This window comes from Paramagnetospirillum sp., assembly GCF_058402745.1.
The window spans coordinates 55757-110388 of sequence record NZ_JBZVFI010000002.1 but is presented as its reverse complement, the minus strand read 5'-3'; the positions used below and the strand labels follow the sequence as shown (position 1 = coordinate 110388).

The following is a 54632-nucleotide window of genomic DNA, read 5'->3' as shown; positions in this document are numbered from 1 at the left end:
TGCTGGCCTGGATCGCCTTCGGCCTGTCCCACAGCGGGCTGGCCGGACGTCGCCTCGCCGGGCGATGGTCGCGGATTGTATACAATGGCATCGCCGTCGCCGCCTTCCTGGCGGTGGGAGGCGTTGGGGCCTTGGCGCTGGGATCCGAGCCCGCCTTCGATCTACCCGTCTGGGCAAGGCTGGGACTGGGGGCGGTGCATCTGGCCGGCTGGGCGGTGATGCTGTTTTCCGCCCGCTATTACGACCTGGGAAGACTGGGGGGATTGAGCCAATTGCGCCATCCCGACCAGCCCGAGGACGAGGCCCTGCGCCGGGATGGCCCCCACGCCTGGGTCCGCCATCCCCTTTATGCCGGAGCCTTCCTGATCCTGTGGGGCGCGGCGCTGTCGCCCCTGGGCCTCGCCACGGCGGTCTGGGGAAGCCTCTATCTGCTGATCGGCACCTATTGCGAGGAACACCGCCTGCTGGCCCGCTACGGCGAGGCCTATGCCGCTTATCGGGCCAGGGTGCCGGCATTCTTTCCGTGGCGGCGGCCTACCGCTTGATGCCGCAGGCCTTGTCGGCGGCGGACAGCGCGTCGGAGAAGCCCGACAGCGGGAAGGCGGCGGCGACTTCGGCGCCCTTGGCCGGGCTGGCGTGCAGGATGGCTTCCTTGCCCTTGCGCAGCGAGGCGACGATGGCCGCGTCGGCCTTGGCGTCGGTGGCCCAGGCGCGGTCGCCCTTGGTGAACAGCGAGTGCTTCATGGCGCCCACCTGCAGTTCGACGTTGGAATCCTTCTTGAAGCCGTAGACGCCGTTAATGCTGACCTCGTCGCTGCTCTTGGCGGCGGGGCGATGGGTGACGATCAGGTAGGTGGTGGTGGGCTTGCCCTTCTCGCCGCCGGTGACCTTGCCGGCGGTGGCGGCCAGATAGCAGGTGGCGGCCTTGCCCTCGGTGTAGGAGAAGGCCTCCCACTCGCCGAACTTGCCCAGGCGCTTGGTGTTGTCGGCGGCGAGGGCCGCGCCGGTGGACGTGAGCAGGGCGGCGGCGATGACGAGCGAACGGGCGATCATGGGCAGGAATCCTCGACTGGCATCTGGAATCTTAATAGCCGCCAAAGGCGGGGATGGGAATCGAAAAGGGCCCGACCTTGCGGCCGAGCCCTTCCCGGATTGTCTCGACGCCGCCGATTAGGGCAGGACGATCTCCACGCGGCGGTTCTGCGGCTCGCGCACGCCATCGGGGGTGGGGACCATGGGCGAGGACTTGCCCTTGGCGACCACGATGATCTGGCTGGCCGGGATGCCCAGCTGCTCCAGCTGAGCCTTGACGGCGGCACCGCGCTTCTCGGACAGGGCCTGGTTGTACTTGGCGCTGCCCGACAGGTCGGTGTGAGCGGACAGGTCGATGCGGGCGGCACCGGCGGTCTTGGCGGCGCTGGCGGCCTGCTGCAGGACGCGGGCGGCCTCGGGGGTGATGGCGGCCTTGTCGAAGTCGAAGAACACGATGTAGTTCTTCTGCACCTGGGCCATGGGCTTGGGCGCCGGGGCCGGAGCCGGGGCGGCGACCGGGGCCGGAGCCGGGGCGGGAGCGGCCTTGGGCGCGTTGAACTTGTAGACGAAGCCCAGCAGCACGCCGTGGTCGCGGTACTCGGAGTCCAGCTTGGTGCCGGCGGTGGCCTTGGTCTCGTAGTCCAGGGTGGCGAAGTAGCGGTACTGGGCCTTCAAGCCGATATTGTCGGTGAGGTCGTAGCCGACGCCGGCGAAGCCCTGATAGGCGAACTGCCAGTCGCTGCCGTTATAGGCATCGGCACCGTTCTTCTTGACCTTGCCGTTGTCCAGGTAGGCGGCGCCGATACCCAGGCCGACGAAGGGATGCCACTTGGACTGGGGCAGGAATTCGTAGACGCCGTTGATCATGGGAGCCAGCGCGGTGGTGCTGCCGCTGCCCGACGCGCCGCCGACCTTGTCGATACCGCTGTCGCGGTAGGACAGCTCGCCTTCCACGCGCCACTGGCCGAAGCCGTAGCCCACCAGGCCCTGGGTCAGCCAGCCCACCTCGGACTCGGACTTGAGGCCGGCGACGCCGCTGTTCTTGGAATCCTGCAGGAACTGGGCGCCGGCATCGAGGCCGACATACCACTGGGCCTGGGCGGCCACCGGGGCCAAGGTGCCGGCGACGATCGCGGCGGCGAGGAGGGACTTGAGGCTGCGCATGGTTTTTACCTTCCCGTAGGGGTGCGAGGCGTTGTGAATCTGCCCCCATATGTACAGCCCGGGGCTGTGAGCGGCAAGGAGGGGTCGCCGCGCCGCAGCACGATCCTCGCTCCCTGTTGCGCAAAAGCCACAGTGTTACGCCGGAGGGGGCGCCGGTTCGTCGGGTGGCGCGGTCTCCGCCTGGGCCTTGAGGCGGGCGAACGAGCGCAGGCTGAGCGGAATCATGCCGAGATAAAGCGTGCCCAGCACGGACAGGGTCAGCCACGGCTCGGTGACCAGGAAGGCGGCGGCCAGGCCGATGACCAGCAGGATGGGCAGCACCCATTTGTGGGGCACCCGCACCTTCTTGAACGAGAAGGTCGGGATCTTGCTGACCATCAGGAACGACACGCCCATCAGGAACACCGCCACCACGGCCGGCTGGTCGAAGAAGCCGCCGCCGAACTGGATGGTGAACACCAGCGGCATCAGCACCAGCCCGGCCGCCGCCGGGGCGGGGACGCCGGTGAAGAAGTTGTAGGCGTAGGGCGGCAGGTCGGGCTCGCCGATCATGGTGTTGAAGCGGGCCAGACGCAGGGCGCAGCACACCGAGAACAGCAGCACCAGGGCCCAGCCATAGGCCCCGGCCCCCTGCATGGTCCAGAAATACAGCACCATGGCCGGCGCCACGCCGAAGCTGACGAAGTCGGACAGCGAATCCAGCTCGGCGCCGAACTTGGAGGTGCCCTGCAGCAGGCGGGCCACGCGGCCGTCGAGGCCGTCCAGGATGGCGGCCAGCACGGTGGACATCACCGCCTCCTTCCACATGCCGTGGACGGCGAAGCGAATGGCGGTCAGCCCGGCGCACAGCGCCAGCAGCGTCAGGATGTTGGGGATCAGCTTGTTGATCGACAACCCTCGGATGCGGGGCGGGCGCTTGGGGCGGAACATCAGCGGACTTCCCCCTGACGGGCACCTTCCGTCGAGTCCAGGTCGGCCAGCACGGTCTCGCCGGCGATGATGGATTGCCCCAGGCTGACCAGCGGCGCCACGCCGTCGGGCAGATAGACATCGACGCGCGAGCCGAAGCGGATCAGGCCGAAGCGCTGTCCGGCGCGGACCTGCTGGCCTTCCTTCAGGTCGCACTTGATGCGGCGCGCCACCAGGCCGGCGATCTGCACGAAGGCGATCTCGCGGCCGTCGGCGCGGCTCATGCGGACGCTCATGCGCTCGTTGTCGGCGCTGGCCTTGTCCAGCGAGGCGTCCAGGAACTTGCCGGGACGGTACGAGCACTTGACGATGGTGCCGTCCACCGGGCAGCGGTTGATGTGGACCGAGAACACGCTCATGAACACCGAGATGCGCATGCGCGGCTCGGTCCCCATCTCCAGTTCGGGCGGCGGGGCGACCATGCCCACCATCTGCACCACGCCGTCGGCCGGGCTGATCACCAGGCCGTCGCGGGTGGGGGTGACGCGGTCGGGGTCGCGGAAGAACCAGGCGCACCAGCAGGTCAGCAGCGCGCCCACCCAGCCCAGCGGTCCCCAGATCTGGCCCAGCAGCAGGGCTCCCAGCGCGAACAGGCCGACGAAGGGCCATCCCTCGCGGTTGATGGGGAACCAGAGATACTTGGTCAAGGAAATCTGCTGAGCCTGCACGCGTCACCTCCGAATGACCGCCCCCTCCATAGGTCGGGGCGGTGTCCCTGCCGTGGCCGGCCTTTTGGATTTTCATCCCGGTCGGCGGCATGATACTAGTGTGGAGGAACCCAAGTTCCTACCATGAATTTCGTCGGGGATCGGGCGGCGTCTGCATGTCCAAGTCGAATGCGTTTTCTTTGGGCGGCATGACCTTGCCGCTGGATATCGACGCGGTGCTCGAGGGGGCGGAGGCTCCTCCCCTTTCCCTGGGTGACGGTCCGGTGGCCTTCGATTTCGGCTTCCGCTTCGTCCGCTTCGCCGCCCGCCTGGAGGAGGGCGCTGCCTCGGTCCAGCTCAAGCTGGTGGGGGATCTGGGCCCCATGCCGTTCTCGGCGGAATCGCCCGCCGCCCGCTCCGGCCTGGCGCGCATCGTCGATGCCGGCAACGCCGTGCTGGGCCAGGGAAGCTTCCGCATCAACCAGGGACGCATCCTGCTGGGGGGCGAGGTGGCCATCGACGCGCCGGTCTCGGCGGTCCGGCTGGTTTCGGCGGTGATCCGGTTCCTGGCCCCGGCCATTCCCTACATGGAACTGATGGCCATGTACGTGCGGCCGCCGCTGGCCCCCGCCCGTCCCGGCGAAAGCGCCGTGCGGCCGGAATGGCGCAAGGCGAAGCCCCGGGGGCGTTGAAGCGTTATTCCTCTCAGCCGTCATCACCGGGCTTGTCCCGGTGATCCACGCGCTGCCGAGGGGACATCGTCCGAAGCAATGGGTGGTGGCGGCACGACGTGGATGCCCGGATCAAGTCCGGGCATGGCGGAACGCTTGGGGCTGAGGCCTACTTTACGGGAACGCTGAACACCTGGCCGGGATAGATGAGGTCGGGGTTCCGGATGCTGTCGCGGTTGGCCTCGAAGATCACCGTGTAGGCGGTGCCCTGGCCATAGAGCCGCCGGGCGATGCGCCACAGCGAATTGCCCTGCAGCACCGTCACGGTCGAGCCGCCCGCGGGCGCGACCTCGTCGCCCCTGGTCCACGGGAACTCGACGCGGGCCAGCACCTTGCCCTTGTCGTCCACCTGATCGGCGCGCAGCACGTGGCTGCCCTTGCCCGGCGGCAGGGTCGAGGATACCCGCCAGTTGCCGTCGGCGTCGGCGGTGGCGCGGCCCAGCAGGCGGTTGTCCATGTAGACGTTGACCTTGGCTCCGGCCGGTGCGCGGCCGCTGACCGTCATGCGGCCCTTGTCGTCGTGGTCGACGATGTCGAGCGTAAGGGCGCCCGGAGCGCCGTTGGCCGGCCCCTGCAAAATGCGGCTGCTGCCGTCGCGGCCCGACTTGATGGCCAGGGCGGTGCCCTGGCCGCGCGGAGGCACCACCAGGACCACGGTCTCGCCGGATTCGGTCTGGCTGCCGTCGGGGTTGACCGCCCGCAGCCGGAGTTCCCGCGAGCCGGGGGCCAGCGGACCCGAGGGCAGGAAGACCCACTCGCCGCGCTGGTCGGCGGTGACCTGACCCAGTTCCTTGCCGCCGTCGATGATGGTGATGCGGGCGCCGGGCTTGGCGCGGCCGGCGATGACCGCGTCGCCGCCGGCATCGATACGCACCACGTCGAAGGACGGCTCGCCCGACTCGACGGGGATGGCGGACGACGCGGAGGCGGGCGGGGGCGGAATCTGCGCCTCCATCTCCCTCGTGTCGTCACGCTGGCCGCGCAAGGCCAGCACGATGGCGATGACGGCGACGGCAAGCCCGATCAGGGCGATGATCGTAGGCCGGTTCAACGGCGCCTCGCGATGTGGTGGCGGTGGAAGCGGTCGCTACCCTAGCCCGTATTTTCCCTACTGTCACGGGGCGGAATCCCGCCGGTACGGGTTTTCCGCCGGTCCTACCCGCCCGTTTCCCCTCCCAACGAGTAGGATTGAGTCTTGCGTTTGCCCTCCCGAATGCTATCGTCCCGCGTTTGCCGCGTGGCGGGAAATCACGGGCGGACGACGGCAAGGGCTTCCAGCGAAGGGATGAGAAACGATGAGCACCGCGAAAATCATCTGGACCAAGGTTGACGAGGCGCCGGCTCTGGCGACCTATTCCCTGCTTCCCATCGTCCAGGCCTTCACCGGGGCGGCCGGAATCGCCGTCGAAACCCGCGACATCTCGCTGGCCGGTCGCATCATCGCCACTTTCCCCGAGAACCTGACCCCCGCCCAGAAGATCAAGGACGAACTGGCCGAACTGGGCGAGCTGACGCTGAAGCCCGAGGCCAACATCATCAAGCTGCCCAACATCAGCGCCTCGGTGCCGCAGCTCAAGGCGGCCATCAAGGAGCTGCAGTCCCAGGGCTACAAGATTCCCGACTACCCCGAGGACCCCAAGACCGATTCCGAGAAGGAGATCAAGACCCGCTACGGCCGTGTGCTGGGCTCGGCGGTGAACCCGGTGCTGCGCGAGGGCAATTCCGACCGCCGCGCGGCGCTCTCGGTCAAGAACTACGCCCGCAAGAACCCGCACAAGATGGGGGCCTGGGCCTCGTCCTCCCTGGCCCACGTCGCCCACATGACCCACGGCGACTTCTACGGCTCGGAAAAGTCGGTGACCCTGGACGCCGCCACCACCGCCCGCATCGAGTTCGTGGGCAAGGACGGCGCCGTCACCGTGCTGAAGGACAAGCTGGCCCTCAAGGCGGGCGAAGTGGTGGATTCCTCGGTGATGAGCGCCAGGGCGCTGCGCGCCTTCTACGCCGAGCAGATCGAGGACGCCAAGTCCCAGCCCGGCCTGCTGCTCTCCCTGCACCTCAAGGCCACCATGATGAAGGTCTCGGACCCCATCATGTTCGGCCATGCCGTCACCGTGTTCTTCAAGGACGTGTTCGAGAAGCACGCCGCGACCATTCGCGACCTGGGCGTCAACGTCAACAACGGCCTGGGCGACCTGCTGGCCAAGATCGAGAAGCTTCCCGCCGACAAGAAGGCCGAGATCGAGGCCGACATCGCCAAGGCCTACGAGAACGGCCCGCCGCTGGCCATGGTGAATTCCGACAAGGGCATCACCAACCTGCACGTCCCCTCCGACGTCATCGTCGATGCCTCCATGCCCGCAATGATCCGCGATTCCGGCAAGATGTGGGGCAAGGACGGCAAGCTGCACGACGCCAAGGCGATCATTCCCGACCGCTGCTACGCCGGCGTCTATCAGGTGGTGATCGAGGACTGCAAGAAGAACGGCGCCTTCGACCCCAAGACCATGGGCAGCGTCCCCAATGTCGGCCTGATGGCCCAGAAGGCCGAGGAATACGGCTCCCACGACAAGACCTTCGAGGCCGCCGCCGACGGCGTCATCCGCGTGGTCGATGCCTCGGGCGCCGTGCTGCTGGAGCAGAAGGTGGAGGCGGGCGACATCTACCGCTCGTGCCAGACCAAGGACGCCCCCATCCAGGATTGGGTCAAGCTGGCCGTCACCCGCGCGCGCCTGTCCAACACGCCCGTCATCTTCTGGCTGGACCGGAACCGCGGCCATGACGCCCAGATCATCGCCAAGGTGGAAAAGTACCTGAAGGATCACGACACCACGGGCCTGGACATCTCCATCCTGCCCCCGGCCGAGGCCTGCAAGGCGTCGCTGGACCGCATCCGCAAGGGCCAGGACACCATCTCGGCCACCGGCAACGTGCTGCGCGACTACCTGACCGACCTGTTCCCCATCCTGGAACTGGGCACTTCGGCCAAGATGCTGTCCATCGTTCCGCTGATGGCGGGCGGCGGCCTGTTCGAGACCGGCGCCGGCGGTTCGGCGCCCAAGCACGTGCAGCAGTTCCAGGAGGAAGGCTATCTCCGCTGGGACAGCCTGGGCGAGTTCCTGGCGCTGGCCGTGTCGCTGGAGCATCTGGCCCAGACCTTCAAGAACGACAAGGCCCAGGTGCTGGCCGACACCCTGGATCAGGCCAACGGCAAGATCCTCGACAACGACCGCTCGCCGGCCCGCAAGGTGGGGCAGCTGGACAATCGCGGCAGCCACTTCTACCTGGCCCTGTACTGGGCCCAGGCCCTGGCCGAGCAGACCAAGGACGCGGCGCTGGCCGCCCGCTTCGCTCCGCTGGCCAAGGCGCTGACCGAGAACGAGGCCAAGATCAACGCCGAGCTGATCGCGGCCCAGGGCAAGCCCGTCGACATGGGCGGCTATTACAGCCCCGACGACGCCAAGACCTCGGCCGCCATGCGGCCCAGCGCCACCTTGAACGCGGCGCTGGCCGCCATCTAATACGGTTCGGCGGCGGCGGGAGAAGCGAACTCCCGCCGCCTTCGTTCCGGTCCGCCATCTAAAGACAAGCAGTAATTGGGCCTTTCGCACCCCGAGGAACACCGTCAATGAAGAAGATCAAAGTCGCAAACCCGATCGTCGAGCTGGACGGCGACGAGATGACCCGGATCATCTGGAAGTTCATCAAGGACAAGCTGATCCTGCCCTATCTGGACATCGACCTGAAATATTACGATCTGGGCATCGAATACCGCGACAAGACCGACGACAAGGTGACGGTCGAGGCCTCGGAGGCCATCAAGAAGTATGGCGTCGGCGTCAAGTGCGCCACCATCACCCCCGACGAGGCGCGGGTGAAGGAGTTCAACCTCAAGAAGATGTGGAAGTCGCCCAACGGCACCATCCGCAACATCCTCGACGGCACCGTGTTCCGCGAGCCGATCATCTGCAAGAACGTGCCGCGCCTGGTGCCCGGCTGGACCAAGCCCATCGTCATCGGCCGCCATGCCTTCGGCGACCAGTACAAGGCCACCGACTTCACCGTCCCCGGCCCGGGCAAGCTGACCATCAAGTTCGTCGGCACCAACGGCGAGACCATCGAGCACGAGGTGTTCGACTTCCCCGGCGCCGGCGTCGCCATGGGCATGTACAACCTGGACGAATCCATCTACGGCTTCGCCCGGGCCTGCATGAATTACGGCCTGCAGAAGAAGTGGCCGGTCTACCTGTCGACCAAGAACACCATTCTCAAGGCCTATGACGGCCGCTTCAAGGACATCTTCCAGGAAGTGTACGAGAAGGAATTCAAGGCCGAGTTCGACAAGCTGGGCATCACCTACGAACACCGCCTGATCGACGACATGGTCGCTTCGGCGCTGAAGTGGTCGGGTGAGTTCGTCTGGGCCTGCAAGAACTACGACGGCGACGTGCAGTCCGACACCGTGGCCCAGGGCTTCGGCTCGCTGGGCCTGATGACCTCGGTGCTGATGAGCCCCGACGGCAAGACCGTCGAGGCCGAGGCCGCCCACGGCACGGTGACGCGGCACTACCGCGAGCACCAGAAGGGCAAGGAGACCTCGACCAACCCCATCGCGTCCATCTTCGCCTGGACCCGGGGCCTGTTCTACCGCGCCCAGTTCGACAACACCCCCGAGGTGGCCAAGTTCGCCCAGTCCCTCGAGGAAGTGTGCGTCGAAACCGTGGAATCCGGCTTCATGACCAAGGACCTGGCCATCCTGATCGGCCCCGGCCAGTCGTGGCTGACCACCCAGCAGTTCCTGGACAAGCTGGACGAGAACCTGAAGAAGAAGATGGGTCTGGCCTGATCCTCCGAGGGGAGCGGCCGGAACGGCCGCGCTCCATCACGGGCCGACCTCCGGAGCGCGGGCGTTTCGCCCGCAAGCCGGCCAAAAAAAGCCCCGCCGATGCGAAAGCGCCGGCGGGGCTGTTTCTTCCGGACGGGATCAGCGGGTGCCGAATGCCTCGATGCGGCGGCGCATCTCCTCTTGGGCGCGGCTTAATTCCAGCAGATGGTCCCGGATCTTGTCCATGGTGGCGCCGAAGCCGGCGCGGAAGGCGTCAAGATTGAAAGGCATTCTTCGGCATTTCCTTGGGCTGGAGGTGATCCAGACAATGGTTGTGCGCGAAGTATGACAAAGGTAGGTCAACACAATTCGCGCCCTTGGTTAACTGAATTTAAACCAATGCGAAATGTGCCGTCACTTCTCGATTCGGTAGTAGGTCCTTACCCGTAACTCTGCACCAGGGACCCTACGACCAGATACCAGCCGTCCACCATGACGAAGAATATTAGCTTAAACGGAAGTGAGATCATGGCCGGTGGAATCATCATCATGCCCATGCTCATCAGCACCGAGGCGATGACCATGTCGATGATCAGGAAGGGCAGGAAGACCAGGAAGCCGATCTCGAAGGCCCGGCGCAGCTCGCTGATCATGAAGGCGGGAATCAGGGCCTTGAGCGGCACGTCCTCGGCCTTCTCCACCTCCTTGGAGCGCGACAGGTCCATAAACAGCTTCAGGTCCTGGGCGCGGACATGCCTGCTCATGAAGGCGTGGAACGGCTTGATGGCCTTCTCGAAGCCCTCGATCTCGTCCAGGTGGCCGTCCATCACCGGCTGGATGCCGTCGGTCCAGGCCTTCTCGAAGGTGGGCGCCATGACGAAGGCGGTGAGGAACAGGGCCAGGCTGACCAGCACGGTGTTGGGGGGGCTCTGCATGGTGCCCAGCGCCTGACGCAGGAAGCCCAGCACCACCACGAAGCGGGTGAACGAGGTGACCATCACCAGGATGCTTGGCGCCACCGACAGGACGGTGGTCAGCGCGATCAGCTGGATGATGCGCGACGTGGCGCTGGCCTGGGGGCCGCCCAGGTCGATGTTCAGGGATTGGGCCAGCGCCGGTCCGGCCAGCACGGCGGTGACGATGCCGATGGCGGCGGCCAGGATCAGCCGGGGGCGCAAGGCAAGGCGGGTCATGTTCCGGTCTCCGGCTTTGGGGCCTCGGGCCAGGAAGCCTCGGATTTGGACAGGGCGAAGGCGGCCCTGGGACAGTCGGATTCGACCACCACCGGCTGGCCGCCACCCAGGATCACCAGATGCTCGCGGTCGTCGCGGCGCACCAGGACAAGACGATGTTTCACGTCCAGCGTCAAGGATTCGACGATGCCCAGGCGGCGCCCGGGCCCGTTTCGTCCCGCCATGGCACCGGGCAGGCGTTGGCGCACCACCCACAGCACGGCGAAGATCAGTCCCAGCACCGCCACGAGCGACAGGATGAAGCGCAGGTAATGGGCTGAATCCATGCTCAGGCGTCCAGGGAGGTCGGGTTGTGGCGCTGGGTCAGCGCGGCGGCCAGCCGGTCCAGGTCGGCGACCAGGGCCTCGAGACCGGGGCGGAAGGCCGCTCCCTCGCTGCGGTCAAGGTCGAGCACGGCGCCGCAGACGAACTTCACCCGGCCCTCCAGCGCGGCCAGGTCCACCTCGGTTCCGGTGGCGAGCAGGCGGCGGGCGGTGCCCACCAGGGTGGCGGCCTTTTCCAGTTCCTGGCGGACGGTCTCGGACTGCTCGCTCATGCGCTGCCTCCCGGAGCCGCCGCCCCGCCCATGGCGGCGTTGGCGCGATAGACATAGGCCAGAATCTCGGCCACCGCGACGAAGGCCTCCACCGGAATGACGGTGTCCACCTCGACGGCGGCCAGCACCTCGGCCAGGTCGGGATCGGTGCGGACCTTCACCCCGTGGGCGAAGGCCAGCTGCAGGATCTGTTCCGCCACCGCGCCCCGGCCGGAGGCGGTGACGGTGGGCATGCCGGGATTGTCGGGATCGTCGGAGAGCGCCACGGCCACCTGGCGGCGCTGCGGCCGGGCGGCGGCCTCGGCCCGCTCGGCTTCCGCCTCTTCGTCCCAAATGTCCCTGTTGCCCATCGGCGGCTTCCCATCGGGGTTTCCAGGCTTCACAATGGCGCCGGCGCGCTTAAAATTCGTTTAAATGGTGGCAGATGGCCTCGGGCAGGTGGACCGCAAGCCATCAATGTGTTCGTGCAAATCCGGAGAAATTGCATTCCACATCGGATCGAGGACAAAATCGATTCCTTCCCGTCGAGCCAATTTGGCAGCAGGAACGAAGTCGGCATCTCCTGCAACAAGCACGATCTGATCCACTTGGCGCTTATATGCCAGAGACGCGATATCGAGTCCGATTTTCATGTCGGTGCCCTTTTGCCGGACATCATACTGAAAATCATCGTCTCCAAGAGAATCGAAAGTCTTGCGGCCTTTGAGCAAATCTTCCGACGCCCTGGGGGTCGGCAGCCAGCAATTCCCATCCTGAAGCCGCCCAAGCCGTAATGCGACCTTGCGCAACCGCTTCAGCTCGGTGTGGAATGCTGAGCGGAATTGCGCGGTCTCCGACTTGCCGAAGTCAAGTGCCTTCTTTGAAATCGGGAGGTGAACCTTTTTTGTCAGAGGCAGGCAGTCGTATACGAAAATCCTGTAGAGGTCTTTTCGCTCCGTCTCGCCCCGCTGCGAGAGATGGTCAAGGGCCATTTCGTGCATCGCGCGCGCGACGGCTGCGGCATCTCGGCTGTCTTTGGTGGGATATACTTTGTGAAAGCGCTTCAGAAAGAAGCCTGCATCAACAAGGATGGCGGTAGCCAACTTGCTCCTCCGCAACGTCATAGTCTGCAAATCCGCATCAAAAAGCGGAAGCCTCCAGGTTCGGCATGAGGCGGATCATCTGTCCCACATGCGTACTGCTGGAGGCGGTATGGGTTCAGTCTACCACCGACAGGAAAAAACACAACAAACCGATTGCTGTGGGCTAACCTGAATGCGAAATCGGCTACTTTACCGAATCTTAAAAGGGTCGGGCGGATAGTGATCATGGCGAGAAAGGTTCCGCTCGCCCCTGAATTCGGCAGGCGAAGGTTTCGCGCAGATGTATGACGATCTCGGCATCTTCAAGATGGCCAAGGCCCAGATGGACTGGATCGCCCAGCGCCAGGAGGTGCTGGCCGGCAACATCGCCAACATCGATACGCCGCGTTACCTGCCCAAGGACATCAAGCCGCTGAACTTCAAGGAGGTCCTGGCCGGGACCTCCCAGCCAGAGGTCGGCGCCACCGCCACCAATGCCCGGCACATCGTGCCCGAGATGGCGCCCAGCCCGTTCAAGGCGGTGACCCAGCGCCGCACCTACGAATCCACGCCCGACGGCAATGCCGTCATCCTGGAAGAGCAGATGGCCAAGATGGGCGAGGCCAATTCGCGTTACAACGCCGCCGCCTCGCTGTTCCAGAAGTACCAGAAGATGATCAAGACCGCCTCGGGCGGCCGCTGAAACCGTGACCGGGTAAGTCGAAGAGACCGCCATGGACGAGCTGAGCAAAAGTACGCAAACCGCCATTTCGGGCATGAAGGTGCAGTCCCAGCGCCTGCGCCTGATCTCGGAGAATCTCGCCAACGCCGATTCGCTGGCCCAGACCCCCGAGGGGCTGCCCTACCGCCGCAAGGTGATGACCTTCAAGACCGAGCTGGACCGCGCCACCGGGGTCAGCCGGGTCACGGTGGACAAGGTCCGGGGCGATTCGTCCGAGTTTCAGCGCCGTTACGATCCCAAGCACCCGGCCGCCGACCGCGACGGCTACGTTCTGGCCCCCAACGTCAATCCGCTGGTCGAGATGATGGACATGCGCGAGGCCCAGCGCAGCTACGAGGCCAACATGAACGTCATCAACACCTCGCGCTCGCTGCTCACTCGCACCATCGAGATGCTGCGTTAAGGATTCGCCATCATGACCTCCCGTCTCACCGACGCCATCTCCGCCTACAAGTCCGCCGCCAATCCCTTCGACTCGGTGGGCAAGTCCTCCGAGTCCGAGGGAACCGGCACCGATTTCGCCAGCGTGCTGAAGGATGCCGCCAAGGTGGCGGTGGGTGATGCCAAGTCGGCGGAAAAGGCCTCCATGGCGGCCATCGCCGGCAAGGCCGACATCCGGGAAGTGGTGGCCGCCGTGGCCAACGCGGAAATGACCCTGGAAACCGTGGTCAACGTCCGCGACAAGGTGATCAACGCCTACAACGAAATCCTGCGCATGCCCATCTGAGCCCGGGGCCGTCGCAAGGATGACCGAGCCCGAGCTGATCGACATCGCCCGCGAGACCATCATCGTCATGCTGAAGGTGGCGGCGCCCACCCTGCTGACCGGCCTGGTGGTGGGCCTGGTGATTTCCATCTTCCAGACGCTCACCCAGATTCAGGAGCAGACGCTGACCTTCGTGCCGAAGATGCTGCTGGTCTTCGCCTCCATGATCCTGTTCCTGCCGTTCATGCTGCACTCGCTGGCCGAGTTCTGGAAGCTGGTCATGGACCGCGTCATCGCCGGCGGCGGCTGACGTGCTGACCGAACTGCTGCAGCTGGACATCTTCCGCTTCTTCCTGGTGTTCACCCGCATCGGTTCGGCCCTGATGCTGTTTCCCGGCCTGGGCGGTTCGCTGGTCTCGACCCGCATCCGGCTGCTGCTGGCGCTTTCCATCGCCTTCGTGATGCTGCCGGTGGTGGGCGGCAGCTTCCCGCGGGTGCCGGGCACGGTGGGGGGCATGGTGCTGGCCATCTTCGGCGAGGCGGTGATCGGCATCTTCCTCGGCACGGTGATCATGGTCATCATGTCGACGCTCAACATGGCCGGTTCCATGATCGGCTATCAGACGGGCCTGACCAACGCCTTCTCGTTCGATCCCATCGCCCAGCAGCAGAGCCAGCTGCTGACCGGCTTCCTGTCCAATATCGGGCTGGTGGCGGTGTTCGCCACCGACATGCATCATTTGATGTTCCAGGCGGTGTTCGAATCCTACGCCCTGTTCCCGCCGGGCCAGCCCTTGCAGTTCGGCGACTACGCCGAGACGCTGGGCCATCTGGTCACCGACACCTTCAAGGTCGGCACCCAGTTCGCGGCGCCGCTGGTGGTGTTCGGCCTGGTGTTCTACACTGGCCTCGGCCTGCTGTCGCGGCTGGTGCCCCAGCTGCAGGTGTTCTTCGTCGGCATGCCGGTGCAGGTGATGGTGGGGATGTGGCTGTTCATGGTGTCGCTGCCGCTGATCATCTCGCTGTTCCTGCGCTTCTTCGAATCCGGCCTGATGCCTTACGTCCAGCCGAGGTGAGACCATGGCCGAAGACGCCGAAGACAAAACGGAAGAGCCGACCGACCGAAAACTGACCCAGGCCCGCGAGCAGGGCAACATCCCCACCTCCCAGGAGGTGAAGATCTGGGCCGGCCTGGTGGGCGCGCTGGCCATCGTCGCCATGTTCGCGCCCTACATGGCCAAGGACGTCCAACGCCTGATGCTCCCCTTCATCGAGCATCCCCACGCCTTTCCCATGGACCAGCCCGACGTGGGGCAATTGCTGGCCGAGGTCACCATCGGCATCATCAAGCTCCTGGTCCTGCCCATGCTGCTGCTGATGGTCCTGGCCGTCGCCTCGGCCATGGCCCAGAGCGGCCTGATGTTCCTGCCCGACAAGCTGACCATGGATTTCAGCAAGCTGAGCCCCATGAAGGGCATTCAGCGCATCTTCTCGGGCCGCAATCTGGTCGAGTTCCTGAAGTCCCTGTTCAAGGTGGGCGCCATCGGCTTCGTCGTCTTCCTGATCCTGAAGTCGCATATGAGCGAGTACGCCGCGCTAGCGGCGCTGGACCTGATGGCGGTGCTGGACTACCTGCGCCAGCAGGTGGTGGCCATGATCATGATCGTGGTGATTCTGGTCTTCGCCCTGGCCGCCGCCGACTGGTTCTATCAGCGCTGGTCCTTCACCCAGCAGATGAAGATGACCAAGCAGGAGATCAAGGACGAGCACAAGCAGACCGAAGGCGACCCCATGATCAAGGGCCGCCTCAGGGCGCTGCGCATGCAGCGCGCCCGCCAGCGCATGATGCAGGCGGTGCCCAAGGCCAGCGTGGTGGTCACCAACCCCACCCATTACGCGGTGGCGCTGCAATACGACCAGGATGCCATGAACGCGCCGGTCCTGGTGGCCAAGGGCGTCGATCTGATCGCCAAGCGCATCCGCGACCTCGCCACCGAGAACGAGGTGCCCATCGTCGAGAACCCTCCGCTGGCCCGCGCCCTTTACGCCACCGTCGAACTGGATGAGGAAATCCCGCCGGAGCACTACAAGACGGTGGCGGAAATCATCGGCTACGTCATGAAGCTGAAGGGTGAACTTGCGAACTGAGCCCATGCCCGCCCCCCTGGTCCTCAGTCTGGCCGCCGCGGTGGCCGGGACCGCGCTGCTGGGAATCGCCCAGGCCGGCTGGCCGGCCATCGCGGCGGCCGGCCTGGTGGCGGCGGTGTCGGGCGGCATGCTGCTGCGCCGTGCCGGCCGTCCGGGGGGCGATGCGCCGGCCCTGGCCGGGGCGCTGGACTCGGAAACCCGCGCCGTGCTGGTGGTGGCGTCCGACGGACGCGAGCTGTATCGCAATCAGGCGGGGCGCCGACTGCTGGGGGGAGGCGCCGATCCCCTGGAGCCGCTCAAGGGCCTTGCCGCCGCCGACGACCGCGCCCTGGCCGAGCTGGAGCGTCTGGACGCTGCCGCCGCGGTGGGGGCGCCCCGGCGCACCGAAATCAGCCTGGTCTCGGCCGGGGGCGGGCGCGAGTGGTTCGCGCTGGAGGTCAGGCCGGCCGGCGGCGCCCGGGCGGTGGCCTGGACCGTCGAGGACGTGAGCCCGCGCCGCGCCATCGAGGAGACGCTCAGGCGCGAGAACGAATTGCTGTCCGACTTCGTCGACCTGCTGCCGGTGGGCTGCTATTCCGCCGATGCCGACGGCACGGTGCGCTACGTCAACCAGCGTCTGGCCGAGTGGCTGGGCAAGAGCGGCGACGAGATCGTCGGCCACAATCTGGCCGAGGTGTTCGGCACCGTCCCCAACCCCGAGGAGGAACGCGCCGAGCTGCGGCTCCGGGGCCGTTCGGGCGAGGTGTTCCAGGCCCTGGTCGCCCATTCGGTGTTCGACGAGGGCGGCGAGATGTTCACCCGCTCGGTGGTGGTGCGCGATCTGGTGCCGGAACAGCAGTGGGAAAAGGCGCTGCGGGCCGCCGAGCGCCGCTTCCGCTGGCTGTTCGACGACGCGCCGGTGGGCATCGCCCTGGTGGACCTGGACGGGGCCATCGGCGCCTGCAATCTGGCGCTGCAGGCCATGCTGGGCATCGACCGCGACGATATGATCGGGCGTCCCGTCATCGACGTCATCGCCGAGGAGAACCGGACCCCGGCCTCGGAACAATTGGGCAAGGTGCTGACCGGCTCCACCCCCGGCACCCATCTGGAGGTACGCCTGAAAGGGCGGCGCAACCTGATCGCCCAGCTGTTCGTCAGCCCCAGCCACGAGGACGGCGACATCTCGGGCCTGGTCATCCATTTCATCGACGCCACCGAGCAGCGCAACCTGGAAATGCAGTTCGCCCAGAGCCAGAAGATGCAGGCCATGGGCCAGCTGGCGGGCGGGGTGGCCCACGACTTCAACAATCTGCTCACCGCCATGATCGGCTTCTGCGACCTGCTGCTGCAACGGCACGGGGCGGGTGATCCCAGCTTCGCCGACATCATGCAGGTCAAGCAGAACGCCAACCGCGCCGCCTCGCTGGTGCGGCAATTGTTGGCCTTCTCGCGCAGGCAGGCGCTGCAGCCGCGCCTGCTGAACGTCACCGACGCCCTGGCGGAACTGTCCAACCTGCTGCGCCGCCTGCTGGGCGAGACCATCGAGCTGCGCATGACCCATGGCCGCGCCCTGGGGCTGGTGCGCGTCGATCCCGGCCAGTTCGATCAGGTCATCATCAACCTCGCCGTCAATGCCAGGGACGCCATGCCGGGCGGCGGGGCGCTGACCATCCGCACCAACGCCGTCCACGTGGACCAGCCGGTGCAGCGCGGCCCAGAACTGATGCCGGCCGGGGATTACGTGCTGATCGAGGTGATGGATACCGGCACCGGTATCGGCAAGGAGAACCTGGCGCGCATCTTCGAGCCGTTCTTCTCCACCAAGGAGGTGGGGGCGGGCACCGGCCTGGGGCTGTCCACCGTCTACGGCATCGTGCGCCAGACCGACGGCTTCATCTTCGTCGATTCCGAGCCCGGCCAGGGCGCCACCTTCTCCATCTATCTGCCGCGCATCGACGCCGATCCGGCGGCCGAGACCCGACGCCCCGCCCAGCAGGCGGAATCCGCCGGGGCCGATCTCACCGGATCGGGCACCATCCTGCTGGTGGAGGACGAGGACGCCGTGCGGCTGTTCGGCGCCCGGGCGCTTCGGAACAAGGGCTACACGGTGATCGAGGCCCGTTCGGGCGAGCAGGCCATGGAAGTGCTGAACGGCGGCGAAGCCATCGCCGTCCTCATCTCCGACGTGGTGATGCCCGGCATGGACGGCGTGACGCTGGCCCGTTTCGTGCGCATGGAGCGTCCCGACATCAAGGTCATCCTCATCTCGGGCTATTCCGAGGACGTCGCCCGCGACGGCATCGATCCCGACGCCGGCATCCACTTCCTTCCCAAGCCCTTCTCGCTCAAGCAACTGGCCGGGGCGGTCAAGCAGGTGATGGAGGGCGGGTGAGGGGCGCGCTCCGCGCCCCGGCCGGTATCCGGGGGTTTCTTTTCGTCCGGGCCGCGCTATAGTCCACCCATGGGAACATATGGTGACCAGATGCCGGCGGTATGTCGGGATTGCGGGGCCCTGGGAACGGGGGAGGACGTGTGCGCCGCCTGCGGCTCGGCACGGCTGGTCCGCCATGCCGAGCTGCCGGATCTCTGCATCGCCCACATCGACTGCGATGCGTTCTACGCCTCGGTGGAGAAGCGCGACAATCCATCCCTGGCCGACAAGCCGGTGATCGTCGGCCATCCGGGCGGGCGCGGCGTGGTGACCACCGCCTGCTACGTGGCGCGCAAGTTCGGGCCGCGCTCGGCCATGCCCATGTTCAAGGCGCTGGAGCTCTGCCCGCACGCCGTGGTCATTCCCCCCGACATCGCGAAATACAAGCGGGTCAGCGCCGACATCCGCGCGCTGTTCGAGAAGGCCACCCCCCTGGTCGAGCCGCTGTCCCTGGACGAGGCCTATCTCGATCTGTCGCCGGAGGTGCGGCGGGTGGAGCGTCCGGCGGCGGTGCTGCTGGCCCGGCTGGCCCGCGCCATCCGCCGCGAGGTGGGGATCACCGTCTCGGTGGGCCTCAGCTACAACAAGTTCCTGGCCAAGATGGCGTCGGACCTGGACAAGCCCGACGGCTTCTCGGTGATCGGCCGCCGGGAGGCGGCGGCGTTCCTGGCGCCCCGCCCGGTGACCGCCCTGTTCGGCATCGGGGCGGCCACGGCGGCGCGCATGGCGGAGCAGGGCATCACCACCATCGCCCAGCTGCAATCCCTGCCCGAGGCGGAATTCGTGGCGCGCTGGGGCAAGTTCGGCCGGCGGCTGGCCGGCATGGTGCATGGCATCGATCTCCGCCCGGTCAATCCCGATCGCCCGGCCAAGAGCGTCTCCACCGAGACCACCTTCGCCCGCGACATTCGGGAGTCCAAGGCCCTGGCCGAAGCCTTGGCGCCGCTGGCCGAGGGCGTGGCGCGTCGCCTCGACCGCGCCCGGCTGGCGGGGCGCACCGTGGTGCTGAAGCTCAAGACCGCCGATTTCCGGGTGATCACCCGCCATCATCGCCTCGCCGATCCGACCCGGCGGGCGGAGGTCATCCGGCGGGCCGGGCTGGCGCTGCTGGAGCGTCAGGCGGACGGACGCGCCTTCCGCCTGCTGGGCATCGGCATGGCCGACCTCTGCCCGGCGGACGAGGCCGACCCGCCCGACCTGTTCGGACGCTGATCCGAGAGGATCACGGCAGGAACTTTGGCGCCAGCTCGTGCATCCGCGCCTCGCTGGTCTCCGACTTGAAGGCCAGCAGCCACAGGTCGAACGATTTCTGCCGCCGTCCGCCGATGGTATTGGCGAATCCCGCTCCCAGCAGGCAGCGGTCCAGCACCGAATAGGTGAAGCCGCATTTGTGGGCCATGTAGGTGTTGCCCTGGGCGATCATCCCGCGGTGCCCGTAGAGGATGTCGATGGGGCTGATGGGACCGGCCGGGGAATCGTAGAGCGGCTCGATCAGCTGGTCCCGCGCCACGGCCTCGCAGACGGTTTGCAGGTCGGGACAGGTGATCACCAGGAAGCCGTCATCCTTCAGCACCCGGTGAAACTCCTTCAGCGCGGTGAGCACCTCGTGCGGGAAGACGTGTTCGATGTTGTGGCTGGAATAGACGGCATCGACGCTGGCGGTTTCCACCTGCCGCATGTCGGTGAGCGTACCGACGATATCGGGGTTCACACTGGCGTCGATATCGAAGCGGATTTCCTGCCAATCACTGGAGTCGAAGCCCTTCAGGCCCGACTTGTTCTGCGGGCCGCAGCCCACATGGAGAAATTTCTTCGTCATCATTGCTTCCGCCTGCTTCAGCGCCGGGGCGCCGGGGATTCCAGGAACTCGGCCACCGCCTGATAAAGCTGCCTGCGATTCTTCTCGATCAGGGCGGCGTGGGTGGCCTCGCCCACCATGACGTAGCGCTTGTAGGGCGAACCGGTGAGGCGGTTGAACAGCTTCATCCCCATGGCGGGCGGCGCCTCGGCGTCCCATTCACCCTGGATCACCAGGGCGGGAATGGACAGGCGCTCCGGGTTCCAGCGCGGCTTGCCCGAGGCCCAATAGCGCATGGTGTCCAGCACCACGCCGTTGGGAGCGCGCACCGTGTTGGGGGAGGCGGGCTCGGAATCGCTGGCCAGGGTCGCCTTCAGCCAGTCGCCGAACACGGCCTTGGGCAGCACGGCGTCGCGCTTGGCTTCGGGCACCGCCTTCAGCCAGATGTCGCGGGCGTCCCTGGGGTCCACCTGACGCCAGGCGGGAACCCGGGCCAGTTCGGCGTCGGTGGGCGGCGTCACGTCGCGCAGCCATTGCGGCGCGTAGAGCACCAGCCGCTCCACCTTGTCCTGGGCGGAATTGGCGTAGGTTCCGGCCAGGGTGGCGCCCCACGACCAGCCGACCAGCACCAGGCGCTGGGAATTGCGCCGCGACAGGATGAAGTCCACGGCGCGGGTGACGTCTTCCACCGCCTCGGTGGTGTCCACCACGGGCGGGTTGGCCTCGGGCGTCTGCTTCATCTCGGGGGGACGGCCCGACTTGCCGTAGCCGCGGATGTCGAGCGTGTAGACGTCATAGCCCCGGGCCGCCATCCAGTCCATCCAGCTCTGGCCGTCCACCGCCATGTCGAAGGAGGAATGGGCGGGGTAGGTGGCGCCGTGCAGGAACAGCACCGTCTTCTCCGGCTTGACGTCGTAGAGATTGGCGGGGTGCTTGTTGCGGATATAAAGCGGCTGATCCGGCCACTTGCTGCCGATGGAGAATTCCTCGGTCACCGTCTCGGCCCGGGCGGGCAGGGCCGCCGCCACCAGCATCGCGGCGGCGACAAGGCCCCTCCGCCATCCCATCTTGCTCATCATCTCCCGTCCGCTCCCTTGCAGATTACGCCGCTCCGACGCCCACCGGCAGGCGCACGGTCACCACCGTACCCTCGCCGGGAACCGAAGCCAATTCCACCCTGCCACCATGCAGGTCCACGAAACGATGCACCAGGGCGAGTCCGATGCCGGAATCGTCGTCGCCCCGGCCGGCCGGCAGCGCCTCGCGGCGGCCGCCCGGCGCGAAACCGTCGAACAGGCTCTGGCGCTGTTCGTCGGACAGGACGGCGCCGGTGTCGCTGATGGTCAGCGCCAGTTCGCTCGGCCGCCGCTCGGCCCGCACCGTCACCCGTCCGCCGGCCGGCGTGCGCTTCAGCGCGTTGCCCAGCAGGTTGAACATCACCTGGCGCAGCCGGCGCTCGTCGGCGACGATCCAGCCGATCTCCAGCGGGCAGTCGAAATCCAGGTGCAGCTTCTTCTCGCGCACCCTTTCCCGCACCAGCCCCAGCACGCCGGAAAGCATGGGGTGGATGTCGACGGTGTCCAGTTCCAGCGTCATCTGGCCCGCCTCGATGGCGGCGAGGTCGAGGATGTCGGAGATCAGCGCCTGCAGCCCCTGGCCCGCCTCGGTAATGCCCTTGGCGTATTCGTGCTGGCGCTTGTTGAGCTTGCCGAAATACTCGGCGGCCAGCATCTCGGAGAAGCCGATCACCGTGGTCAGCGGCTTTCTGACCTCGGCCGAGACGTTGGCGATGAATTCGCTCTTCAACAGGTCGGCGGCGGCCAGCGCCTCGTTCCTTTCGCGAAGCGCGCGCTCGACCCGGGCGGAATCGGTGACGTCCAGCCAGGTCAGCAGCATGGCCCCGTCGGGCAGCGGCACCGAGGCGAAATCGACGATGGAATCGTCCAGGCGCTCGACCCTGCCGCTCTGGGGCGCCCGGGTGTTGAACAGGGCCATCAGGCGCTCGCGCATTTCCGGCCAGACCGAGGCGCGCCCGGCGCCGCCCTCGAAATAGGGCCGGTGGGCCTCCACCAGTTCGTTGACGTGGGGCTCGGCCTCCAGCAGGGAGGCCGGCAGGTTCCAGATGCGCCCGTAGGCGGGATTGAACAGGCGCAGCCGCCCGTCGCCCCTGAACACCGCCACGCCCTCGTGCAGGTGGTCCAGGGTCTCGCGCTGCACCGCCAGCGCGGTGTTGAACGAGCGCTCCAGCGCCAGGGTGTCGGTGACGTCCTCGTAGGTGAAGATCAGCCCGCCATAGGGATGGGCGGCGATCATCCGGCGCAGGGTGCGGCCGTCGGGCAGGTGCAGCAGGGTCTCGGCGGCGTCGATCAGCGAGATGAACCGCTTCAGTTCGTCTTCCTTGTAGGCGCGGTAATCGGCCACCTCGGGCAGCAGGCGGCGTTCGCGCAGCGAATCCAGCACGGCGCCGTAGGTGGGCTGATTCCCCAGCCAGTCCGCTTCCAGCCGCCACAGCCGGGTGAAGGCGGTGTTGAAGAAGGTCAGCCTCGTATCGGTGGAGAAGATGGCGATGGCGGTGGCCAGATGCTCCAGCACCTGGGCGTGGGCGCTGGCGTGGCGCGACAGCTCCACCTGCAATTCCTCGATGCGGGTGAGGTCCATGGCGTAGCCGGCGGTCAGCAGCCCGCCGTCGCCGGTCTCGAACGGCGCCTCGGTGATCTCGGTGAAGCGGCGCTGGCCGCCCAGCACCAGATGGAAGGATTCGGCGCGGGGCTCGCCCGCCGCCCGCGCCCGGGCGGCCAGGGCGCGGGCCTCGCGCACCGAGCCGTCCGAGGCCAGTTCGATCTGCCCCGCCACCGCCGCCTGGGGCGAGGCCACGTCCACCGCCCTTGCGTAGGCCCGGTTGACGTGCAGCAGCGACAGGTCGTCGTCGCGCACCCAGACGGGAATGGGCAGCATGCCCAGCAGGCCCTCGATCCGTTCCCGTTCGGCCACCAGCCCGGCCAGGCGCGACGCCAGCTCCGCCTCGAAGGCGGCATCCTCGGTCACGTCGTGCATCCAGATCAGGTCGGCCAGAGCCTGGCCATCGGCGCCGGCGGCGCGGATTCCCAACGCCCGGACGCGGCGGCCGCCGTCGCGCAGGCGCAGTTCCAGCTCGAAGCCCTGGCCTTCCTTGCGCAGGCGGGACGCGGCGCCGTCCAACTGGGCGGCGTCGGCGGCGGCGAAGGATTCCAGCACGTCGGTGAAGGTGGAGTCGGTGCCGCCGAACAGGCCCAGCAGCACGGCAAGGCGGCGCGAGCAGATTTCGCGCTCGCCCCCCAGCCAGGCGTAGAAGCCGTCGGGCGCCGCCAGCAGGCTCTCGCCCAGGCGTTCGGCCAGGGCGGCGGAGCGCGTGGCGTCGGCGGCCAGCCCCACCATGCGCCAGCGCAACAGCAGCAGCACCGCCACGGCCGGCACCAGGACCAGCAGGGCGCCGATGCCCAGCGACAGGGGGTCGAAGCGCAGGGCGGCCAGGGCGAGCGACTCCTCGGCCACGGCATCGCCCGCAATCCCCATCACCGCCAGTCCCGCCGCGATCGCCGCGCGCATGTCCGCATTCTCCCCGATACGGCCCCAAAGTGCCGTTGGCGCGCGCAAAAGACAAGGGGTGGTTGCCCCGACCGGCCTCTGCTGCTACACCTCGCCCGCTGTTCGGAGGAGAGAGCGAGATGCTGAAGAGCCTTTACGACTGGATGATGGCCAAGGCGGCCCACCGGCATGCCGTGTGGTGGCTGGCGGCCATCTCGTTCATCGAAAGCTCGTTCTTTCCCATCCCGCCCGACGTCATGCTGATTCCCATGGTGATCGCCGCGCCCACCCAGTGGCTGCGCATCGCCATGATCTGCACGCTGTCCTCGGTGGCGGGCGGCTATCTCGGCTACGCCATCGGCGCCTTCGCCATGGATTCCATCGGCATGGCCATCCTGGGGGCCTTCAAGCTGCAGGAGAAATTCCACGCCTTGAAGCCGATCATCGACGAATGGGGCGTGTGGTTCATCATCGTCAAGGGCGCCACGCCCATTCCCTACAAGCTGGTGACCATCACCGCCGGCGCCTTCGACTTCGACCTGGCCAAGTTCACCTTCGCCTCCTTCATCGCGCGGGGCATGCGCTTCATCCTGGTGGCGGCGCTGCTGTGGAAGTTCGGCCCGCCCATCCGCGACTTCGTGGAGCGTCGCCTGAAGCTGGTCACCACCGTGTTCGTCATCGTCCTGGTGGGCGGCTTCTTCGTGGTCAAGCTGCTGTAGCTTCGGCCCCGTCCAGCTGAACCGGCGATAACCTTCGGCAGGGAGCGGCAAAGGTCTTGCCGAGTCCTGACGGTTGAATTATTCTATTTCTCACTCTGACGCCTGTCCCAGCTCCCCCCACTCCGCCGGGACGGGCCGCCAGGGCCCCACCGCTCAATCTCAGGGAGACGGGTGGGAAAAGGGCATAGCTCGCGCCACCCTCCCCCCATACGGGGCGCGAAGCTGCCACGGGCGGCGAGGGACAAGGCCGGCACACCGGCCCCATCCCTCGCCGGCCCATAAATCATACCGTCCGCCAAAAGAACCGACTCTTCCTGTCATCCCGAGCTTTGGCGAGGGATCTTTCACGCGATGGCGGCAACCGCTTGCAGCTGAAAGATCCTTCCTCCCTGCGGTCGTCAGGATGACAAGTCGGTTCAAATGACGGCCGGTATCACCCCTCGTCCTTGTCCCGCCTGCGGTGGATGTTCAGTCCGATCTCGTCCAGGAAGGCCTGTTCCTTCTTGTCCAGCTCGGCCTGGGCGCGGCGTTCGCGCTCCTTCTGGGTGATCTCGTAGGTTTTCAGCTGGTTGAAGGCTTCGGCCAGGTCGTCACGCGCCCGGTTGATCTCCTGGCGCACCTGCTCGAGCATCTGCATCAGCTGTTCGCGCCGGGCCAGCCAGGCATTGGCGAAGGCGGCATAGGCGAAGCCCACCCCGGCGGCGTCCTCGGAGGCCACCTGCTGCTCATGGATCAGGCTCTGCTCGGCCTGCTGGATGGCGGCGAGAATCTGGTCCTCGCGGCCCTGCAGCGCCACCAGGACGCGCTGCTTCTCGTCCACGTTCCACTTGGCGAGGCGGATGAGGGTCTTCAGCCCCTTGGCGGCCATGGATCACTTGCGCCCCATGCCGTCGCCGTCGAACGGCATCCCGAGGATCTCGGCCAGCTGGGCGTAGGCGGTCTGCAGGTTGGTGGCCTCGGTCTTCAGCTGGCCGAGGAAGGCTTCCAGGGCCGGGTAATAGTGGATGGCCTCGTCCACCTTGGGGTCGGTGCCGCGACGATAGGCGCCCAGGCGGATCAGCTCGGCCATGTCCTCGTAGGTGGACAACAGGGCGCGGGCCCGGCGCACCAGATCGTTTTCCTGCTGGTTGTTGCAGCCGGGCATGGTTCGGCTGACCGAGCGCAGGATGTTGATGGCCGGGTAGCGGCCGCGCTCGGCGATGGAGCGGTCCAGCACGATGTGGCCGTCCAGGATGCCGCGCACCGCGTCGGCGATGGGCTCGTTGTGGTCGTCGCCGTCCACCAGCACGGTGAACAGGCCGGTGATGGAGCCCTTGCCCACCCCGGGTCCGGCCCGTTCCAGCAGGCGGGGCAGCTCGGCGAACACGGTCGGGGTATAGCCCTTGGAGGCCGGCGGCTCGCCCGCCGACAGCGAGATCTCGCGCTGGGCCATGGCGAAGCGGGTCACCGAATCCATCATGCACAGCACGTCCATGCCCTGGTCGCGGAAATACTCGGCCACGGTCAGCGTCATGTAGGCGGCCTGACGCCGCATCAGCGGGCTTTCGTCCGAGGTGGAGACCACCACGATGGAGCGCTTCATGCCCTCCGGCCCCAGATCGTCCTCGATGAATTCGCGGGCCTCGCGGCCGCGCTCGCCGATCAGTCCCAGCACGGCGATGTCGGCCGAGGTATTGCGCGCCATCATGGACATGATGGACGACTTGCCGACGCCCGATCCGGCGAAGATGCCCATGCGCTGGCCCCGGCAGCAGGTCAGGAAGGCGTTGACCGAGCGCAGGCCCAGGTCGATCTTGCCGGCCACCCGCGAACGGGAATGGGCCGAGGGCGGGGCGGCCTTGATCGGGTAGGCGGTGTCGCCGCCGGGCAGCGGCCCCAGCCCGTCCACCGGCTCGCCGAAGCCGTTGATCACCCGGCCCAGCCAGCCCCGGTCGGGATAGACCACCGGTTCGGCGTCCTGCACCTCGGTGCGGCAGCCAAGTCCGATTCCTTCGATGGGAGAATAGGGCATCAGCAGGGCGCGGCCCTGACGGAAGCCCACCACCTCGCAGATCACCCGGCGGCCGTCGCGGGCCACCACGTTGCAGCGGTCGCCCACCGAAATGGTCCGCTGCACGCCGCCCGCTTCCAGCAGCATGCCCTGAACGGCCGCCACCTGGCCGTAAACCTGAATGTTGGAAACCCGCTCGATGTCGTTGATCAGGTTGCGGACAAGGAATTTCAATCGCGTACCCCTTCCAGCCGCCTTGAACTCGTCAGAATACCCCCGTATGGTTAACACATCGTAGAGACGGATGGGACCGGGGACCTTACGATGCGCGTTCTAGTGGTCGAAGACGACCAGCTGATGTCCAGGGCGATCGAAGCCATGCTCAAGGCCGAGGGCATGGTGGTGGATACCACTGCCTTGGGCGAGGATGGGCTCGAGATCGGCAAGCTCTACGATTACGACATCATCCTGCTGGATCTGATGCTGCCCGACATGGACGGCTACGAGGTGCTGCGCCGCCTGCGCTCGGCGCGCATCGAGACGCCCGTGCTCATTCTGTCGGGCCTTTCCGAGCCGGACAAGAAGATCAAGGGGCTGGGTTCGGGCGCCGACGATTACCTGACCAAGCCGTTCGACAAGGGCGAGCTGGTGGCCCGCATCCAGGCCATCGTCCGGCGCTCCAAGGGCCATGCCCAGTCGGTGATCGACACCGGCAAGCTGTCTGTCAACCTGGACGCGCGGACCGTCGCCGTCACCGGCGAGCCGCTGCACCTGACCGCCAAGGAATACGGCATCCTGGAACTGCTCAGCTTGCGCAAGGGCCAGACGCTGACCAAGGAGCAGTTCCTCAACCACCTCTATGGCGGCATCGACGAGCCCGAGCTGAAGATCATCGACGTCTTCATCTGCAAGCTGAGGAAGAAGCTGGCCACCGCCACGGGCGGCGAATCCTACATCGAGACGGTGTGGGGACGCGGCTACGTGCTGCGCGACCCCGACCTGCCGGCCGCCAATTCCAACAAGGCCGGCGCGGCGGAATAGGCCACTCCCGCTGTCATCCTGAACGAAGTGAAGGATCTTTCAGCATCCGGCGGCCGCGCCTGCCTGAAAGATCCTTCGCCGATGGCTCACGATGACAGGCTTGCGCCCGTCACTTCAGATACAGCGCCACCGCCAGGGCGGCGGCGATCACCCAGGCCACCACGGGTGAGGAGCGACGCATGCGGCTTTGTTCCGGGAACATGGCCTTGACCGTTTCCGGGTGCAGCTTCAGCCCCTGGTTGACCAGCATGGAATAGGTCCGCTCGGTCTCGGCGATCAGGCGGGGCAGGCGTTCGAGCGAGCCGACCACGCTGGAGACCGTCTCGCGCACCTTGGCCTCGGGGCCGAGATTCTCGCGCATCCAGCCTTCGATCAGCGGCTGGGCCAGATGCCACATGTTGATGTTGGGATCGAGGATGCGCCCCACGCCCTCGGCCACCAGCATGCTCTTTTGCAGCAGCAGCAGCTGGGGCTGGGTCTCCATGGCGAAGGTCTCGGTCACCTGGAACAACTGGCCCAGCAGCTTGGCGATGGAGATCTCGTGCAGCGGCCGGCCCAGAATGGGCTCGGCGATGGAGCGGCAGGCCTGGGTGAAGGTGTCCATGGACTGGTCGGCCGGCACGTAGCCGGCGGCGAAATGCACCTCGGCCACCTTGCGGTAATCGCCCGACAGAAAGCCCAGCAGCATCTCGCCCAGGAAACGCCGGGTGCGTTTGTCGACCCGGCCCATGATGCCGAAATCCATGGCGATGAGCTGGCCGCCCTCGCCGATGAACAGGTTGCCCGGATGCATGTCGGCGTGGAAGAAGCCGTCGCGGAACACCTGCTTGAACATGGCCTCGGCGGCCTTGGACAGCACGTCCACCGGATCGATGCCCGCCGCCCTGAGGCGCTCGGTCTCGTCCACCGGAATGCCCGAGACGCGCTCCAGCGTCAGCAGCCGCTTGCCGGTGCGCAGCCAGTCCACTTCCGGCACCTTGAAATTGTCGTCGCCCCGGAAGTTCTCGGCCAGTTCGGAGGCGGCGGCCGCCTCGAAGCGCAGATCCATCTCCAGCGTGACGGATTCCTCGAAGGTCTTGACCGTCTCGACGGGCTTCAGGCGGCGGATGCGGGGCAGGGCCAGCTCGGCCCATTCGGCCAGCCAGTACAAGAGGTCGATGTCGCGGTGGAACTTGGCCTCGACGCCGGGGCGCAGCACCTTGACCGCCACCTCGCGGCCCTGGCGGGTGATGGCGAAGTGGACCTGGGCGATGGACGCCGCCGCCACCGGCACGTCGTCGAAGCTGGAATAGAAATTGGACAGCGGGCCGCCCAGTTCCTCCTCGACGATGCGCCGCGCCTCTTCCGGCGGAAAGGGCGGCAACTCGTCCTGCAGGCCCGACAGGTCGGCGGCCATCTCCTCGCCCAGCAGGTCGGCGCGGGTGGACAGCGCCTGGCCCAGCTTGATGAAGGAGGGGCCCAGTTCGGCCAAGGCGGCGGCCAGACGCTGGCCGGGGCGCCCGGTGCTGGCCGGCGAGCGGCCGCCGCGCAGCAGCCTGGAGCCGAAGCGCGCCAGGGGCAGGGCCTCTTCCAGCAGGAACAGGGCGTCATGGCGGGCCAGCACGCGGCCGATGGTCAGCAGGCGGTTGAGATTGCGGATCGACCGGATCATTTACAGGCGCCACCCCGAATGGATGGCGGCGATGCCCGCCGACAGGTTGCGCACTTCGACGCGGGCGAAGCCGGCGGCCTCGACCATGGCGGCCATTTCCTCCTGGGGCGGGAACTTGCGGATGCTCTCCACCAGATACTGGTAGGCCTCGGCGTTGCCGGTGACCATGCCGCCCACCTTGGGCAGCACGTTGAAGGAATAGGCGTCGTAGGCCTCGCGCAGGCCCGGCACGATGACGCGGGAAAATTCCAGGCACATGAAGCGCCCGCCGGGACGCAGCACCCGATAGGCCTCGGCGATGGCCCGGTCCCAATGGGTGACGTTGCGCAGGCAGAAGGCGATGGTGTAGCGGTCGACCGACCGGTCGGGTATGGGCAATTCCTCGGCATTGCCGCACACCCAGGTCAGCCCGTCCAGCAGATTGCGGTCCACGGCGCGGTCGCGGCCGACGGAGAGCATCTCGCGGTTGATGTCGCACACGGTCACCGGGCCGCCGCCCCGCTTCTTCCAGCCGAAGGCGATGTCGCCGGTGCCGCCGCCCACGTCCAGCAGGGTCTGGTCGGGGCGGGGCCGCAGCCAGTCGAGGAACGCCGACTTCCACAGGCGATGGACGCCGGCGCTCATCAGGTCGTTCATCAGGTCGTATTTGGACGCCACCGAATCGAAGACGCCGCGAACGAGGGAAACCTTCTCGTCCTCGGCCACGGTCTTGAAGCCGAAATGGGTGGTGCCGTCGTCGTGGGAATGGCTGTTGCTCATGGTGCGGCACCTTATCGCGGAAATTGGGCGCTGTCACGGGGTGCCGCCTCCATTATACTCCCCGCCATGCCCGAGCTTCCCGAAGTCGAGACCGTCGCCAAAGGCCTGGCCCAAGTGTGGGACGGACGGCGTTTCGTGTCGGTGGAGACGCGGCGCGCCGGCCTGCGGGTGCCGTTCCCCAAGGACTTCGCCCGCCGCCTCACGGGGCGCAGGGTGGAAAGCGTCGGGCGCCGCGCCAAGTATCTGGTGGTGCGGCTCGACGGCGGGCTGGTCATGCTGGGCCATCTCGGCATGTCGGGGCGCATGACCATTTCCCCCTTGCGCAACGCGCCGCCCGGCCCCCACGACCATGTGGAATGGGTGACCGACCAGGGCATCAGCGTGACTCTGACCGATCCCCGCCGGTTCGGCCTGTTCACCCTGTGCGAGACGGCGGAACTGGCGGATCACCCCCTGCTGGCCGGTATCGGGCCGGAACCGCTGGACGATTCCTTCGACGCCGCCCTGCTGGCCGGGGCTCTGGCGGGCAAGGTCGGCCCCATCAAGACCGTGTTGCTGGACCAGAAGGTGGTGGCGGGTCTCGGCAACATCTATGTGTGCGAAAGCCTGTTCCGCGCCGGCATCTCGCCCCTGCGTCCCGCCGGTTCGTTGACCACGGTCGAAATCGGGCGGCTGGTGCCGCTGATCAAGGCGGTGCTGCGGGACGCCATCGCCGCGGGCGGCTCCACCCTCAGGGACCACGCAAGGCCCGACGGCGAACTGGGCTATTTCCAGCATTCCTTCCAGGTCTACGGCCGCGAGGGCGAGGGCTGCCCCGGCTGCCCCGGCACGCCCGAATGCGGCGGCATCCTCAGGATAACCCAGGCGGGGCGCTCCACTTTCTATTGTGCGAAGCGGCAAGTGTGATGGTATAGGGATTCCATGGCTCGTTTTCGGCATCTGGTTACCGCTTTCGCGCTTTCCCTCCTGCTGGGCGCCGGATCGGCGCGGGCCGAGGCGTTCCTGTCCGCCTACGAGGATCTGCCGCTCGCCCCCGGCCTGACCGAGGTGGCGGGATCGGGGGTTTCGTTCGATTCCCCCTCGGGCCGCATCGTCGAGGCCTATGCCCACGGCGCCGCCAGGGCGGGCGACATTCTCAAATTCTATGCCGCCACCTTGCCCCAACTGGGCTGGACGCGGGAAAGCGACCGGCTCTATCGCCGCGAGACCGAGGTATTGCGGCTGGAAACCACCCAGGACCGCGCCGGGGTGACCCTGCGCTTCACCATTTCCCCCGAATGACACCCAAGCGAAGAGGAATTCCCATGGCTTTCGAGAACATCACCGTCGAGACCCGCGGCAATGTCGGCCTGATCGCGCTGAACCGTCCCAAGGCCATGAACGCCCTGTGCGCCGCCCTGATCTCCGAGCTGGGCCAGGCGCTGGACGCCTTCGAGGCCGACGACGCCATCGGCGCTATCGTGCTGACCGGCTCGGACAAGGCCTTCGCCGCCGGCGCCGACATCAAGGAGATGGCGTCCAAGGGCTACATGGACGTCTACCTGTCCAACTTCATCACCGACGGCTGGGAGCGGGTCACCAAGTGCCGCAAGCCCATCGTGGCGGCGGTGGCCGGCTTCGCGCTCGGCGGCGGCTGCGAGATGGCCATGATGTGCGACTTCATCATCGCCGGCGACAACGCCAAGTTCGGCCAGCCCGAGATCACCATCGGCACCATCCCCGGCGCCGGCGGCACCCAGCGCCTGACCCGCGCCGTGGGCAAGTCCAAGGCCATGGAGATGTGTCTCACCGGCCGCATGATGGACGCCGCCGAGGCCGAGCGCGCCGGCCTGGTCAGCCGCATCGTGCCGGTGGCCGACCTGGTGGACGAGGCGGTCAAGGCCGCTTCCAAGATCGCCTCCCTGTCGCGCCCCATCGTCATGCTGTGCAAGGAATCGGTCAACGCCGCCTTCGAGACCACCCTGGCCCAGGGCGTCACCTTCGAGCGCCGGCTGTTCCATTCCACCTTCTCCACCGAGGACCAGAAGGAAGGCATGGCCGCTTTCGTCGAGAAGCGCCCGGCCGCTTTCAAGAATCGCTGATCTGCCCCTCAGGCGGCGGGCGGGCCGCGTCGCGGCCCTTGCCTCCCGCGGCATAAGCCGCGCGGCGCCTTGCGCCTAGCCCTGTTTCCAAGGTGAAACAGGGCGGATTGCGGGGACGGAGCCCGGTGATTCCGCCGGGCTCCGATTCAACGCTTGACGACCTTTCGGCGCGGACATATAAACGCGCCTTCGAATTTGCAACCGTGTTCCAAGGTTCTGATCCATGGCCCATCATAAGTCGGCTAAGAAGCGCATCCGCCAGACCGAGCGTCGTACCGAGGTCAACCGCGCCCGCGTGAGCCGTATCCGCACCTTCGTCAAGAAGGTCGAGCTCGCCATCGCCGGTGGCGATTCCGCCGCTGCCCAGGCCGCCCTCAAGGAGGCCCAGCCCGAACTGATGAAGGGTGCCCAGGCCGGCGTGCTGCACAAGAACACCGCGTCGCGCAAGGTTTCCCGCCTTGTCGCCCGCGTCAAGGAGATGAAGCCGCTGGCCTAATGCCAACGGTCTGATTTCCCTGCGATTTTAAAGGCCGCGCCCTGGGCGCGGCCTTTGTCGTTTTGGCAATTCCAGACGAATCCACGAGTCCGGAATTGCAAGCAAAAAATTTTCCATGTTCGCGTTCCGATCACGTTGCGAGTCTCGGGTGGTCTCGGTAGAGTCGCGAACCTCGCTGGTCGCAATAATGCGGCGCCGCGAAATCAATAGAATTTTGCCTTTTTTATTTATTCTCTGCTTCACAAGACTATGTGAAGCGGATCACAGCCCGTTGATGACTTTTTGTAATATGGATGGCTGGAGATATTTACAGGCCGGCGGCACCAGAGTATGACTCGGCGCGGCCGAGGTCAGGGATGGCAAAAGCCACATGCGTGCGGGGCACCATCCCCGCTGGGAGGGGAGCCCGGCGCATGCTGCCGCCAAGGAAGGAAAGAGGGACGGTGTCGTGGGCAAGGTTTCACGATGCCGCGGGACGGTGGGCAAAGGATTCGGGGACGGCAATGGTAAAATCTGAGTGGGATCGCGTGAAGGTCAGGCTGAAGGACGAGGTGGGCGACGCCGCCTACCGCTCCTGGCTGCGCCCCATCACCCTGCACGGCATGAGCGACGACGCCGTCCGGCTGGCCCTTCCCACCCGTTTCATGCGCGACTGGGTCAACACCCATTACGCCGAGCGTATCCGCACCCTGTGGGGGGCCGAGAACCCGGCCATCCGCAACGTGGAGATCGTCGTCGAGGCCGCCCGGGCCGCGGCCCCCCCGGCCGCCAAGCCCGCGCAGGCCGAGACGGCGTCGCCGGCCGTGGCGGCGCCCGTCGCCGAACGCCCGCGTCCCGCCATTCCCTGCGCCCCCGCCGCCGCCCCGACCGCCGATGCCGACGAACTGGGCGCGCCGCTGGACACCCGCTTCACCTTCAAGAACTTCGTGGTGGGCAAGCCCAACGAATTCGCCTGGGCCGCCGCCCGCCGGGTGGCCGAAGCCGACCAGGTCTCGTTCAACCCGCTGTTCCTCTATGGTGGCGTCGGCCTGGGCAAGACCCACCTGATGCACGCCATCGCCCACCATATCCGCGAGCGCAGCCCCGAGCGCAGCGTGCTGTACCTCTCGGCCGAGAAGTTCATGTACCGCTTCATCCGGGCCCTGCGTGGCCAGGACACCATGTCGTTCAAGGAGCAGTTCCGTTCCGTCGACGTGCTGATGATCGACGACGTCCAGTTCATCGCCGGCAAGGACGCCACCCAGGAAGAGTTCTTCCACACCTTCAACGCCCTGGTGGACCAGGGCAGCCAGATCGTCATCTCGGCCGACAAGTCTCCGTCGGACCTGGAAGGCATCGAGGAGCGCCTGCGGTCCCGCATGGCCTGCGGCCTGGTGGCCGACATCCACGCCACCACCTACGAGCTGCGCCTCGGCATCCTGCAGTCCAAGGCCGAGCAGATGGGGGTGATCGTCCCCCAGAAGGTCATGGAATTCCTGGCCCACAAGATCATCTCCAACGTCCGCGAGCTGGAGGGCGCGCTCAACCGCGTGGTGGCCCATTCCCAGCTGGTGGGACGCGCCATCACGCTGGAGACCACCCAGGAGGTGCTGCACGACCTGCTGCGCGCCTCGGACCGCCGGATCACCATCGAGGAGATCCAGAAGAAGGTGGCCGAGCACTTCACCATCAAGCTGGCGGAAATGTCCTCGGCCCGGCGCTCGCGCCAGGTGGCGCGGCCTCGCCAGATCGCCATGTACCTGGCCAAGCAGCTGACCAGCCGGTCCCTCCCCGAGATCGGCCGCAAGTTCGGCGGCCGCGACCACACCACCGTCATGCACGCGGTGAAGAAGGTCGAGGAGCTGAAGGAAGTGGACCAGAACTTCGCGGAGGACGTGGAACTGCTGCGCCGCATGCTGCAGGGATAGGAAATTCTCCGGACGTCACCGCCAGGGCGGGCAGGATGCCCGCGCTCCGAACACACCGCATTTTCCCTTGGAGCGCGGCCGTCCCGGCCGCATTTGGCGCAGTCGCCCCCGGTGCCATGCGACAGGTGCTCCAGCCGCTCTTCCCGTTGCCCGAAATCGCTTTTGGACTCCGGCGCCTGTGATATACTGCCCAGCCCTGCCTCAGGGGGGCAGTAACGAATCATATGGGTAGTCAGCAGAACGCCATGAAACTGACCATCGAGCGCGCCGCGCTGTTGAAGTCGCTGGCCCACGTCCAGAGCGTCGTCGAACGCCGGACCACCATTCCGATCCTGTCCAACGTCAAGCTCGAGGGCCGTGCCGGCCTCTTGTCGCTGAACGCCACCGACATGGATCTCGACATCATCGAATCGGTGCCCGCCGATGTGGTGCGTCCCGGCGCCACCACCGCCCCGGCCCACACCTTCTACGAGATCGTGCGCAAGCTGCCCGATGGCAGCCAGGTGGAAATCGAGCATGATGCCGAGAACGGCCAGCTGACGCTGCGCTCGGGCCGTTCCAAGTTCTCGCTGGCCTGCCTGCCGGTGGAGGACTTCCCGGTCCTGTCGGGCGGCGAGCTGCCGTTCAGCTTCTCGCTCTCGGCGGCCGAGCTGAAGACCCTGATCGACCGCACCCGCTTCGCCATCTCGACCGAAGAAACCCGCTACTACCTGAACGGCATCTACCTGCATGCCGCCAAGGCGGAGGGCGTCGATGTGCTGCGCGCCGTGGCTACCGACGGCCATCGCCTGGCCCGGGTGGAGATCACCCTGCCCGACGGCGCCGCCGGCATGCCCGGCATCATCGTGCCCAGGAAGACGGTGGCCGAGATCCGCAAGCTGATCGACGAGACCGACGGCGAGATCACCGTGTCGCTGTCCGAGACCAAGCTGAAATTCGCCTTCGGCGACGCGGTGCTGACCTCGAAGCTGATCGACGGCACCTTCCCCGATTACGAACGGGTGATTCCCGCCGACAACGACAAGGTGCTGGTGGTCGACTGCAAGAGCTTCGCCCAGGCCGTCGACCGCGTCTCGGCCATTTCCACCGAGAAGAGCCGCGCCATCAAGCTGGCGCTGGAAAAGGGCAGCGCCACCCTGTCGGCGTCCAGCGCCGAGAACGGCAGCGCGGTGGAGGAGATCGAGGCCGACTACACCTCGACGCCGCTGGAGATCGGCTTCAACTCGCGCTACCTGATGGACATCCTGGCCCAGGTGGAGGGCGAGACCGCCCGTTTCGCCATGGCCGATGCCGCCTCGCCCACCGTGGTGCGCGAAGTGACCGATGGCGGCGCCATCTACGTGCTGATGCCCATGAGGGTGTGATCGGCGATCCGGTGACCTGCGCGGAATTGGAGCGGCCGGCCATCCGCCGTCTGTCGCTCAGTGATTTCCGCTGTTATCGGACGCTGCGCCTTGAGACGGATAGTCGCCCGGTGGTGCTGACGGGGCCCAACGGCGCCGGCAAGACCAACATCCTCGAGGCCCTGTCCTTCCTGGTTCCGGGCCGCGGCCTGCGCCGCGCCGGGGCGGCGGACATCACTCGCCACGGATTGCCGCCGGGCTCACCTTGGGCGGTGGCGGCCTCCCTGGACGGGCCGGCGGGACGGGTGGAGATCGGAACGGGCCGCGAGGCCGGGCATGAACGCCGCTCGGTACGCATCGACGGCAAGCCGGCCAAGCCCGGCGATCTGGCCGGACTGGTTTCGGCGCTGTGGCTGACCCCGGCCATGGACCGTCTGTTCATCGAGGGGGCGAGCGGACGGCGGCGCTTCCTCGACCGTCTGGTGTTCGGGCTGGTCGCCGGTCATGGGGCTGAATCGGGGGCCTACGAGCACGCCATGCGCGAGCGTACCCGCCTGCTGCGGGCCGCCCGTGACGGGGGGACTAGGCCCGATCCGGCCTGGATCGCCGCGCTGGAGGAGGGTATGGCCCGCCATGGCGCCCGGATCGCCCTGGCCCGGGTCGAGACCATCTTCCGCCTGGATGCGGCCTGCCGCGCCGGGTTGGGGCCGTTCCCCGCCGCCGGGCTGGCGGTTGAGGGCGAGATCGAGGGTTGGCTGGCCGGGGGAACCTCTCCCGACGAGGCCGAGGACAGGTTCAGGAGCGCGCTGCGACTCGCGCGCGCGCGCGACGAGGCGGCCGGGGCCGCCACCATGGGGCCGCACCGTTCGGACCTTCTGGTGCGCCACGTGCCCAAGAATCTGCCGGCGGGGCAATGCTCCACCGGCGAGCAGAAGGCGGTCCTGGTGTCCATCGTCCTGGCCCAGGGCCGGGTCCAGGATCAGGCCGGCGGCCGGGCGCCGCTGCTGCTGCTGGACGAGGTGGCGGCCCATCTGGACGAGGTCCGGCGCGCCGCCCTGTACGACGAGCTTTGCGCCCTTCGGGCCCAGAGCTGGATGACCGGAACCGACGCGGCGCTGTTCGCGGGCTTCGGCGAGAGGGCCCAGTTTTTCCGGGTGACGGACGCCACCGTGACCCCAGATAAGGTTGAGATGTGATGAGCACCGAACCCATGATCCCCAACGATCCCCACGCCAGCGCGAACGGAGCCGAGGAATACGGCGCCGGCTCGATCCAGGTGCTGCGAGGTCTGGAGGCGGTGCGCAAGCGTCCCGGCATGTATATCGGCGACACCGACGACGGGTCGGGCCTGCACCGCATGATCTACGAGGCGGTGGACAACGCCGTGGACGAGATCATGAACGGCTTCGGCGACCGTTGCGACGTGGTGCTGAACGCCGACGGCTCGGTGCGGGTCACCGACAACGGCCGCGGCATTCCGGTGGACATCCACCCCGAGGAAGGCATCTCGGCGGCCGAGGTGGCGCTGACCAAGCTGCACGCCGGCGGCAAGTTCGAGCAGAACTCCAACCGTATCTCGTCGGGCCTGCACGGGGTCGGCATCTCGGTGGTCAACGCCCTGTCCGAGTGGCTGGAGCTGCGCATCTGGCGCCACGGCAAGGAGCATTTCATGCGCTTCCGCCACGGCGAGCCCGAGGCGCCGCTGGCCGTGGTGGGCGCGTGCGGCGACCGCACCGGTACCGAGGTGGTGTTCCTGCCCTCCAAGGGCACCTTCTCCCACACCGAATTCGATTTCGACACGGTGGAGCACCGCCTGCGCGAGCTGGCCTTCCTCAACTGGCGGGCCACCCTGACCATCAAGGACGAGCGCCACGCCGAGACCCGCGAGGCGCTGCTGCATTACGAGGGCGGCGTCCAGGCCTTCGTCCAGTGGCTGGACCGCTCCAAGGAAGCGCTGCACGCCCCCATCCTGGTGGCCGCCGAGCGCGACGTGGTGCGGCTGGAACTGTCCATGGAATGGACCGACAGCTACCACGAGACCTGCCTGTGCTTCACCAACAACGTGCCGCAGAAGGACGGCGGCACCCATCTGGCCGGCTTCCGCGCCGCGCTGACCCGCACCATCAACGCCTATGCCAACGAATCCGGCATCGCCAAGAAGGAAAAGGTCAACCTGTCGGGCGACGACATGCGGGAAGGGCTGACCTGCGTGCTGTCGGTGAAGATGCCCGACCCCAAGTTCTCGTCCCAGGCCAAGGAGAAGCTGGTCTCCTCCGAGGTCCGCCCCCTGGTGGAGAATCTGGTGGGGGAAAAGCTGGCCGAGTGGTTCGAGGAACACCCGGCCGAGGCCCGCAAGGTGGTCACCAAGGTGGTCGAGGCCGCCGCCGCCCGCGAGGCGGCGAGGAAGGCCCGCGAGCTGACCCGCAGGAAGGGCGTGCTCGACATCGCCACCCTGCCGGGCAAGCTGGCCGATTGCCAGGAACGCGACCCGGCGCTGTCCGAACTGTTCATCGTCGAGGGCGATTCGGCCGGCGGCTCGGCCAAGCAGGGCCGCAACCGCGCCAACCAGGCCATTTTGCCGCTCAAGGGCAAGATCCTCAACGTCGAGCGCGCCCGCTTCGACAAGATGCTGTCCTCGGCCGAGATCGGCACCCTGATCGCCGCCATGGGCACCGGCATCGGGCGCGAGGACTTCAACGTCGACAAGGCGCGCTACCACAAGATCATCATCATGACCGACGCGGACGTGGACGGCTCCCACATCCGTACCCTGCTGCTCACCTTCTTCTATCGCCAGATGCCCGAGCTGATCGAGCGCGGCTACCTCTACATCGCCCAGCCGCCGCTCTACCGCGCCAAGCGCGGGCAATCCGAGGTCTACCTCAAGGACGACCGGGCGCTGGAGGAATACCTGATCGATGGCGGCCTGTCCGACGCGGTGCTGCGCCTGGCCGACGGCACCCAGGTGGCCGCCGCCGACCTGCGCGCCCTGGTCGAGCAATCCCGCGCCGTGCGGAACCTGCTCAACCCGCTGACCCGGCGGGTGCCGCTCCGGCTGGTGGAACAGGCGGCCATCGCCGATGCCCTGGATTCCGCCCTGCTCACCGACGCAATCCGCGGCCCGGCCATGGCCGAGACCCTGGCCCGGCGTCTCGACGCCCTGGAATCCGAACTGGAACGCGGCTGGACCGGCACCTGGGTGGAAGGCGACGGCTATTCCTTCGCCCGCACGCTGCGCGGCGTCACCGAGACCCATCACCTGGATTCGGCGGTGATCCGGTCGGCCGAGGCCCGGCGCCTGCACGACCTGGCGCCCCGCCTGCGCGAGACCTTCGACCAGGCCGCCACCCTGATGGTCAAGGAGCGCGAAGCCGCCCTGGCCGGTCCCGTCGCCCTGGTCACCGCCGTGATGGAGCAGGGCCGCAGGGGCATCGCCATCCAGCGCTACAAGGGCCTGGGCGAGATGAACCCGGAACAGCTGTGGGAAACCACCCTGGATCCCCAGGTGCGCTCGCTCCTCCAGGTCAAGGTGGCCCAGGCCGACGACGCCGAGCAGGTGTTCTCCACCCTGATGGGCGACGTGGTCGAACCCCGCCGCGACTTCATCCAGACCAACGCGCTGAAGGTCTCGAACCTGGACGTGTAGGGGGTTTGTCGGGTGACCCATAACCCGCAAACGCGACCCATAACGCGCTAATTTTTGACGCGTAAAATGCAAAGACTGGGCCTGCGCTCGCCTCCCCTTTGGGAGGGCCGGAATGAAACCTGCTGTCCTATTTAGCGGCGCCAGCGGAACTGGTCGAAGGTGTCCCATCCTCGTGGCTCTGCCACGTAGTCACGTTCCGGCACTTCGTCGAAGAGCAAAATGGACAAAGTTTGTCCCAATCGACTAGCGAAGATCGTCAACTCCCGCACAGGCTCACTGGTACGAGCGAAGACCCACACGTTTTCGGGCAGAGCGATAGGATGATTGGCTTCACCGTTCTGGGCGGTGGGGCCGCGGGCGGCGATGGATAGTTCGGGAAGCTCCATCCCCGAGTTGATGAAAATGCCGCTCTTATAGGCTGAATCGCTTGACCAGCCCCAGAGGGCAAATCCATCACGCCCCAATACCATGGCGGCCCTCTGAGGGGTGAATTCGATCCATTTGCGTACGACAGCGGTTAGAGATACACCGTATCGCCTAGCTACGTGACGGAGCAGATCAAAACTCATCTCCTGGCCGCTGATCTGCTGGCGGTAATCGTCGATGGGCATCAGCAGGTAAGAGGCGAAAGTATCAGCTTCGCCCTCAACTTCCTCCTTGGACTTCTGCCAGAGGTGACGGTCGAGTGGGTTACAGGCGAAGGTCCGCTCACCCACATCATTATTTGCGGTTCCGCCGATGAAGTCGGCAGTACTCAGCGGACGGCGATGAAGCAGATAGTGGCCTAGCTCATGAGCTAGAGCATCGGACCTGAAATCTGAATCGCAGGGGATTCCCTTGTAGGCGAAAAAGTGATTCAACCTCATTGGAGGTGGATCATGGGCAAATGGCTATCATCAGATCTTCGGGTCCGTGTTTACGGTAAGATCGAACACGGCGAATCGCGGCGAGCGGCGGCTCGGCATTTTGGAGTGAGCGCCGCGACCAGCGTCCGTCTTGCACAACGGATGGCGGCGACGGGTTCGTTGGAGCCCTTGCGGCAAGGCCGTCCGCCGGGCGGTGGTAAGCTGGCGGCCTTTGCCGCTCTTCTGACCGGCTGGGTGGAGGCGCAAGGCGACATCACGATGCCGGAACTGGCGGCCAAGCTGAAGGCCGAATGCGGCGTCACGGCCCACCCGGCGTCACTCTCGCGGTTTCTGATCGGGCAAGGCTTCAGCGTCAAAAAAAACGCTGCTGGCCACCGAAGCCGGTCGCGATGATGTGGTGGCGGAGCGCCGGACCTGGCTGAGCCACCGCCAGCCCCGGATGTGCCAGGAGCCTCACCGGCTGGCGTTCATCGACGAGACCGCCACCACCACCAAGATGACCCGGTTGCGGGGACGGGCACCGCGAGGGCAACGGTTCAAGGCCCGCGCGCCATTCGGCCACTGGGGAACCCAAACCTTCATCGCCGCCTTGCGCTGTGACGGTCTGACGGCACCCTGGATCATAAACGGCCCCATGAACCGACAAACCTTCGAGGTCTACGTCGAGACCCAACTGGCCCCGACGCTCCAGCCGGGCGACGTCGTCATCCTCGACAACCTCTTCCGACACTGAGATGGAGCACGTCCTCGCCGCGCTAACGGCGGTTCCCAATGTCGCGCACGTTCTCCTCATCGTGGATCTCGGTGACGTGCGCGGGCGCGTCGCCCGGGCGGCGCAGGTCTTTGAGATAGCACGCAGTCGGGTCGTCGCGGCCTTACCCTTTGATTGGCCGGCCCTTTCTCTCGTCTGCCTCGGGACCAGTTTTCCGTTCGAGACCCCGCCCGCAGGCGTCACACGGCTGGACATCGAGGAGGCGGACGTCTTCGACGCGGTCGGCGGGTTCGCCGTCGCGCAGTACGGCGACTACGTGGGCATGCCGGTGCGCCCGCAAAAGGGTGGCGGCATGGGGTATCCCCGCATAGTCGGCCCCATGGACCGGGAATGGATTCAGTGCCGCGGGCAGAACGTGGGGGCGCTGAAGGAGTACATCCCGTGCGCTGTTGAGCTCAAAAAGGCGGGATGGGCGAACATCCCCGATTTGTGGGGTTCAGATCGCATCGACGCAGCAGCCAAAGGCAACATCGCCAATATGGGCAATGCCGCAAAATGGTTGGCGGTGAAGATGAACATTCACCTCTACCGTCAACTCGATCGCGCGTCCGCGTTGTTGGGGGTGCCTCAGCCCGACGACGACGAGGACGAACTGCCGGACGACAGCTGAGTCAGTCGCCTAGCGCCGCGACCAGCCTCTCGCCGCGCGCTCGAAAGCGCATCTTCAGGGAAGCCATGGCCACCGAGCGCAGTATGGACGGGCGGATTTCCGCGACCCTCTGGCGGAGGATATAGGCGTATTCATCCTTCTGGAAGGGCACGCGGCCGCGCTCGAACGCCGCCTCGATATCCTCCCTGACCAGGAACGACGAAAGCGCCGAGGGCTCCTTGATCGCTACGATCCGGCTTGGCCGCTTCTGCCGGACGGTACCGTCCGGAGCCACCCGGTAGACGCCGACGCGGCCTTCGCCGACCGCGTCGACAACCGCGCCGACCTTGTCCAAGTGGCGATCGCCGCACACCACTCCGACGTTGTCGAAATAGCGCATCATGCGCCGGATCTGGTCAGGAAGTCGGTCGAGCTTGTCGGCGTCGCTCTTGATCTCGAAGGCGTGCAGATGATCTCCTCCTCGTTGGGGATCAGCAAACATCAGATCGTAGCTTCCGTCAGTGTCCGATTTCTGGGGAGTAGCTCACCCTGTTTGACTTTACCCCCCCCCCCCCCCCCCCCCCCCCCTGTGCATAACCGGGGGGGTCTTTTTCAATGGCCCCGGACGTCCCGGCGGCACGGGAAGCGCTCGGAACTGAAAAAGAACAAAAGGGAACAATTCCCCTTGCGTTCTCTTCTCGTTCGTGTACCGTAATCCTCATTGCGGAACCGCCCGGTTCGGGATAGATGAAGGGGAACGGCCATGTCTCAGGCTGCGTTGCGTCTCGTGGACAAGGATACCATGGATAGACAGAAGGCTTTGGAAGCCGCCGTCAGCCAGATCGAGCGGGCGTTCGGCAAGGGCTCCATCATGAAGATGGGCCAGAAGGATCAGGTGGTCGAGACCGAGGTGATCTCCACCGGATCGCTGGGCCTGGACGTGGCTCTCGGCATCGGCGGCCTGCCCCGTGGCCGCATCATCGAGGTCTATGGGCCGGAAAGCTCGGGCAAGACCACGCTGGCGCTGCACGTCATCGCCGAGGCCCAGAAGAAGGGCGGAACCTGCGCCTTCGTCGATGCCGAGCATGCGCTCGACCCCGTCTACGCCCGCAAGCTGGGCGTCAACCTGGACGAACTGCTGATCAGCCAGCCCGATGCCGGCGAGCAGGCGCTGGAGATCGCCGACACCCTGGTCCGTTCGGGCGCCATCGACGTGCTGGTGGTGGATTCGGTGGCCGCCCTGGTGCCGCGCGCCGAGCTGGAAGGCGAGATGGGCGACAACCACATGGGCCTGCATGCCCGCCTGATGAGCCAGGCGCTGCGCAAGCTGACCGGCTCGGTGTCCAAGTCCAAGACCATCGTCATCTTCATCAATCAGATCCGCATGAAGATCGGCGTCATGTTCGGCAATCCGGAGACCACCACCGGCGGCAACGCGCTCAAGTTCTACGCCTCGGTGCGCATGGAGATCCGTCGGGTCGGCGCCATCAAGGACCGCGACGAGGTGGTGGGCAACCAGACCCGCGTCAAGGTGGTCAAGAACAAGCTGGCGCCGCCGTTCAAGGTGGTGGATTTCGACATCATGTACGGCGAGGGCATCTCCAAGATGGGCGAGCTCATCGATCTCGGCGTCAAGGCCAACGTGGTGGAGAAGTCGGGGGCGTGGTTCTCCTACAACTCTACCCGCATCGGCCAGGGCCGCGAGAACGCCAAGCAGTTCCTGCGCGACAATCCCGCCATGGCCGCCGAGATCGAGGGAACCATCCGCCAGAACGCCGGCCTCATCTCCGAGGCCCTGGCCGGCGGCCCCGGCGACCTGGACGGCACCCCGGTCGAGGAATAACCGGCAGAGACCGATGAACGAGGGCCACCCGCCGCAAGGCCGGTGGCCCTCTTCTCATGGAATCGGCCCCATCACGGCCGGGATGGGTTTCAGACCGTCCGGCGCTTGATAGAGCATCGGACCTGAAATCTGAATCGCAGGGGATTCCCTTGTAGGCGAAAAAGTGATTCAACCTCATTGGAGGTGGATCATGGGCAAATGGCTATCATCAGATCTTCGGGTCCGTGTTTACGGTAAGATCGAACACGGCGAATCGCGGCGAGCGGCGGCTCGGCATTTTGGAGTGAGCGCCGCGACCAGCGTCCGTCTTGCACAACGGATGGCGGCGACGGGTTCGTTGGAGCCCTTGCGGCAAGGCCGTCCGCCGGGCGGTGGTAAGCTGGCGGCCTTTGCCGCTCTTCTGACCGGCTGGGTGGAGGCGCAAGGCGACATCACGATGCCGGAACTGGCGGCCAAGCTGAAGGCCGAATGCGGCGTCACGGCCCACCCGGCGTCACTCTCGCGGTTTCTGATCGGGCAAGGCTTCAGCGTCAAAAAAAACGCTGCTGGCCACCGAAGCCGGTCGCGATGATGTGGTGGCGGAGCGCCGGACCTGGCTGAGCCACCGCCAGCCCCGGATGTGCCAGGAGCCTCACCGGCTGGCGTTCATCGACGAGACCGCCACCACCACCAAGATGACCCGGTTGCGGGGACGGGCACCGCGAGGGCAACGGTTCAAGGCCCGCGCGCCATTCGGCCACTGGGGAACCCAAACCTTCATCGCCGCCTTGCGCTGTGACGGTCTGACGGCACCCTGGATCATAAACGGCCCCATGAACCGACAAACCTTCGAGGTCTACGTCGAGACCCAACTGGCCCCGACGCTCCAGCCGGGCGACGTCGTCATCCTCGACAACCTCTCCAGCCATAAAAGCGAGAAGGCCAAGGCCATCCTCAAGGAGAGAGGCGCCTGGTTCCTGTTCCTACCCCCATACAGCCCAGACCTAGAGCATCGGACCTGAAATCTGAATCGCAGGGGATTCCCTTGTAGGCGAAAAAGTGATTCAACCTCATTGGAGGTGGATCATGGGCAAATGGCTATCATCAGATCTTCGGGTCCGTGTTTACGGTAAGATCGAACACGGCGAATCGCGGCGAGCGGCGGCTCGGCATTTTGGAGTGAGCGCCGCGACCAGCGTCTGTCTTGCACAACGGATGGCGGCGACGGGTTCGTTGGAGCCCTTGCGGCAAGGCCGTCCGCCGGGCGGTGGTAAGCTGGCGGCCTTTGCCGCTCTTCTGACCGGCTGGGTGGAGGCGCAAGGCGACATCACGATGCCGGAACTGGCGGCCAAGCTGAAGGCCGAATGCGGCGTCACGGCCCACCCGGCGTCACTCTCGCGGTTTCTGATCGGGCAAGGCTTCAGCGTCAAAAAAAACGCTGCTGGCCACCGAAGCCGGTCGCGATGATGTGGTGGCGGAGCGCCGGACCTGGCTGAGCCACCGCCAGCCCCGGATGTGCCAGGAGCCTCACCGGCTGGCGTTCATCGACGAGACCGCCACCACCACCAAGATGACCCGGTTGCGGGGACGGGCACCGCGAGGGCAACGGTTCAAGGCCCGCGCGCCATTCGGCCACTGGGGAACCCAAACCTTCATCGCCGCCTTGCGCTGTGACGGTCTGACGGCACCCTGGATCATAAACGGCCCCATGAACCGACAAACCTTCGAGGTCTACGTCGAGACCCAACTGGCCCCGACGCTCCAGCCGGGCGACGTCGTCATCCTCGACAACCTCTCCAGCCATAAAAGCGAGAAGGCCAAGGCCATCCTCAAGGAGAGAGGCGCCTGGTTCCTGTTCCTACCCCCATACAGCCCAGACCTAAACCCAATCGAGATGGCCTTTGCCAAACTCAAGGCTCATCTCCGACGGATCGGCGCGCGCACCATCGACGACCTCTGGAAGGCCGTCGGCAATATCTGCGATCTCTACACCCCAGACGAATGCTGGAACTACCTCAGGGAAGCCGGGTATGTTTCAGATTAAACGCACGCCGCTCTAGAGACTCCCCTCCCCACGAGGGGGAGGGAGGAAACAAGCGGGTCTTTTCGACGGTCGGACGGTTTCAGACCAGGGCGGCCAGGGGGAGCATCTCCACTCCGGCGGCGGCCAGGCCGTCGCGCAGCCGCCGCGCCAGTTCCACGGCGCCGGCGTCATCGCCATGGACGCAGACCGAAAGGGGGCGGCAGGCGATCTCCCGGCCCGTCACCGAACGCAGGCACCCATGCCGCACCATGCGCAATACGTTGGCGGCGGCCTCGGCGGGATCCTTCACCATGGCCTGGGGATGGGAGCGCGGCAGCAGATGGCCGTCGTCGCCGTAATTGCGGTCGGCGAACACCTCCTCCGCCACGCGCAATCCCAACTCCCGCCCGGCGGCGGCCATGGCCGATCCCGATGGCGCCAGCAGGATCAATCCGGCATCGACGGCCGAAACGCCGCGCGCCACCGCCAGGGCCGCGTCGCGCTCGACCGAGGCCAGATTGCTGAGCGCCCCATGCGGCTTGACGTGGGCGACCACCGCCCCGCAGGCTGCGGCGATCCCCTTCAGGGCACCGATCTGATAGGCGAGCAAAGCCTCGATCTCGGCGACCGACAATGCCATGGGGCGGCGGCCGAAGCCTTGCAGGTCGGCATAGCCGGGATGGGCGCCGATCCCGGTGCCGGCGGCCAGGGCGGCACGGACCGTGCGGGTCATCACCATGGGATCGCCGGCATGGAAGCCGCAGGCGATGCTGGCCGAGGTGACGATGCCCAGCATCGCCCGATCGTCGCCCTTGGTCCAGGCGCCGAAGGCCTCGCCCAGATCGGAGTTCAAATCCACGCGGAGCGTCATGGCCGCTACCTTCCCAATCCGCTGACCGCGTCCACTATGCCCGAGACCAGGTCGGAACCATAGAGGGCCTCGAGATCGACGCCCACGGCGGCCAGATCCGCCATTCCCGCCACCGTCCGCCCCACACGCCGTTCGAGATCGCGCCGCGCCTCCTCGGCCTCCGCCACCGGGATGGCGGTGAAGGTGAGAACGGTTCCCGGCACCGCGCGGCCCAGGCGCGGCAGATCGGCCGAGATCACCGTGGCGATCTTGGCATAGCCGCCCACCGTCTGGCGGTCGGCCAGCACGATGATGGGATGGCCGCTGCCGGGAACCTGGATACAGCCGCCCACCAGCCCGTCCGAGGCGATGTCGGCCCGGTCGCGATGGCAGAGCCTGGGGCCGTCGAGCCGCAGCCCCATGCGGTCGGCCTCGCGGGTGACGCGGTACTCGGATTCCAGCAAGGTGGCGACGGCCTCATGGGTGAAGGCCTCGGCCTGGGGACCGAGAACCACCCGGATGGGACCGCTTCCATAGTCCATGGGACGGAGAATGGCCCTCTCGTCCCGCCGGGCGCACTCACCCCGGCGGAGCGGCAACATGGTCCCGGCGGAGAGCGGCCTGCCGCCCAGCGGCCCCAGGCCCGCCCGCACATAGGTGGACAGGCTGCCCATCACCGGCGCCAGGGCGAAGCCGCCCTCCACCGCCAGATAGGCGGTCGACGAACCGCTCACCGCGCCCACGGTCAGCACGTCGCCACGCCTGAGGCGATGGGAGCGGTTGGAGGCCACCGGCCTGGGTATGCCGTTCTCGGCGATGACCAGCCGGAGCTCGCCCGCCACGCCGATCCGCACAGAATCCACCTGAACGCGAATCACCGGTCCCATATAGCTGATCTCCAGCCCCCCCTCCCCGGCGGAATTGCCCACCAGGGCATTGGCGAGACGCAGGCCGACGGGATCGAGCGCGCCGGCGGGGGGCACGCCCTGGTCCTGATGGCCGAAGCGCCCCAGGTCCTGCACGGTGGTATGCAGGCCGGGATGAACAATTTCGAGCCCCTCAGCCACGGGACGCCTCCCCTTCGCGCAAGGTCTCGAACGCCTGGCGGCCGATGGCGCGGAACCGCACCCGGTCGCCGGCGGCCAGCAAGCTGGGCGGATCGCGGCCCAGGTCGAACATCCTGAGCGGCGTCCGCCCGATCAGATGCCAGCCGCCGGGGCTTTCCCAGGGATAGACCGCGCACAGGCCATCGGCCACCGCCACCGAGCCCGGCGGCACCTTGAGACGGGGCGACGCCCGGCGGGGCAGGCGCAACGGCTGGGGCAGGCCGCCCATATAGGCGAAGCCGGGCATGAACCCCAGCATGTAGACGAAGAACTCGGCTCCGGTGTGCAGGCCGATGGCCTCGTCGCGCGTCAGGCCCCCCGACGCCGCGATCTCCCCCAGATCTTCCCCCAGATCGGCATCGTAGCAGACGGGAATGTCCCAAAGGCGCCCGGAGGAAGCGGACACCGTCCCGCCCGCCGCCGCCATGGCCCGAATCTCGGCCTCCAGCACGGCGCGGGAGGTCAGCAGGGGATCATACTGCACCAGGAGCGAGCGGAAGGTGGGAACCGTCTCCACCAGCCCCGCCATTCCCCCCGCCCGGCTGGCCTCGGCGATGGCATGGCGCAGGCCGGTGACCCTGGCGCTGACGGCCGGATCGACGGAATCGCCGAATTCCACGTTGAAGGCGGTGTCGCCCACATCGGTGATGCGAATGGTATCCATCCCCGCATTGTCCCTCCGGCGGCGAAGGGCGCAACGGAAATATGCGGGGGCGCGCCCGGCGGCTATCCCGGTTGCCCGTCGGTCCGGGCCGCCGTCAGCCAGGGCGCGAAGCACCACCACCAGATCATGAAGCCCGCCGACCACAGCACCGCCGGCACGGTCACGCCCCAGACCGCCATGGCCTGGGGGGCGAGATGGGGAACCAGCACCCGCAGGGTGGTGGCCATCGCGATCAGGACGGGGGCGGCCCAGATTCCGGCGGGCAACGGAAACGGCCGCCCGGTATGCCGCAGGCTGACGATGGACATCACCGCCAGCACGGCCGTTGCGGCCGCTCCCGGCCCCAGGGCATGGCGCATGGCCAGCGGGTCGAGCGGAGCCCCCAGGACGGCAAGGCCCAGCCCGCCGAGGCCCAGCACCATCCAGACGTGACTGAGATGGAACAGCGCCACCTGGGGACGGCGAAGGGCGGCCCAGCGGTGCATCTCGGTCATGCGGTCGGCCTGGGCACAGGCGGCGGCCAGGGCCAGCCAGCCGGTGACCGGGCTGTCGGGCGCCGACAACTCCCCCAGGGCCACCAGCAGCAGGGTGGCGGTCGCGAGATGGCGGCGCCCCGGCGGCAGGCGCACCTGGGGCGTCTCGCCGCTTTCCACCAGGGCGGCGCGGATGGTCACCGGCAGGATGCGGCCGGTGGCCATGGCGATCAGGGCGAGATAGAGAATGACCGAGGCCGAAAGCACCCGCTCCGGCGGGATGGGGGCCAGCCCCAGCCGGTACAGGTGGAACGCACCATTGGCCACGGCCAGGACGGCGATGGCGGCGCAGAACTCCCACGGCCGCCGCTCCTCGGCGGCGAGGGCCGGCAGCGCCGCCGCCAGCAGGGCGGGCAGGAAGGCCGCGTCCACCCCGGCCACCAGCCAGGGAGGAAGCAATCCATCCAGCCAGAAGGCGACCCGCCCAGCCGCCCACAGAGCCACCAGGACCCGAAGACCCCGCCCGGTCAGCGGCGCCGTGCCCGTCCAGCTGGGCAACGCGGTGAGCAGGAATCCGGCCAGGGCGGCCGACAGCACGCCGAACACCTGCTCGTGCCCGTGCCACAGTCCCGGCGAGGCCCCGGCCTCCCCTCCCAGCCACAGCAGCGGCAGGGGAATCACCGCCGCCACCGCCGCCAGGGGCAGCAACAGGAAGAACGGCCTGAAGCCGTAAGCCCACACCATCAGCCCCTCTCCTCCACCGCCAGGGCGGCCGCCGTGGCCGGATCGGCCAGCAGGCGCCCCACCCTCTGATGGACGAAGCCGTCGTCACGGCCGCAATGGGGCTCGGCCACCCGATGCTCCGCCGCCACGCGGCCGGGGGAGGTGGACAGGACGATGATCCTGTCGGCCATCCTCACCGCCTCGGCCAGATCATGGGTGACCAGCAGAGCGGTCAGCCCGCGCTGCTCGATCAGGCGGCGGACCAGTCCCTGCATCTGCCGGCGCAGTCCCACATCCAGGGCGCTGAACGGCTCGTCCAGCAGCAGCAGGTCGGGCTCCACCGCCAGGGCACGGGCCAGGGAGACGCGCTGACGCATGCCGCCCGACAGCTCATGGGGGAACTTGGCGGCGTCCTCCGGGGCCAGGCCGACCTCGGCGAGCAGATGCTCGGCCGCCGCCATGCGCTCCCGCCGTCCGGCGCCCCGCGCCTTCAGGCCGAAGGCCACGTTGTCGCGGGCGTCGCGCCAGGGCAGCAGGCAGGGATCCTGGAAGACGAAGACCGGATGCCGGAAGGAATGGATGATGACTCCCTCGACCGGAATGGTCAGCCCATCCGAGCGCCAGCAGCACCAGCAATGTTCCGACAACCAGTTTGGCCGTTGTCCTTATTGACGGAATGCGCTCCACCCTGGCCTCGGACGTGGTTGTGGCGTTGATGGGTGAACCTACCAATAAGCGGAATAGCCGTCAATCACGTTTTGTTCTCGTGGCTACGTGCATCAAAATCGAATGGCGTTAAAATTCTAATCGTGGGTTTAGGAGTTTAACGTCATGAAATTTATCGCTTATTACCGAGTCTCAACGGATCGTCAGGGAAAATCTGGGTTGGGATTGGACGCACAGCGTTGCGCTGTGACCGCCTATAGCAGCGGTCGCGGGACGATCCTGGGGGAGTTCACGGAAATTGAATCCGGGTGCAAGGTGGACCGACCGCAGTTGCAGGCGGCGCTGGACTTAGCGGCGCGGCACAAGGCGACATTGGTCATCGCCCGCCTGGATCGGCTGGCCCGCAACGTTGCCTTCATCGCCAATATCATGGACAGCCGGGTGGACTTTGTCGCCTGCGACATGCCGGAAGCCAACCGCCTGACCCTGCATATTCTGGCGGCAGTAGCGGAGCACGAGAGGGAGATGATCTCGCTGAGGACGAAAGTGGCCCTGGGCGCAGCTAGGGAAAGAGGGATTCGTCTGGGTAATCCCGATGGGCGGGGCGCCAGAATGGCGGCGGCCAAACGTCTCACCGCTGAGGCCGACCGGTTCGCTGCGACCGTGCGGCCAATGGTGGAGGGGTTGCGCAGTCAAGGTTTGAGCTTGCGCGCCATCGCCCGCGAATTGAACGACCACGGTGTGCGGACCGCACGCGGGCGTGAGTGGCAGGCCACCTCGGTGCGCAATCTGCTAGCCCGATAATCAGGGGGGATCTCTGGACTTAGACAGATGCTCGGTGTCGTGCTGATAATGGGTGCTGGATTTGGCTTGGCGCCGCCCCTTCATTTTTCGTCAGTGGCGCATTGTCATTGGAGGGCTCGAACGCGGCGCCAGTATCCGTCTCCGTACCCCTTTCTCCATTGGCAAGGGGCTCCCTTCGTCATCAATGATTGTCGAAGCCGAACGGAGCTCCCGCTGGGCCACCCCAACCGGGCGGCGTGGATGGGTGGTCGACCCATTCCTCCCCAATATAGCCCGGAAGATGGGCCGCGGAGTCACGATCGTCTCCTGAATTTGGACCATTGCCATGTTCGGAATTCGAGACCGGCTGAAAGTCTTCTTCTTCCGTTGCGCCTTCGTTATCGCGGGTGCTCTGCCATCCAGTAGCAGATGAGGCGCTGGGCTCAGGCAGACAGGCAAGCCCGATCGCAACTATAATCATGCCGCTACCAGTTAGAAACGCAGGTGACGTCCAAGACCAGCCTATGAAAATGCTTCCCAAGAACCTGAATCCAACGATAAATATCCCGATTACGGATAAGCCTAGTGCTACAGCGTCAGCAAGCCATCTCAGGAAGCTCATCATCTCACTATCTCCGGGGCAGGTGGCTTTCTATTCATTGCATTTCATTATTGGCGCGCATGTTCTGCGATGGTTTGGTCTCGGATACAGAATCCGTCCTGATGCAGGCGAAGAGGAGTCCCAAACTCTGGCAAAGGAACCAGGCGCCTGCGCCGGCCCCGAGCCACAGCCAACTCTCCTCAACAGCGGAGTAGCCTGCGCAAAGGAAGGCGACTCCCCAGCCAATCTGGCGGACGAACAGCGTCAAAGCAAAGATCCGGCGTGCCATGGGGATCTCCGAGCGTGGAAGGGCTAGGTCAGCTTCTCACGGCGGTGTCGACATGCAATGGTTCGCCCCTTTCACCCGAAACCGGGCAGCCAGCCGCCTCCCAGGCGGCGACCTGCCATGGGCCACGCGCAGTGACGTTTGCCATCTTGGCCGCGTGCCACTCCTTGGCCGGCAGGCGCTCTGCCCAAGCGCGTGCCCGCGCGACTCTCTCTCTATCTCTAGATTCCTCTTTTGGGGCCACGTGCCGACCCACCTCAAGCCGCGCGGCGGCCCGCCCCTCATCGTCTGACGACCCAGGTGGGTCGCATGGCGCCCCGCCTTGGGGATATCGCAGGGTGATCATATCCGTGTCCCGCTCACGCAGGCCCGGGATCGCTCTTTGCTGGATATCGACAAAGCCTGCCATCTTCAACGCCCGGAGGGCGGACCGAAGTGCTGTCCGGCCAAGCGTGGATTCGTGCCTCATTTTTGCCTGGCCGGCCCAGACTCGACCCGATCCGTCCACTGCGAGGGTCACCAGGGCCGCGGCTAAGGCTAGCTGCGTCGAGCCGCCGCATGGCGGCTTGGTGTCGGCGGGGGCAGCAAGGTGGGCCTGGACTGCCTTCAGCCATCTAAGACGCTCGGCTGGACTCCAGGCGACGGTTTGGCCGCCCCTCGGAGGGAGCCCCCGAACCGCAGTCATTTTCCGGCCTCGGCCAGCCGCGCCAAGTAGCGCTGAGGCTCATCCGCACGGACAAGTGTCCGTCGCCCACTTTTGATGATGTCGATGCGCCCCGCTTTGATCTCAGCGTAGGCGTGCGTCTTTCCTATCCCCAGTGCCGCACATAGGGCTGAAATGCTCATTGCGGCCGGGGTGATTGCTGGAGGGGTTGTCATTTTTGCCATCCGCCGAAGTGCGTGATAGCTCCCTATTATGCGTAGGCGGCCGCTATGGTCCACAAGACCGGGTAGCAAAAACCCTCCATTTCGGCAGACGCATTTTTACTACTGGCAGAATCGCTTTATGCCACAGGGATGCCACATGGACCGCCGCAGCGGCGCCATTGCCACACAGCGCAATCGGCGCTAACCCCTTGAAAAAGAAACCCCCCGGTTATGCACCAGGGGGTAAAGTCAAACAGGGAGGCTTCACGTCTAGGAGACGTAGGGTCCGAAGACCCGGAACCCAGGCAGTGCGCCTGGGAACAATGTGGCGGAAACCGCCGATCTCGGGACCTGTTGCGGTGCAACAAGTCGTGAGTACTGATGTACGGCATGGAGCGGTTTCGAACCACACCAAAAAGCAGGACAGAGGCATGCTTCCAGCGCATGCCTTATGCTTTTAGGGTGGGGTGTCGGCCCGATCAGGCGGATTCGGCGATCTTGCCCAGCAGGAAGTCGCGGAACACCGTGATGCGCTTGGAATGGCGCAGTTCCTCGGGATAGACGAAGTAGGCCTCGACCTTCGGCCCCTTCAGTTCCGGCAGGATATGGACCAGGCTCTCGGCCTCGCCGCGCAGGTATTCCGGCATGGCGGCGATGCCCAGCCCGCTTTTGACGGCGCGGTAGATGCCGTAGATGTTGTTGACCTCCAGCACCGGCTTGCGCGGGCGGTCGGGCGAGGCGCCGGCTTCCAGCAGCCAGTTGACGTTGGAAACCGGGGCCGAGACCCGCGTGTCGTCGCCGTAGACGATGATGCGGTGATCGTCGAGGTCATCGGCGGATTTCGGCATGCCGTACTTCTCGATGTAGGACGGCGCGGCGAACACCGCGTAATTCATGGACAGAAGGTGGCGCTGGATCAGGTCGGGCTGGCGCGGCGGCATCATGCGGATGGCCACGTCGGCCTCGCGCATGGCCAGGTCCAGCTCGCCGTCGAACAGCACCATGGTCACCGAGATGTCGGGATAGGCGTCCAGGAAGTCCTTGATGCGCGGCGTCAGCCACAGCGAGCCGAAGGCCACCGTGGTGGTGATCTTCAGCGGTCCCTGGGCGCGTTCGCGGCTTTCGGTGAGCAACGCCTCGGTCATCGCCAGCTTGGAGAAGACGTCGCGGGCCGTCTTGTAGAGCAGCTCGCCCTGCTCGGTGAGGATCAGGCCGCGGGCGTGGCGATGGAACAGGGGCAGGTTGAGGCTTTCCTCCAGCGCGCTGATCTGGCGGCTGACGGCCGATTGGCTGAGATTCAGCACCTCACCCGCATGGGTGAAGCTGCCGGCCTCGGCGACGGCGTGGAAAACCCTCAGCTTGTCCCAATCCATGGTCCGGCCGGTCTCCTCCCCTGGCGGATTATTCCTTCCGCCTCCCCAATCATTGCCGGCTACTGTGCCGTAACTTAGCCGTCATGTCCATGCGCCGCGAGGAAGCGTTCGGCCTCCAGCGCCGCCATGCAGCCGGTGCCGGCGGCGGTCACCGCCTGGCGGTAGATCTTGTCCTGCACGTCGCCGGCGGCGAACACGCCGGGAATGTTGGTGGAGGTGGCGCCGGCCTTGGTGATCAGGTAGCCCTCGTCGTCCATGTCCAGCGCGCCCTTGAACAGGTCGGTGTTGGGCGTGTGGCCGATGGCGATGAACACGCCGTCCACCGGCAGCACGGACAGCGCGCCGGTCTTGACGTTCTTCAGGCGCAGGCCGGTGACGCCGGGCGGATTGCTGTCGCCGACGATCTCGTCGATGACGCTGTCCCAGGCCACGGACACCTTGGGATTGGCGAACAGGCGGTCCTGGGCGATCTTCTCGGCGCGAAGGGAGTCGCGGCGATGGACCAGGGTCACCTTGGACGCGATGCCGGCGAGGTAGAGGGCTTCCTCCACCGCCGAATTGCCGCCGCCGACCACCGCCACTTCCTTGCCCCGGAAGAAGAAGCCGTCGCAGGTGGCGCAGGCCGACACGCCGAAGCCCGAGAACTTCTTTTCCGATTCGATGCCCAGCCAGCGGGCGGTGGCGCCGGTGCAGATGATCAGGGTGTCGCCGGTATAGGTGTCGCCCGAATCGCCCGTTGCGGTGAAGGGGCGCTTGGTGAGGTCCACCGAGACGATGGTGTCGTCCATGAAGCGGGTGCCCACGTGCTCGGCCTGGGCCTGCATCTGCTCCATCAGCCAGGGGCCCTGGACCGCCTCGGCGAAGCCGGGGAAGTTCTCCACGTCGGTGGTGATGGTCAGCTGTCCGCCGGGCTGCAATCCGGCCACCAGCATGGGTTCGAGATTGGC

The 54632-nt window shown here is 66.5% G+C and carries 58 protein-coding genes (2 of these 58 running past the window's edge); 30 read left to right on the top strand and 28 right to left on the bottom strand.

The window, feature by feature from the left end:
* Window positions 1-545, top strand: the 3' portion of a protein-coding gene (locus ACV4UZ_RS00595; RefSeq protein WP_491599020.1) for a methyltransferase family protein. Its footprint begins 22 nt before the window's first position; 545 of the gene's 567 nt are visible here — the last part of the coding sequence; its start codon lies beyond the left edge, outside the window; the stop codon is at window positions 543-545.
* Here the strand turns inward: ACV4UZ_RS00595 and ACV4UZ_RS00590 are convergent.
* The 4 genes from ACV4UZ_RS00590 to ACV4UZ_RS00575 form a co-directional block, all read right to left on the bottom strand.
* Window positions 535-1053 carry an invasion associated locus B family protein gene (locus ACV4UZ_RS00590; protein ID WP_491599019.1) on the bottom strand — a complete coding sequence of 173 codons (519 nt, stop codon included), beginning with the start codon at window positions 1051-1053 and terminating at the stop codon, window positions 535-537. The two genes, ACV4UZ_RS00595 and ACV4UZ_RS00590, sit on opposite strands and share 11 nt — an antisense overlap.
* A 117-nt stretch (window positions 1054-1170) precedes the next feature.
* Window positions 1171-2196 (bottom strand): OmpA family protein, encoded by a 1026-nt coding sequence (locus tag ACV4UZ_RS00585; protein ID WP_491599018.1) that lies wholly within the window; start codon window positions 2194-2196, stop codon window positions 1171-1173.
* 135 nt (window positions 2197-2331) lie between these two features.
* The gene (gene pssA / locus ACV4UZ_RS00580; protein WP_491599017.1) at window positions 2332-3126 is read right to left on the bottom strand and encodes a CDP-diacylglycerol--serine O-phosphatidyltransferase; all 795 of its coding nucleotides are present in this window, start codon (window positions 3124-3126) and stop codon (window positions 2332-2334) included.
* Window positions 3126-3833, bottom strand: a complete 708-nt coding sequence (locus ACV4UZ_RS00575; RefSeq protein ID WP_491599016.1) for a phosphatidylserine decarboxylase — start codon at window positions 3831-3833, stop codon at window positions 3126-3128. The genes pssA and ACV4UZ_RS00575 overlap by 1 nt, the downstream gene beginning before the upstream one ends.
* A gap of 155 nt (window positions 3834-3988) precedes the next feature.
* Here ACV4UZ_RS00575 and ACV4UZ_RS00570 point away from each other — a divergent pair, with 155 nt between their 5' ends.
* Window positions 3989-4504 carry a hypothetical protein gene (locus tag ACV4UZ_RS00570; RefSeq protein WP_491599015.1) on the top strand — a complete coding sequence of 172 codons (516 nt, stop codon included), beginning with the start codon at window positions 3989-3991 and terminating at the stop codon, window positions 4502-4504.
* A 148-nt stretch (window positions 4505-4652) separates the two neighbouring features.
* Here the strand turns inward: ACV4UZ_RS00570 and ACV4UZ_RS00565 are convergent, their stop codons facing one another.
* Window positions 4653-5594: a LysM peptidoglycan-binding domain-containing protein gene (locus ACV4UZ_RS00565; RefSeq protein ID WP_491599014.1), complete on the bottom strand. Its 942-nt coding sequence runs from the start codon at window positions 5592-5594 to the stop codon at window positions 4653-4655.
* A gap of 244 nt (window positions 5595-5838) precedes the next feature.
* Here ACV4UZ_RS00565 and ACV4UZ_RS00560 point away from each other — a divergent pair, with 244 nt between their 5' ends.
* Both ACV4UZ_RS00560 and ACV4UZ_RS00555 read left to right on the top strand, forming a co-directional pair.
* Window positions 5839-8064, top strand: coding sequence for an NADP-dependent isocitrate dehydrogenase (locus ACV4UZ_RS00560; protein ID WP_491599013.1), 2226 nt, complete (start codon window positions 5839-5841; stop codon window positions 8062-8064).
* Between the two features lie 107 nt (window positions 8065-8171).
* Window positions 8172-9389 (top strand): NADP-dependent isocitrate dehydrogenase, encoded by a 1218-nt coding sequence (locus ACV4UZ_RS00555; protein ID WP_491599012.1) that lies wholly within the window; start codon window positions 8172-8174, stop codon window positions 9387-9389.
* Window positions 9390-9527: 138 nt separating this feature from the next.
* Here the strand turns inward: ACV4UZ_RS00555 and ACV4UZ_RS00550 are convergent, their stop codons facing one another.
* The 6 genes from ACV4UZ_RS00550 to ACV4UZ_RS00525 form a co-directional block, all read right to left on the bottom strand.
* Window positions 9528-9659: a hypothetical protein gene (locus tag ACV4UZ_RS00550; protein WP_491599011.1), complete on the bottom strand. Its 132-nt coding sequence runs from the start codon at window positions 9657-9659 to the stop codon at window positions 9528-9530.
* Between the two features lie 149 nt (window positions 9660-9808).
* The gene (gene fliP / locus ACV4UZ_RS00545; protein ID WP_491599010.1) at window positions 9809-10561 is read right to left on the bottom strand and encodes a flagellar type III secretion system pore protein FliP; all 753 of its coding nucleotides are present in this window, start codon (window positions 10559-10561) and stop codon (window positions 9809-9811) included.
* Window positions 10558-10887, bottom strand: coding sequence for a FliO/MopB family protein (locus ACV4UZ_RS00540; RefSeq protein WP_491599009.1), 330 nt, complete (start codon window positions 10885-10887; stop codon window positions 10558-10560). The genes fliP and ACV4UZ_RS00540 overlap by 4 nt, the downstream gene beginning before the upstream one ends.
* A gap of 2 nt (window positions 10888-10889) precedes the next feature.
* The gene (locus ACV4UZ_RS00535) at window positions 10890-11156 is read right to left on the bottom strand and encodes a hypothetical protein (RefSeq protein ID WP_491599008.1); all 267 of its coding nucleotides are present in this window, start codon (window positions 11154-11156) and stop codon (window positions 10890-10892) included.
* On the bottom strand, window positions 11153-11506 hold the full coding sequence (locus tag ACV4UZ_RS00530; RefSeq protein WP_491599007.1) for an EscU/YscU/HrcU family type III secretion system export apparatus switch protein: 354 nt from the start codon (window positions 11504-11506) through the stop codon (window positions 11153-11155). Before ACV4UZ_RS00530 ends, ACV4UZ_RS00535 begins: the two co-directional genes overlap by 4 nt.
* 60 nt (window positions 11507-11566) lie before the next feature.
* Entirely contained in the window at window positions 11567-12238 is a 672-nt protein-coding gene (locus ACV4UZ_RS00525) for an NYN domain-containing protein (protein WP_491599006.1), read from the bottom strand.
* 280 nt (window positions 12239-12518) lie between these two features.
* Here ACV4UZ_RS00525 and flgB point away from each other — a divergent pair, with 280 nt between their 5' ends.
* The 8 genes from flgB to ACV4UZ_RS00485 all read left to right on the top strand — a co-directional run bounded on the left by flgB (window position 12519) and on the right by ACV4UZ_RS00485 (window position 19438).
* Entirely contained in the window at window positions 12519-12920 is a 402-nt protein-coding gene (gene flgB / locus ACV4UZ_RS00520; RefSeq protein ID WP_491599005.1) for a flagellar basal body rod protein FlgB, read from the top strand.
* 31 nt (window positions 12921-12951) lie between these two features.
* Window positions 12952-13362, top strand: coding sequence for a flagellar basal body rod protein FlgC (flgC, locus tag ACV4UZ_RS00515; protein ID WP_491599004.1), 411 nt, complete (start codon window positions 12952-12954; stop codon window positions 13360-13362).
* 12 nt (window positions 13363-13374) lie between these two features.
* Window positions 13375-13686, top strand: a complete 312-nt coding sequence (gene fliE / locus ACV4UZ_RS00510) for a flagellar hook-basal body complex protein FliE (protein ID WP_491599003.1) — start codon at window positions 13375-13377, stop codon at window positions 13684-13686.
* A 19-nt stretch (window positions 13687-13705) separates the two neighbouring features.
* Window positions 13706-13975 carry a flagellar biosynthesis protein FliQ gene (gene fliQ / locus ACV4UZ_RS00505; protein WP_491599002.1) on the top strand — a complete coding sequence of 90 codons (270 nt, stop codon included), beginning with the start codon at window positions 13706-13708 and terminating at the stop codon, window positions 13973-13975.
* 1 nt (window position 13976) lies between these two features.
* Window positions 13977-14741: a flagellar biosynthetic protein FliR gene (fliR, locus tag ACV4UZ_RS00500; RefSeq protein ID WP_491599001.1), complete on the top strand. Its 765-nt coding sequence runs from the start codon at window positions 13977-13979 to the stop codon at window positions 14739-14741.
* Between the two features lie 4 nt (window positions 14742-14745).
* Window positions 14746-15813 carry a flagellar biosynthesis protein FlhB gene (gene flhB, locus ACV4UZ_RS00495; protein WP_491599000.1) on the top strand — a complete coding sequence of 356 codons (1068 nt, stop codon included), beginning with the start codon at window positions 14746-14748 and terminating at the stop codon, window positions 15811-15813.
* Complete coding sequence (locus ACV4UZ_RS00490) at window positions 15803-18187, top strand: PAS domain-containing protein (RefSeq protein ID WP_491598999.1); 2385 nt, start codon at window positions 15803-15805, stop codon at window positions 18185-18187. The genes flhB and ACV4UZ_RS00490 overlap by 11 nt, the downstream gene beginning before the upstream one ends.
* 69 nt (window positions 18188-18256) lie before the next feature.
* Window positions 18257-19438, top strand: coding sequence for a DNA polymerase IV (locus ACV4UZ_RS00485; protein WP_491598998.1), 1182 nt, complete (start codon window positions 18257-18259; stop codon window positions 19436-19438).
* 10 nt (window positions 19439-19448) lie between these two features.
* On the opposite strand, the gene ACV4UZ_RS00480 is transcribed toward ACV4UZ_RS00485, so the two are convergent.
* From ACV4UZ_RS00480 to ACV4UZ_RS00470, 3 genes are read right to left on the bottom strand one after another with little or no spacing between them, the layout of a single operon-like run.
* Window positions 19449-20048 (bottom strand): class I SAM-dependent methyltransferase, encoded by a 600-nt coding sequence (locus tag ACV4UZ_RS00480; protein WP_491598997.1) that lies wholly within the window; start codon window positions 20046-20048, stop codon window positions 19449-19451.
* A 14-nt stretch (window positions 20049-20062) separates the two neighbouring features.
* A complete protein-coding gene (locus ACV4UZ_RS00475; RefSeq protein WP_491598996.1) occupies window positions 20063-21103 on the bottom strand; it encodes an alpha/beta hydrolase in 1041 nt (346 codons plus the stop codon).
* A 22-nt stretch (window positions 21104-21125) separates the two neighbouring features.
* Window positions 21126-23609: a sensor histidine kinase gene (locus tag ACV4UZ_RS00470; protein ID WP_491598995.1), complete on the bottom strand. Its 2484-nt coding sequence runs from the start codon at window positions 23607-23609 to the stop codon at window positions 21126-21128.
* 119 nt (window positions 23610-23728) lie between these two features.
* Between ACV4UZ_RS00470 and ACV4UZ_RS00465 the strand changes: the two genes are divergently transcribed.
* Window positions 23729-24307 carry a YqaA family protein gene (locus ACV4UZ_RS00465; RefSeq protein ID WP_491598994.1) on the top strand — a complete coding sequence of 193 codons (579 nt, stop codon included), beginning with the start codon at window positions 23729-23731 and terminating at the stop codon, window positions 24305-24307.
* Window positions 24308-24740: 433 nt separating this feature from the next.
* Here the strand turns inward: ACV4UZ_RS00465 and ACV4UZ_RS00460 are convergent, their stop codons facing one another.
* Both ACV4UZ_RS00460 and fliI read right to left on the bottom strand, forming a co-directional pair.
* Entirely contained in the window at window positions 24741-25175 is a 435-nt protein-coding gene (locus tag ACV4UZ_RS00460; protein ID WP_491598993.1) for a flagellar export protein FliJ, read from the bottom strand.
* 3 nt (window positions 25176-25178) lie between these two features.
* Window positions 25179-26531 (bottom strand): flagellar protein export ATPase FliI, encoded by a 1353-nt coding sequence (gene fliI / locus ACV4UZ_RS00455; protein WP_491598992.1) that lies wholly within the window; start codon window positions 26529-26531, stop codon window positions 25179-25181.
* 90 nt (window positions 26532-26621) lie between these two features.
* On the opposite strand from fliI, the gene ctrA reads away from it, so the two are divergent.
* Entirely contained in the window at window positions 26622-27338 is a 717-nt protein-coding gene (ctrA, locus tag ACV4UZ_RS00450; RefSeq protein ID WP_085372201.1) for a response regulator transcription factor CtrA, read from the top strand.
* Window positions 27339-27447: 109 nt separating this feature from the next.
* On the opposite strand, the gene ubiB is transcribed toward ctrA, so the two are convergent.
* Window positions 27448-28989 (bottom strand): 2-polyprenylphenol 6-hydroxylase, encoded by a 1542-nt coding sequence (gene ubiB, locus ACV4UZ_RS00445; RefSeq protein WP_491598991.1) that lies wholly within the window; start codon window positions 28987-28989, stop codon window positions 27448-27450.
* The gene (gene ubiE / locus ACV4UZ_RS00440; protein WP_491598990.1) at window positions 28990-29748 is read right to left on the bottom strand and encodes a bifunctional demethylmenaquinone methyltransferase/2-methoxy-6-polyprenyl-1,4-benzoquinol methylase UbiE; all 759 of its coding nucleotides are present in this window, start codon (window positions 29746-29748) and stop codon (window positions 28990-28992) included.
* A gap of 66 nt (window positions 29749-29814) precedes the next feature.
* Between ubiE and mutM the strand changes: the two genes are divergently transcribed.
* The 8 genes from mutM (at window position 29815) to gyrB (ending at window position 39221) form a co-directional block, all read left to right on the top strand.
* Window positions 29815-30654, top strand: coding sequence for a bifunctional DNA-formamidopyrimidine glycosylase/DNA-(apurinic or apyrimidinic site) lyase (gene mutM / locus ACV4UZ_RS00435; protein ID WP_491598989.1), 840 nt, complete (start codon window positions 29815-29817; stop codon window positions 30652-30654).
* A 15-nt stretch (window positions 30655-30669) separates the two neighbouring features.
* Entirely contained in the window at window positions 30670-31029 is a 360-nt protein-coding gene (locus tag ACV4UZ_RS00430) for a hypothetical protein (protein ID WP_491598988.1), read from the top strand.
* Between the two features lie 23 nt (window positions 31030-31052).
* A complete protein-coding gene (locus ACV4UZ_RS00425) occupies window positions 31053-31829 on the top strand; it encodes an enoyl-CoA hydratase (RefSeq protein ID WP_491598987.1) in 777 nt (258 codons plus the stop codon).
* 223 nt (window positions 31830-32052) lie between these two features.
* A complete protein-coding gene (gene rpsT, locus ACV4UZ_RS00420) occupies window positions 32053-32325 on the top strand; it encodes a 30S ribosomal protein S20 (RefSeq protein ID WP_068437307.1) in 273 nt (90 codons plus the stop codon).
* Window positions 32326-32828: 503 nt separating this feature from the next.
* A complete protein-coding gene (dnaA, locus tag ACV4UZ_RS00415; RefSeq protein WP_491598986.1) occupies window positions 32829-34232 on the top strand; it encodes a chromosomal replication initiator protein DnaA in 1404 nt (467 codons plus the stop codon).
* 245 nt (window positions 34233-34477) lie between these two features.
* Entirely contained in the window at window positions 34478-35596 is a 1119-nt protein-coding gene (dnaN, locus tag ACV4UZ_RS00410) for a DNA polymerase III subunit beta (RefSeq protein WP_491598985.1), read from the top strand.
* Window positions 35593-36771, top strand: a complete 1179-nt coding sequence (recF, locus tag ACV4UZ_RS00405; protein ID WP_491598984.1) for a DNA replication/repair protein RecF — start codon at window positions 35593-35595, stop codon at window positions 36769-36771. Before dnaN ends, recF begins: the two co-directional genes overlap by 4 nt.
* Window positions 36771-39221 carry a DNA topoisomerase (ATP-hydrolyzing) subunit B gene (gene gyrB, locus ACV4UZ_RS00400; RefSeq protein WP_491598983.1) on the top strand — a complete coding sequence of 817 codons (2451 nt, stop codon included), beginning with the start codon at window positions 36771-36773 and terminating at the stop codon, window positions 39219-39221. Before recF ends, gyrB begins: the two co-directional genes overlap by 1 nt.
* A 131-nt stretch (window positions 39222-39352) precedes the next feature.
* On the opposite strand, the gene ACV4UZ_RS00395 is transcribed toward gyrB, so the two are convergent.
* Window positions 39353-40087 carry an ImmA/IrrE family metallo-endopeptidase gene (locus ACV4UZ_RS00395; RefSeq protein WP_491598982.1) on the bottom strand — a complete coding sequence of 245 codons (735 nt, stop codon included), beginning with the start codon at window positions 40085-40087 and terminating at the stop codon, window positions 39353-39355.
* 12 nt (window positions 40088-40099) lie between these two features.
* Between ACV4UZ_RS00395 and ACV4UZ_RS00390 the strand changes: the two genes are divergently transcribed.
* The 3 genes from ACV4UZ_RS00390 to ACV4UZ_RS00380 are packed head-to-tail and all read left to right on the top strand — an operon-like array spanning window position 40100 to window position 41469.
* Window positions 40100-40480 (top strand): transposase, encoded by a 381-nt coding sequence (locus ACV4UZ_RS00390; protein WP_491598977.1) that lies wholly within the window; start codon window positions 40100-40102, stop codon window positions 40478-40480.
* A 4-nt stretch (window positions 40481-40484) separates the two neighbouring features.
* Window positions 40485-40820 carry a transposase gene (locus tag ACV4UZ_RS00385; RefSeq protein WP_491598981.1) on the top strand — a complete coding sequence of 112 codons (336 nt, stop codon included), beginning with the start codon at window positions 40485-40487 and terminating at the stop codon, window positions 40818-40820.
* Window position 40821: 1 nt separating this feature from the next.
* On the top strand, window positions 40822-41469 hold the full coding sequence (locus tag ACV4UZ_RS00380; protein ID WP_491598980.1) for a beta family protein: 648 nt from the start codon (window positions 40822-40824) through the stop codon (window positions 41467-41469).
* Between the two features lies 1 nt (window position 41470).
* Here ACV4UZ_RS00380 and ACV4UZ_RS00375 read toward each other — a convergent pair whose 3' ends face one another.
* Window positions 41471-41950 carry a sce7726 family protein gene (locus ACV4UZ_RS00375; RefSeq protein ID WP_491598979.1) on the bottom strand — a complete coding sequence of 160 codons (480 nt, stop codon included), beginning with the start codon at window positions 41948-41950 and terminating at the stop codon, window positions 41471-41473.
* 261 nt (window positions 41951-42211) lie between these two features.
* Between ACV4UZ_RS00375 and recA the strand changes: the two genes are divergently transcribed.
* From recA to ACV4UZ_RS00355, 4 genes are all read left to right on the top strand, one after another.
* A complete protein-coding gene (gene recA / locus ACV4UZ_RS00370; protein ID WP_491598978.1) occupies window positions 42212-43291 on the top strand; it encodes a recombinase RecA in 1080 nt (359 codons plus the stop codon).
* A gap of 190 nt (window positions 43292-43481) precedes the next feature.
* Window positions 43482-43862 (top strand): transposase, encoded by a 381-nt coding sequence (locus tag ACV4UZ_RS00365; RefSeq protein ID WP_491598977.1) that lies wholly within the window; start codon window positions 43482-43484, stop codon window positions 43860-43862.
* A 4-nt stretch (window positions 43863-43866) separates the two neighbouring features.
* Window positions 43867-44292, top strand: a complete 426-nt coding sequence (locus tag ACV4UZ_RS00360) for an IS630 family transposase (protein ID WP_491598976.1) — start codon at window positions 43867-43869, stop codon at window positions 44290-44292.
* A 64-nt stretch (window positions 44293-44356) separates the two neighbouring features.
* Window positions 44357-45314, top strand: a protein-coding gene (locus tag ACV4UZ_RS00355) for an IS630 family transposase (protein ID WP_491598975.1) whose coding sequence is annotated in 2 segments (ribosomal slippage) — window positions 44357-44688 and window positions 44687-45314 — 960 coding nt in all. Because the reading frame shifts where the segments join, the coding sequence is not laid out codon by codon here.
* Window positions 45315-45393: 79 nt separating this feature from the next.
* Here the strand turns inward: ACV4UZ_RS00355 and ACV4UZ_RS00350 are convergent.
* The 5 genes from ACV4UZ_RS00350 to ACV4UZ_RS00330 all read right to left on the bottom strand — a co-directional run bounded on the left by ACV4UZ_RS00350 (window position 45394) and on the right by ACV4UZ_RS00330 (window position 49756).
* Entirely contained in the window at window positions 45394-46164 is a 771-nt protein-coding gene (locus ACV4UZ_RS00350) for a LamB/YcsF family protein (protein ID WP_491598974.1), read from the bottom strand.
* A gap of 5 nt (window positions 46165-46169) precedes the next feature.
* On the bottom strand, window positions 46170-47210 hold the full coding sequence (locus tag ACV4UZ_RS00345) for a 5-oxoprolinase subunit C family protein (protein WP_491598973.1): 1041 nt from the start codon (window positions 47208-47210) through the stop codon (window positions 46170-46172).
* Complete coding sequence (gene pxpB, locus ACV4UZ_RS00340) at window positions 47203-47913, bottom strand: 5-oxoprolinase subunit PxpB (RefSeq protein WP_491598972.1); 711 nt, start codon at window positions 47911-47913, stop codon at window positions 47203-47205. Before pxpB ends, ACV4UZ_RS00345 begins: the two co-directional genes overlap by 8 nt.
* A 62-nt stretch (window positions 47914-47975) precedes the next feature.
* Window positions 47976-49130 carry an NnrS family protein gene (locus ACV4UZ_RS00335; RefSeq protein ID WP_491598971.1) on the bottom strand — a complete coding sequence of 385 codons (1155 nt, stop codon included), beginning with the start codon at window positions 49128-49130 and terminating at the stop codon, window positions 47976-47978.
* Window positions 49130-49756 (bottom strand): ABC transporter ATP-binding protein, encoded by a 627-nt coding sequence (locus ACV4UZ_RS00330; RefSeq protein WP_491598970.1) that lies wholly within the window; start codon window positions 49754-49756, stop codon window positions 49130-49132. The genes ACV4UZ_RS00335 and ACV4UZ_RS00330 overlap by 1 nt, the downstream gene beginning before the upstream one ends.
* Before the next feature lie 184 nt (window positions 49757-49940).
* On the opposite strand from ACV4UZ_RS00330, the gene ACV4UZ_RS00325 reads away from it, so the two are divergent.
* On the top strand, window positions 49941-50579 hold the full coding sequence (locus ACV4UZ_RS00325; protein WP_491598969.1) for a recombinase family protein: 639 nt from the start codon (window positions 49941-49943) through the stop codon (window positions 50577-50579).
* A 635-nt stretch (window positions 50580-51214) separates the two neighbouring features.
* Here ACV4UZ_RS00325 and ACV4UZ_RS00320 read toward each other — a convergent pair.
* From ACV4UZ_RS00320 to trxB, 3 genes are all read right to left on the bottom strand, one after another.
* A complete protein-coding gene (locus ACV4UZ_RS00320) occupies window positions 51215-51448 on the bottom strand; it encodes a hypothetical protein (RefSeq protein WP_491598968.1) in 234 nt (77 codons plus the stop codon).
* Window positions 51449-52791: 1343 nt separating this feature from the next.
* Complete coding sequence (locus ACV4UZ_RS00315) at window positions 52792-53685, bottom strand: LysR family transcriptional regulator (RefSeq protein WP_491598967.1); 894 nt, start codon at window positions 53683-53685, stop codon at window positions 52792-52794.
* A gap of 74 nt (window positions 53686-53759) precedes the next feature.
* Window positions 53760-54632, bottom strand: the 3' portion of a protein-coding gene (gene trxB / locus ACV4UZ_RS00310) for a thioredoxin-disulfide reductase (RefSeq protein WP_491598966.1). The gene runs 78 nt beyond the window's last position; 873 of the gene's 951 nt are visible here — the last part of the coding sequence; the start codon falls outside the window, past its right edge; it ends in the stop codon at window positions 53760-53762.

Excerpts from the sequence above, each read along its gene's own strand:
- ACV4UZ_RS00465 (WP_491598994.1), top strand. The coding sequence starts at position 23,729 with ATGCTGAAGAGCCTTTACGACTGGATGATGGCCAAGGCGGCCCACCGG.
- flgB (WP_491599005.1), top strand. The coding sequence starts at position 12,519 with ATGTATGACGATCTCGGCATCTTCAAGATGGCCAAGGCCCAGATGGAC.
- flgC (WP_491599004.1), top strand. The coding sequence starts at position 12,952 with ATGGACGAGCTGAGCAAAAGTACGCAAACCGCCATTTCGGGCATGAAG.
- ACV4UZ_RS00320 (WP_491598968.1), bottom strand. The coding sequence starts at position 51,448 with ATGGCACGCCGGATCTTTGCTTTGACGCTGTTCGTCCGCCAGATTGGC.
- ACV4UZ_RS00365 (WP_491598977.1), top strand. The coding sequence starts at position 43,482 with ATGGGCAAATGGCTATCATCAGATCTTCGGGTCCGTGTTTACGGTAAG.
- ACV4UZ_RS00350 (WP_491598974.1), bottom strand. The coding sequence starts at position 46,164 with ATGACGCTCCGCGTGGATTTGAACTCCGATCTGGGCGAGGCCTTCGGC.
- ACV4UZ_RS00480 (WP_491598997.1), bottom strand. The coding sequence starts at position 20,048 with ATGATGACGAAGAAATTTCTCCATGTGGGCTGCGGCCCGCAGAACAAG.
- ACV4UZ_RS00550 (WP_491599011.1), bottom strand. The coding sequence starts at position 9,659 with ATGCCTTTCAATCTTGACGCCTTCCGCGCCGGCTTCGGCGCCACCATG.
- fliE (WP_491599003.1), top strand. The coding sequence starts at position 13,375 with ATGACCTCCCGTCTCACCGACGCCATCTCCGCCTACAAGTCCGCCGCC.
- ACV4UZ_RS00460 (WP_491598993.1), bottom strand. The coding sequence starts at position 25,175 with ATGGCCGCCAAGGGGCTGAAGACCCTCATCCGCCTCGCCAAGTGGAAC.
- rpsT (WP_068437307.1), top strand. The coding sequence starts at position 32,053 with ATGGCCCATCATAAGTCGGCTAAGAAGCGCATCCGCCAGACCGAGCGT.
- ACV4UZ_RS00425 (WP_491598987.1), top strand. The coding sequence starts at position 31,053 with ATGGCTTTCGAGAACATCACCGTCGAGACCCGCGGCAATGTCGGCCTG.
- dnaA (WP_491598986.1), top strand. The coding sequence starts at position 32,829 with ATGGTAAAATCTGAGTGGGATCGCGTGAAGGTCAGGCTGAAGGACGAG.
- ACV4UZ_RS00325 (WP_491598969.1), top strand. The coding sequence starts at position 49,941 with ATGAAATTTATCGCTTATTACCGAGTCTCAACGGATCGTCAGGGAAAA.
- ACV4UZ_RS00590 (WP_491599019.1), bottom strand. The coding sequence starts at position 1,053 with ATGATCGCCCGTTCGCTCGTCATCGCCGCCGCCCTGCTCACGTCCACC.
- ACV4UZ_RS00315 (WP_491598967.1), bottom strand. The coding sequence starts at position 53,685 with ATGGATTGGGACAAGCTGAGGGTTTTCCACGCCGTCGCCGAGGCCGGC.
- fliQ (WP_491599002.1), top strand. The coding sequence starts at position 13,706 with ATGACCGAGCCCGAGCTGATCGACATCGCCCGCGAGACCATCATCGTC.
- ctrA (WP_085372201.1), top strand. The coding sequence starts at position 26,622 with ATGCGCGTTCTAGTGGTCGAAGACGACCAGCTGATGTCCAGGGCGATC.
- ACV4UZ_RS00475 (WP_491598996.1), bottom strand. The coding sequence starts at position 21,103 with ATGATGAGCAAGATGGGATGGCGGAGGGGCCTTGTCGCCGCCGCGATG.
- ACV4UZ_RS00540 (WP_491599009.1), bottom strand. The coding sequence starts at position 10,887 with ATGGATTCAGCCCATTACCTGCGCTTCATCCTGTCGCTCGTGGCGGTG.
- mutM (WP_491598989.1), top strand. The coding sequence starts at position 29,815 with ATGCCCGAGCTTCCCGAAGTCGAGACCGTCGCCAAAGGCCTGGCCCAA.
- ACV4UZ_RS00555 (WP_491599012.1), top strand. The coding sequence starts at position 8,172 with ATGAAGAAGATCAAAGTCGCAAACCCGATCGTCGAGCTGGACGGCGAC.
- recA (WP_491598978.1), top strand. The coding sequence starts at position 42,212 with ATGTCTCAGGCTGCGTTGCGTCTCGTGGACAAGGATACCATGGATAGA.
- ACV4UZ_RS00485 (WP_491598998.1), top strand. The coding sequence starts at position 18,257 with ATGGGAACATATGGTGACCAGATGCCGGCGGTATGTCGGGATTGCGGG.
- ACV4UZ_RS00535 (WP_491599008.1), bottom strand. The coding sequence starts at position 11,156 with ATGAGCGAGCAGTCCGAGACCGTCCGCCAGGAACTGGAAAAGGCCGCC.
- ubiE (WP_491598990.1), bottom strand. The coding sequence starts at position 29,748 with ATGAGCAACAGCCATTCCCACGACGACGGCACCACCCATTTCGGCTTC.
- ACV4UZ_RS00530 (WP_491599007.1), bottom strand. The coding sequence starts at position 11,506 with ATGGGCAACAGGGACATTTGGGACGAAGAGGCGGAAGCCGAGCGGGCC.
- gyrB (WP_491598983.1), top strand. The coding sequence starts at position 36,771 with ATGAGCACCGAACCCATGATCCCCAACGATCCCCACGCCAGCGCGAAC.
- ACV4UZ_RS00390 (WP_491598977.1), top strand. The coding sequence starts at position 40,100 with ATGGGCAAATGGCTATCATCAGATCTTCGGGTCCGTGTTTACGGTAAG.
- ACV4UZ_RS00380 (WP_491598980.1), top strand. The coding sequence starts at position 40,822 with ATGGAGCACGTCCTCGCCGCGCTAACGGCGGTTCCCAATGTCGCGCAC.
- pxpB (WP_491598972.1), bottom strand. The coding sequence starts at position 47,913 with ATGGATACCATTCGCATCACCGATGTGGGCGACACCGCCTTCAACGTG.
- ACV4UZ_RS00570 (WP_491599015.1), top strand. The coding sequence starts at position 3,989 with ATGTCCAAGTCGAATGCGTTTTCTTTGGGCGGCATGACCTTGCCGCTG.
- ACV4UZ_RS00470 (WP_491598995.1), bottom strand. The coding sequence starts at position 23,609 with ATGCGCGCGGCGATCGCGGCGGGACTGGCGGTGATGGGGATTGCGGGC.
- flhB (WP_491599000.1), top strand. The coding sequence starts at position 14,746 with ATGGCCGAAGACGCCGAAGACAAAACGGAAGAGCCGACCGACCGAAAA.
- ACV4UZ_RS00560 (WP_491599013.1), top strand. The coding sequence starts at position 5,839 with ATGAGCACCGCGAAAATCATCTGGACCAAGGTTGACGAGGCGCCGGCT.
- ACV4UZ_RS00395 (WP_491598982.1), bottom strand. The coding sequence starts at position 40,087 with ATGAGGTTGAATCACTTTTTCGCCTACAAGGGAATCCCCTGCGATTCA.
- ACV4UZ_RS00430 (WP_491598988.1), top strand. The coding sequence starts at position 30,670 with ATGGCTCGTTTTCGGCATCTGGTTACCGCTTTCGCGCTTTCCCTCCTG.
- fliP (WP_491599010.1), bottom strand. The coding sequence starts at position 10,561 with ATGACCCGCCTTGCCTTGCGCCCCCGGCTGATCCTGGCCGCCGCCATC.
- ubiB (WP_491598991.1), bottom strand. The coding sequence starts at position 28,989 with ATGATCCGGTCGATCCGCAATCTCAACCGCCTGCTGACCATCGGCCGC.
- dnaN (WP_491598985.1), top strand. The coding sequence starts at position 34,478 with ATGAAACTGACCATCGAGCGCGCCGCGCTGTTGAAGTCGCTGGCCCAC.
- ACV4UZ_RS00335 (WP_491598971.1), bottom strand. The coding sequence starts at position 49,130 with ATGGTGTGGGCTTACGGCTTCAGGCCGTTCTTCCTGTTGCTGCCCCTG.
- ACV4UZ_RS00585 (WP_491599018.1), bottom strand. The coding sequence starts at position 2,196 with ATGCGCAGCCTCAAGTCCCTCCTCGCCGCCGCGATCGTCGCCGGCACC.
- ACV4UZ_RS00375 (WP_491598979.1), bottom strand. The coding sequence starts at position 41,950 with ATGTTTGCTGATCCCCAACGAGGAGGAGATCATCTGCACGCCTTCGAG.
- pssA (WP_491599017.1), bottom strand. The coding sequence starts at position 3,126 with ATGTTCCGCCCCAAGCGCCCGCCCCGCATCCGAGGGTTGTCGATCAAC.